The sequence below is a fragment of the Kitasatospora sp. NPDC048540 genome (genome assembly GCF_040651175.1).
Lineage (GTDB): Bacteria > Actinomycetota > Actinomycetes > Streptomycetales > Streptomycetaceae > Kitasatospora.
Genome location: NZ_JBEZIR010000044.1, coordinates 1 through 57,390 on the forward strand (window position 1 = coordinate 1; position 57,390 = coordinate 57,390).

Consider the following 57,390-nt stretch of genomic DNA (forward strand, 5'->3'; position numbering starts at 1 on the left):
GGGCCGGGCGCCGGGGCCGCGGGCGGCGCGGGAGGGCGGGCCCGCGGTCCGGGCCGGACTGTCGTACCCACCCGCTACGGTTGGCCGCATGGCTGCCCGCACCAAGACCACCGCCAAGCCCCGCCCGGCGTACCGCTGCACCGAGTGCGGCAACCAGCTCCCGAAATGGGTCGGCCGGTGCCCCGAGTGCAACGCCTGGGGCACCGTCGAGGAGTACGGCGCCGTCCCGATCCGGACCACCGCCGCCGGACCGGTCAGCTCCCCCGCCAAGCCGATCGGGCAGATCGACGGCCAGGTCGCCACCGCCAGGACCACCGGGGTGCCCGAGCTGGACCGGGTGCTCGGCGGCGGCATCGTCCCCGGCGCGGTGGTGCTGCTCGCGGGCGAGCCCGGTGTCGGCAAGTCGACACTCCTGCTGGACGTCGCCGCCAAGGCCGCCAGCGACCGGCACCGCACCCTGTACGTCACCGGCGAGGAGTCGGCCGGGCAGGTCCGGCTCCGGGCCGACCGGATCAACGCGCTCTCCGACCACCTCTACCTGGCCGCCGAGTCCGACCTGGGCGCGGTGCTCGGGCACATCGAAGCCGTCAACCCCGGGCTGCTGATCCTCGACTCGGTGCAGACCATCGCCTCCGCCGAACTCGACGGTGCCCCCGGCGGCCCGGCCCAGGTCCGCGAGGTGGCGGGCGCGCTGATCCGGGCGTCCAAGGAGCGCGGCATGGCGACGCTGCTGGTCGGCCACGTCACCAAGGACGGCCAGATCGCCGGCCCCCGCCTGCTGGAGCACCTGGTCGACGTGGTGCTCAGCTTCGAGGGCGACCGGCACGCCCGGCTGCGCATCATCCGCGGCGTCAAGAACCGCTACGGCGCCACCGACGAGGTCGGCTGCTTCGAGCTGCACGACGAGGGGATCGAGGGGCTGGCCGACCCGTCCGGCCTGTTCCTGACCAGGCGTGACAAGCCGGTGCCCGGCACCTGCCTGACCGTCACCCTGGAGGGCCGGCGCCCGCTGGTCGCCGAGGTGCAGGCCCTGATGGTGGACTCCCAGATCCCCTCGCCCAGGCGGACCACCTCCGGACTGGAGTCGCCCCGGATCGCGATGATCCTCGCCGTCGTCGAGCGGCACGGCGGCGTCAAGCTCGGCAAGCAGGACATCTACACGGCGACGGTCGGCGGGGTGAAGCTCAGCGAGCCCTCCGCCGACCTGGCCATCGCGCTCGCGGTCGCCAGCTCCTCGTCCGACACCCCGCTGCCGAGCAACCTGGTCGCGATCGGCGAGGTCGGCCTGGCCGGTGAGGTCCGCCGGGTCACCGGGGTGCAGCGGCGGCTGGCGGAGGCTCACCGGCTCGGCTTCACCCACGCGCTCGTCCCGCCGGACCCGGGCAAGGTGCCGCCGGGGATGACGGTGGTCGAGGTCGCGGACATCGGCGAGGCCCTGCGTGCCATCCCGGGCCGCCGCCGGGGACCGGCCAAGCCGCGTACCGAGGACGCCAAGGCGCCCGTCGGCGCGACGGCCACCGGGGCCGCGCGGACCGCCGCCGGAGGCTCCCGCACGGCTGCCGGGGCCGCCCGGACGGGCCGTCCGGCGGGGGCCGCGGCCGGGGTGGCGGCGGTCGTTCCGGCCTATCCGGAGGAGCTGATGGAGGGCTGGGAGCCGGTCGACTCCGACGAACTGCGCTGACTCATGCCCCGTTAATGCCGCACGCAGTTAGACTTTGCCCTGTCTAATTGGCAATAAGTGCAGTACTGCGCCTATTTCCGGAATCGACGAGCGGTGACGAGCGGTACGGCGGGCCCGAGAGCGCGCGGTACGGCGAGCCGTGCAGACAGACCAGCGAAGACCGAGCGAAGACCAAGCGACAGACCGTCGGGCGCCGTGCCACACGGTCCGGGGCGGCCGGAGGAGTCACGTGGCAGGCAGCGACCGGGCGGACAAGTCCTCCCGCGAGGAGACCCTGCTGCGGGCCTCCCTCAGCGCGATCGCGCCGGGCACGGCGCTGCGGGACGGCCTGGAGCGGGTCCTGCGCGCCAACACCGGCGGACTGGTGGTGCTCGGCTTCGACAAGAGCGTCGAAGCCCTGAGCACCGGCGGGTTCGTGCTCGACGTCGAGTTCACCGCCACCCGCCTGCGCGAGCTGTGCAAGCTCGACGGCGCGGTGATCCTCGACAAGGACAGCACCAAGATCGTCCGGGCCGGGGTCCACCTGATGCCGGACGCCAACATCCCCACCGACGAGACCGGCACCCGCCACCGCACCGCCGAACGCGTCAACCGCCAGACCGGCTACCCGGTGGTCGCCGTCTCGCACTCGATGCGGCTGATCGCGATGTACGTCAACGGCAGCCGCCGCGTGCTGGAGGACTCCACCACCGTCCTGTCCCGCGCCAACCAGGCGCTGGCCACGCTGGAGCGCTACAAGCTGCGCCTCGACGAGGTGGCCGGCACGCTCTCCGCGCTGGAGATCGAGGACCTGGTGACCGTGCGGGACGTCTCCGCGGTGGTCCAGCGACTGGAGATGGTCCGCCTGATCGCGGCCGAGATCGCCGGCTACGTGCTGGAGCTCGGCACCGACGGCCGCCTGCTCTCGCTCCAGCTGGACGAGCTGATCGCGGGCGTGGAGCCGGAGCGCGAACTGGTCGCCCGGGACTACTTCCCCGAGCGCGCCGCCAAGAAGGGCCGCACCGTCACCGAGGTGCTGGCCGACCTGGAGGCGCTCACCCACGCCGAGCTCCTCGACCTGCAGACCGTGGCCAAGGCGCTCGGGTACACCGGCACGCCGGAGTCGCTGGACTCGGCCGTCTCGCCGCGCGGGTACCGCCTGCTGGCCAAGGTGCCCCGGCTGCCCAACACGGTCATCGAGCGGCTGGTCGAGCACTTCGGCGGGCTGCAGAAGCTGCTCGCGGCCAGCATCGACGACCTGCAGACGGTGGAGGGTGTCGGCGAGACCCGGGCGCGCTCCGTACGCGAGGGGCTGTCCCGGCTCGCAGAATCGTCCATCCTCGAGCGCTACGTCTGATCCGGCGGGCCGGATGGTCGGAGCGCCGGACGGGCTGCGGGCCGGATGGGCTGCGGGCCGGATGGTCGGAGCGCTGCCGGGGCTGCGGGGCAGCCGGCCGGTGGGTTCGTGGGCCGGTGGCTGTGAGTGGGGGCGCGGGGGCGCTCAGGTGGTCCGGCTGGTCGGGGTGCTGCTCCCGAGCGGGCGGGCGGCGTAGAGCAGGGTGAACAGGGTGACGTCGACGGCGTCCTCGTCCGTGCAGTCACCCTCCTGCGCCAGTTCGTCCAGGATCCCGCCGAGCTGGTTGCGCAGTCGGACCAGCCGCTCGGGGCGGATCCGCATGCCGAAGTGGCTGAACTTCGAGTACCGGGGCGTCCCGTCCGGGGCGAAGATCGGCTCCAGTTCCTGGCTGAGGTACTTGTTCTGGAAGTCGGACCGGATCATGTCCATCGCGGCGAGGAGTGCGGCGAGCGCCTCCGGACGTTCCGAGCTGCCGGAGGCGAAGACCTCGGGTGACAGGCGGAGTGAGCGCTGGGCGGTCCGGTACCGGCTCTCGACGATGCCGGAGACGAGCCGGGTCTCGGCGACCATGATCAGGTCGGCCTGCTCCAGCTGCTTGATGTGCCGGTACAGCTTGGTCGGGGTGTCGCCTAGCTCCGTGGCGATCTCCTTGACGGAGAGCGCCCCGGGGTCGCGCTTGTAGAGGGCGTTCAGGATGGCCAACCGGACCGGGTCCGCCAGAGCCTTCAGGGTCTGGACGTCCTTGACCTCGCGCTCTTTCACCTGATCAGACACGTTGTCACCTTCCCAGAACGTCAACGCTTGCGCAATCATTCTCGCATCTGCAACCATTCACGCAAGCGTGAATGGTTGCAGATTGGTGAGCATCCACGCTTGCGTGAGCATCTACGTTTGGGTGAAAGGCGGGGGCCATGAAGTCGGATCAGGCGCACGGGGCAACGCCGACCGGGCCGAGGGGTGCGGGCGGGCCGCACATCGCTCCTCCGGTGCGGCCGGTTGAGCGGCCGGAGGGATCGCAACAGTCCCCACCGGGCCACTCCCGCCCCGCATCCGCATCATCCGCGTCCGCTGCAGGCCGCTCGGGGGCGCCCGCCGACCCCGCGCACGCCCCCGCCGACCAACCATCCGCCCCCACGACGTCCACCCTCACGACGTCCGCCGCAGCAACGCCGTCGTCGACATCGCCACCGCCCGCGACCGGGACGGAGACCGAGCCCGAGTCGGAGTCGGAGCCCAACCCCGAGCCGACGTCCGGCGCGCTCGTACCGCTGCGCCGCAACTGGCGCTTCCAGGTGCTCTGGGGTGGTGCGGCCTCCGCGATGCTCGGTACCTGCATCGCGGACACCGCGTACCCGCTCCTCCTGCTGGCGATGACCGGGTCCGCGTCGACGGCCGGGGCCTTCGGGGCCGTCCAGTTCACCGCCTCGCTGTTGCTCGGCATCCACGGCGGCGCGGTCGCCGACCGCTACGACCGCCGCCGGATCCTGCTGGTGGCCGACTCGGCGCGGCTGCTCGCGGCGCTGAGCATCCCGGTCGCGCTCCACCTGCATCACCTGACGGTGGTGCACACCCTGCTGGTCGGTGCGGTGCTGGGGGCCACCATGGCGTACTCCGGCCCGGTCCGGATGCTGGTGCTCAGGGCGGTGGTGCCGCCGGAGCAGTTGCGGCAGGCGCTCGCACAGGACGAGTTGAGGGTCGGTGGGGCGAGCCTGCTCGGGCCGCCGCTGGCCGGCTTCCTGCTCGGACTCGGCCGGTCGGTCCCGTTCCTCGGGACCGTGGTGGCCTCGCTGCTCGCGCTGACCGCGGCGTGGAGCGTCCGCTTCGACAGCCGCCCGAAGCCCGGCGCCGCCGGGACCGCCTGGTCCGGTGGGGCACTGGACGGCCTGCGTCACCTGCTCGCCGACCAGCAGCTGCGGATGACCCTGCTGGTGCCGTTCCTGCTCAACCTGGCCGGGTCCGCGATGGTGCTGCCGGTGATGGTGCTGCTGCGCGACGGGGGGACGTCGAGCAGCGGGATCGGGTTCGCGATCGCCGGTGAGGCGGTGGGCGGCCTGCTCGGTGCGCTGCTGGTGCGGCGGCTGCACTCGCTGATGGGGCCGGGACGGTTGCTGCTCTCGGTTGCCTGGGTGTCCGTGCCGCTGTTCCTCGTCCCTGCCGTGCTGGGCGGGCCGGTGGCGGTGTTCGGGACACTCGCCGTGATGATGCTCGGGGTGCCGTCGCTGCGGGTGATGGTCGACGTGTTGATCTTCCAGCAGGTCCCCGACGAACTGCGCGGCCGGGTGATCGCGGCCACCATGACCGCCTTCATGCTCGGCATCCCGGCCGGGACCCTCGGCGCCGGTGTGCTGCTCGACCACCTCGCGCCCGGCACCACGCTGTGCCTGTTCGCCGCTCTGCTGGCCGCGGCGCTGGTGGCACCCACCTGCAGCCGCGCCCTGCGCGGGGCGCGGTGGCCGGCCTGATGGGGAACCGGGCTGCCCGGCCCGGGAACGGGGCGCCAAGGCCTTGAGCCGGTGCCGCGTCAGAAAACCGTTGCTCTTCCATGACGTGACGCACCGTCCGGACCGGTTCTACGGCCGGATCGGCCGGATGTCTGTCAGGCCGTACCGGCGCCGGAATCCGCGCTCCGGGTCGGGGTGGCTGCGCTCCAACTGCCCAGTAGCCGAAGGGCGGTGTCGTCCGGGGTGCCGGCGTCGGCGGCGAGGACGACCAGGGCCTGGCCCTCGTCACCGGGCAGGGCAACGGTCTCGTAGTGCAGTTCGAACTCGCCGACCAGGCGGTGCCTGAAGCGCTTGGTGCCGTACGTCTTGTCCCGGACCTGGCGTTCGGCCCACAGTGCGGGGAACTCCTCGCATTCGGCCTCGAGTTCGGCGATCAGGGCGGCGAAGCGCGGGAGGTCCCCGAACCGGCCGGCCGAGAAGCGCAGGTAGCCGACGGTCTGCCGGGCCACCTGTTCCCACTCCGGGTACAGCTCGCGGGCCACCGGCTCGAGCAGGATGTGTCGGGCCAGGTTGAGTCGCCCACCGGGCAGGGCAGCCGGACGAGTTGGACCGGCCGGCTCGGCGGGCTCGGCCGGCTCGGCCGCGTTCAGGATGATCGCGATGGCGAGCCGGTTGGCGGCCAGTACCTCCATGTCCGGGCCCATCACGTACGCCGGGACGGCCCCCACCGCGTCGAGCAGCCTGAGCAGGCCGGGCCGGACCCGCGGTGCGACGCCGTACGGCCCGGTGCCCGGACGGGGTTGGCCGGCCGGGCGGGCCGGGGGCCGGGCGAGGTCGTGGAGGTGGGTCCGCTCGGTGCGGTCCAGCCGCAGGACCCGGGCCAGGGCGTCCAGTACGGCCTCGGACGGGTTGGCCGCCCGGCCCTGTTCCAGGCGCATGTAGTAGACGGCGCTGACCCCGGCGAGGGCGGCCACCTCTTCCCGGCGCAACCCCGGTACACGGCGCGGCCCGTACTCGGGCAGGCCGACGTCCTCCGGTGTCAGCCGGGCCCGCCGGGAGCGCAGGAACGGGCCGAGCTCGTGGGTGCTTTCCATGTCGGTCAAGTATGCGCAGGCCGGGCCTCGGATGGCAGGCCTCGGACTGTCCCTGCCAGTACCACCCACGCGCCCCGGGTGGGTGGTACTGGCAGGGGAATGGCCGGCCGTGGGGAGGAGGGCGAGGGTGGTTCCCGGTGCAGGGCCCGGCGTGGACCGTCGGCGTCGTTCGAGCGTTGCCGCAGTCGGCGGTCCGGCGGTCCGGCTCCCCGGCTCGCCGGCGGTTCGACGGTCGGCGGCCTTCACCGCCGTCCGGCCGCCCCTGGCCGGGGCGGGGTTCGAAGTGCTTTGAGGTTCAGGAGTGTTGGCGATGCGCGCAGTGGTGTTCTCCCGGTTCGGCGACGAGAGCGTGTTGGAGTCGGTCGAGTTGCCGGTGCCTCGTCCGGCGCCGGGTGAGGTGCTGGTGCAGGTCCGTGCCGCCGGGGTCAACCCGGTGGACTGGAAGGCCCGCGAGGGCTGGGTGGGCACCGGCCGACCGTTCCCGCTGGGCCTCGGCTGGGACGTGGCGGGCGTGGTGGTCGGCTCCGCGGCGCCGGAGGGCCCGGCGGTCGGCGACGAGGTGTACGGCATGCTGCCGCTCCCGTACGGCGCGGCCTACCAGGAGTTCACCACCGTCCCGGCGGCCGCGGTCGCCCCGAAGCCCGCGGCGCTGACCTTTGAGCAGGCGGCGGCCGTGCCGCTGGCCGCGCTGACCGCCTGGCAGGCGCTGGACGCGGCGGGGGTGAAGGGCGGTGAGCGGGTCCTGGTCCAGGGCGGTGCCGGCGGGGTCGGCCACTTCGCCGTTCAGCTGGCCAAGGCGCGCGGGGCCCGGGTGTTGGCCACGGCCTCCGGCCGCAACCTCGGATTCCTGCGCGATCTGGGCGTGGACGAGGCGATCGACCACACCCGCGGCGACCTCGCGACCGTCGACCCGGTCGACCTGGTGATCGACGCCGTGGGCGGGCGGGTCCAGCGGGAGTCCTGGGGGCTGTTGCGGGCCGGCGGCACGCTGATCACGCTGCCCGAGCCGCTCGACGAGGCCCACCGCAGGCCCGGCATCGACGCCCGCCGGGTGGTGGTGTCCCCGGACGGCGCGGCACTGTCCCGCATCGGCGAGCTGATCACGGCCGGGGTGGTCCGGGTGGAGGTCCAGCAGGTGCTGCCGCTCGACCGGGCGGCCGACGCGCACCGGATCAGTGCGGGCGGCCGGGTCCGCGGCAAGCTCGTCCTCACCATCTGAACGGCGGGGGCCCCGGGCGGCCGACGGCTGTCAGTGACCCCGCACCCTGCCCCGCCCCGGCCTGCCCGGCCCCGGCCTGCCCCGCCCAAGCCCCTAGGGCGGGCGCGGAACCGACCGTCAGGCGGCGTCCAGGCGGATCGAGGTGCGGGCCACCAAGGGGCCCCCGGCCGGGCCGGTCAGGTCGGCCTGGACCCGGTAGGTGTCCGGGGTGGCCGCGCCGCCGTCGGTGGAGGCGCACTGCGGCTTGCTGCGGCTGCGGTCCCAGCTGAAGGTCTCGGTCAGGCCGCTGCCCGAGGACACCTGCACCCAGGTGCTCTGACGGTCGGTCGGGCAGTCGCCGGACGACCAGAACCGCTCGCCGCTGCTGGCCGTGACGGTGATGGTCGAGGCGGCTCGGCCGAGGTCGACACGGCAGTTCGGGCCGGAGGTGTTGCGGACGGTCAGGGTGACCCGGGGCTTGTCCTTCGGCTGGTACGAGGGCTGCGCGCTGGCCAGTTCCAGGGTGATCTGCGATGCGGTGCAGACCGGCAGGGCGAGTACCTCGGCGGTGTTCACCTGCGGTCCGCCGGTGCCGCCGGCACTACCCGTACCGCCGCCGGTGCCGGCACCCGTGCCGCCCGTGCCACCTGCGCTGCCGCTCGAACCGGCTCCCGTACCCGTGCCAGTGGTGCCCGCACCGCTGGCGCCGCCCGTACCGGTGGAGTCCCCGCTGCCGGTGCCCCCGGTCAGGCTCACGTCGCCGCCGCTGCCGCCGGAGACGCTGCCGGAGCCCGTGCCACCGGCGCCGCCGGTCCCCGAACCGCCGCTGCCGCCGGGGCGGCCGGTGTTGGCGGAACCGGTCGGTGACGCACCGGGCGTGATCGACTGGGCGGGCGCCGGGTGTGCGTTGTGGGCGGGCTGCTTGCCGCCGTCCGAGCCTGACGTCAGCCAGAAGATCAGTGCGAGGACACCGATCAGTGCGGCGAAGACGACAAGTCGCCGCCGCCAGTAGATCGACGCCGGCAGCGGTCCCACGGGTTGACGCAGAGAGGGCACGGGCAAACTCTACGAGACTGTGTGCACCCGTTGACGCATCAACACTGCACCGGGGTCACTTCCTTCACATGATCCGCCATTTGCTCCGGTCGGGGGAACGGATCCGGCGGCAACGCCGGCTGCGCCCGGGCGGTACGAGGTCCTGCGCGAACTCCCGGGACGGCCCTGGTGTGCGGCGCGGACGAGCATCGGGCGGGCCGGGCCGCGAAGGTCCAGGGGAACCGGCGGGGCGGCCCGCAAGGGGCGGAACCCGCTGCCGAAAGGGGGCGGACGACGCCCGGGTGCTGGTCCTATAGTCGGCCTCATGGCCACGGACCCACGCCCCGCACTCGATCCGGCCCGCATGATCGCCGAAGCGCGCCGGGCGTTCTTCGTGATGTTCGCGTTCCTGGCTCTCATCTGGCTGCTCCAGCTGGCCAACTGGGCCGACGACAACCAGCTCGCACGCGACTACGCGATCGTCCCGCGCGAGACCGACCGGCTGCCCGACATCTTCACTGCGCAGTTCCTCCACCTCAACTGGCAGCACATCGAGGCCAACTCCGGCCCGCTCTTCGTCTTCGGCTTCCTCGCCGCGTACCGGGGAGTGAAGAAGTTCCTCGGCCTGACCGTGCTGATCGTGCTGACCGGCGGTGCGATGATCTGGTTCTTCGAGCGCGATCACGTCTACACCGTCGGCGCCAGCGGGCTGGTGTACGGCTACTTCGGATACGTCGTGCTGCGCGGGGTGTTCGACCGCAACCTGATCGACAGTCTGATCGGCCTCGTGATGGGCGCCTCCTTCGCGTACCTCCTCCTCAACGCGGTGCCCGGCACCCCCGGTGTCAGCTGGCTGGGACATCTCGGCGGCCTGCTCGGCGGGTTGGCCGGCGCGTGGATCTTCCGCGACCGTGAACGTGACCGCGGCCGCCGCGCGGCCGCGGCGCCACCGGCATCACAGGCAGCCCCGACGGCCACGGCCACGGCCACGGCCACCGCCACCGGTACGACGACGCCCGCCACCCGCGCCGACGCACCCGCCCAGGGCGCCCCCAGCCCCCGCGCCGCCCTGCTCAAGGAACTGGACGACCTCGGCCTCTGACCCCGGACGCGCTCGTGCGTCGGTGCCCCAGGCCCCCAGGCCCCCAGGCCCCCAGGCCCCCAGGCCCCCAGTGCCCGAGCGCCCGAGCGCCCGAGCGCCCGAGCGCGCACCGTCCGGTCCGGTGCCCCGCCCGGCCGTGGGAGGATCGAAGGGCCATGGTTGCCATCACTGCCGTCACCCCGGCCCCGCTGCTCCACACCACCGTCATCGACTGGTACGAGGCCAACGCCCGCGACCTGCCCTGGCGGACCCCGGACGCCTCACCGTGGGCCGTCATGGTCAGCGAGTTCATGCTCCAGCAGACTCCGGTCAAGCGGGTGCTCCCCGCCTACGCCGCCTGGATGGAACGCTGGCCCACCCCTGCCGACCTGGCCGCGGACGCACCCGGCGAGGCCGTCCGGATGTGGGGGCGCCTCGGCTACCCGCGCCGGGCGCTGCGCCTGCACGCCGCCGCGGTGGCGATCACCGAACAGCACGGCGGCCGGGTGCCGCAGGACCACTCCGCGCTGCTGGCCCTGCCCGGCGTCGGTGAGTACACGGCTGCCGCGGTGGCCTCCTTCGCCTTCCGGCAGCGGCACGCGGTGCTGGACACCAACGTCCGCCGGGTGTTCGCCCGTGCGGTCACCGGGGTCGAGTACCCGGCGCAGGCGACCACGGCGGCCGAACGCCGGACCGCCACCGAACTGCTGCCGCACACCGCCGAGACCGCCGCCACCTGGGCCGTCGCGGTGATGGAACTCGGCGCGCTGGTCTGCACCGCCCGCAGCCCGGAGTGCACCGAGTGCCCGTTGCTGAGGCAGTGCGCGTGGCAGCGGGCCGGCCGCCCGCCGTACGAGGGCCCGGCCCGGCGCGGGCAGACCTACGAGGGCACCGACCGGCAGGTGCGCGGCAAGCTGCTGGCCGTGCTCCGCGAGGCGCACGGCGAGGTGCCGCAGGCGCGGCTGGACGCGGTCTGGCCCGAACCGGTGCAGCGGGCCCGGGCCTTGGACGGGCTGGTCGCGGACGGGCTGGTGGAGCCGGTGGCCCCCGGCGTCTACCGGCTGCCGGTCTGACCCCTTCCGATTCCGGCCGGGCCCGACTCCCACCTGCCCGACCCCGGCCTCGGCCCCGGTCCCGGCCCCGCTCACCCGGTCACTTCCCATCACCCGCACGTCCCGCCCAACGCCCGAAGGGCCCGCCCGGAGATCCGGACGGGCCCTTCGCTTCGTCGTACTGCGGCACCCGGCGCGGTACTCAGGTGTCCGCGCGCCACGGTGCGCGGGGTACCGGCGCCAGCAGTCGTCAGACTGCCTCGAGCTGCGGCTCGGGCTTCTGCGCGGCGCCGCGCAGCGGGATCTCCCGCAGGAAGATCGCCGCGGCGACCGCGATCAGGCTGACCACGGCGCCCCAAAGGAACACGGTGTGCATGCCGTTGGAGACGGCGTGGTGCGCCAGGTCCTGGACGGCGGCGGTGGCCGTCTTCAGGCTGGTCGGGTCGAGCGCCTGCTGGCCGCTGTCCGCGGCGGCAGTGCCGCCACCCGCGCCCTGGCCACCCTGGCCGGACTGGGCGGCCTTGGCGGCCGCCTCGGTCAGGGTGTCCTTGACCCGGTTGTTGAACAGGGCGCCGAACAGGGCCACACCGAAGGAGCCGCCGATGGTGCGGAACAGGGTCGCGGAGGAGCTCGCGACGCCCATGTCCTTGAGCTCCACGCTGTTCTGGGCGACCAGCATGGTGATCTGCATCAGGAAGCCCATGCCGGCGCCGAGCACCACCATGTAGCAGGAGGAGGCGAACCGGCCGGTGTCGGTGCCGAGGGTGGAGAGCAGCAGCGAGCCACCCGCCATCACGGCCGTTCCGATGATCGGGTAGATCCGGTACTTGCCGGTCTTGGAGACGGCCTGGCCGACCACCAGCGAGACGGCGAGCATGCCGAACATCATCGGCATCAGCAGCAGGCCGGAGTTGGTCGCCGAGGCGCCCTGCACGATCTGCTGGTACAGCGGCAGGTAGGCGACCGCGCCGAACATCGCGAAGCCGACGATGAAGCCGATGATCGAGACCATCGTGAAGTTGCGGATCTTGAACAGGGCGAGCGGGATCACCGGCTCCTCGGCGCGCTGCTCGACGTAGCAGAAGCCGATCAGCGAGGCGGCGCCGAGCGCGGCGAGGCCCAGGATCTGCTTCGAGCCCCAGTCGTACTGCTGGCCGCCCCAGGTGGTGATCAGGACCATCGAGGTGATGCCCGCGGTGAGCAGCAGCGCACCGAGGTAGTCGATCTTCGCCTTGGAGCGCATCTTCGGCAGGTGCAGGGTGAGCACGATGAAAGCCAGCGCCACCGCGCCGAGCGGCAGGTTGACGTAGAACGTCCAGCGCCAGCTCAGGTGGTCGGTGAGGAATCCGCCGATCAGCGGGCCGCCGACGGTGGCGAGCGCCATGACGGCGGCGAACATGCCCTGGTACTTGCCGCGGTCACGCGGCGGGACCAGCGCACCCATGATCGACATCACGCCGACCATCAGACCGCCGGCGCCGAGGCCCTGGAGGGCGCGGAAGGCGATCAGCTGGGTCATCGAGTCGGACACGCCGCACAGCGCCGAGCCGACCAGGAAGATCACGATCGACGTGAGGAAGGTGCCCTTGCGGCCGTAGAGGTCGCCGAGCTTGCCCCAGATCGGGGTGGAGACGGCGGTCGCCAGGGTGTACGCGGTGACCACCCAGGCGAGGTGCTCCGAGCCGCCGAGCTCGCCGACGATGGTCGGCATCGCCGTACCGATGATCAGGTTGTCGAGCATCGCCAGCAGCATGGCGATCACCAGGCCGATCATCACCACGCGGATCTCGCGTGCCGACTTCGGCTCGGGCTCGGTCGCCCCCGCGGCCGGCGGTTGGTCCGCCGCGGCCTCGACCTGCTGTTGTGACATGGTGTGACTCCCGGAAACGTGGCTGGGCCGCGTCTCCCGCGGCTCACTTACTTGACGACCGGCTAGTGAATCGTCGGCTCGCACGGTAAGTTGTTCCCCAGCCGGGCGTCAAGCCAGTTTCGGCGCGGACCCCGTGGGCAGGGAGAATGCACCACGAGGCCGCCCGAACACCGGAGCGAGCCGCCCACCACCGCCGTCACGAGGCAGGCCGCCAGTCATGAGCACGACCCAGAGCCCCCGCAGCGACACCCGTGCGCGGATCCTCGACGTGGCGTTGGAGCTCTTCGCGGCACAGGGGTACGAGAAGACCTCGCTGCGGGAGATCGCGGACCGCCTCGGCGTCACCAAGGCTGCGCTGTACTACCACTTCAAGACCAAGGACGACATCGTCCGCGGCATCGTCCGGAGCATGGCGGCGCCGATCGACGAGGCCATCGCCTTCGGCGAGGGCAAGCCGTGGTCGCCGGAGCTGCGGGACGAGCTGGTGCGCCGGTTCGCCGCCGGGATGGTCGAGCGGGCGCCGCTGCTGCGGTTCTTCCACGAGAACCAGCCCGCCCTCCGGGAGTCGGAGGCCGGGCTGGAGTTCAAGGAGCGGATGGTCGCGATGATCCGGCTGGTGCACGGCCCGGACGCGACCTTCCACGACCGGCTGCGCGCCACCATGGCGCTGTTCTCGATCAACTCGACGCTGTTCCTGCTCAAGCAGGACGACGGCGAGCAGTGCGGTCCGGGCGGCTCGGGCCACCCCCGCGCCGGGACGCTGGAGGAGGCCATGGCGGCGGCCCTGGAGGTCGCCCTGGAGATCTCCGGTCGGATCGAGCCGGCCGGGCCGGCCCGGCCGGTCGAGCCGACTTCGGTTCAGGGCTGACCACTGACCGCCGGCCACTGACCGCCGCTCCCCGACCACCCCTGGCCCCCGCCCGCTACGGGCCTCAGGCCCCGACGGCACCGTGCGAGCGCAGGTACTGGACCGGGTCGATCACGGCGCCGTACTTGTTGGCGGTGCGGATCTCGAAGTGCAGGTGCGGGCCGGTCGAGTTGCCGGTGTTGCCGGACAGGCCGATCTGCTGGCCCGCGGACACCTTCTGGCCGGCGTGCACGCCGAGCTTGGACATGTGGGCGTACTGGGCGAACTTGCCGTCCGCCAGCTTCAGCACGATCTCGTTGCCGTACGCGCCGTCGAGCTTGGCCGAGACGACGGTGGCGTTGCCGACCGCCAGCAGCGGGGTGCCGACCTTGACGGCGTAGTCCTCGCCGGTGTGGTACCCGGCCGCGTAGGAGTGGTTGATCTTGCCGAACGGGTTGCTGTGCGCCCCGCTCGCCACCGGGACGGACCACTCGGGAGCCGGAGCCGGAGCCGGAGCCGGAGCCGGAGCCGGAGCGGGAGCCGGTGCCGGAGCGGGCGCCGGGGCCGGGGCAGGCGCCGGGGCGGCCTCCGGGGCGGGAGCTGCAGCCGGCGCCTCGGCAGCCGGTGCCTCGGCAGCGGGGGCGGCCGGGGCGGCCTCCGGAGCCGGGGTGGCGTCGAGGTTGCTCGCCACCGCCACGGCGGCCTGGGAGGAGGCCGACTTCGGCACCTTGTAGGCGGCCGGGGCGGAGATCTGCACGACCGCGGCCGGGTCGGCCGGTGCGGCGGCCGCGGTGAACGCGGAGCTGCCCGGGGTGGTCGGGTGCACGGTCATGGCGTGCGCGGAGCCCGCCGGGATCAGCATCGCGCTGACCGCCAGTACGGCGGCGCCGCCCCACGCCACGCTCGCGCGGCGGTCCTGCATCCGGTCGAGCACCGCGCCGCCGTTCAGCCCGTTCAGGCCCTTGAGGCCGTTGAGGCCCTTGATGCCGTTCAGGGACTGGATGGCGGGGATACCGCGCTGGGCCGCGGCGGACCCGACGGCGGTGAGCAGCTTGCGGCCGGTGCGGGGGAGAGAAAGCATCGGTGACGTACCTCGCGGTCGGGGGAGCAGCACGCGGCAGGGCCGGGTCGGCCCGGCGTACCGGTGGGGACCACTCAGGTGTAACCGTCACCCTGAGCAGCCCCAAACGGTGTGACGTACTACGGCCGCTAGTGAGCGGGGCCCTCCGCCGGCTCTCCGGCGGCCCTCCGGGCGGGCGACGATCTTCGGCGCGGCCGCTGCGCCCGGGGCCCGATCGTTCCCCGGCCGGTGCGGCGGGAAGCCGCGGTCACCGGCCGGTCGCACTCCGCACGGTCTACTATCCGCCCTCGTACCGAGGTGACAGGCTGTGACCAGTACCACCGGCGGGGCCCCGCCAAACCACCCCAAATTAGAGAATCTCAGCCGATCTCGCCCGCTCCCGGGCTGCTCACGGCCGATCTCGCCCGCTCCCGGCCGTTGCCGGCGAGGGAGGCTGCGTCACAGCGGCCCGGGCGGCGGCGGATCGGCGATGATCGGGGCATGAGCGCAGCTGCCCGCCCGCCCGGTGACGTTCCCCCGCCCACCGACCCCGCCCGCAGGTTCGCGGCCCTGCGCGGCTGCGACCGGATCCTGTCCGGGGCCCGGCCGCGGACCATCCGGGAGCGGCTGGCCGCACTGGCCGCGCTGTCCAAGGGCGGGGAGGGCGGGGAAGGCGCGGCGGGCGCGGCGGAGCTGTACGACCTGGACGAGGCCGTGGACTTCTACGGCAGCGGCATCGTGCGGGCCCTGGAGGGGCGGGTGGCGGGCCTGCTCGGACTGGCGGACGCGGTCTACTTCCCGACCGGCACGATGGCCCAGCAGGCGGCCCTGCAGTACTGGGCGGACGGCGAGGGCCGGACGGTCGCCATGCACCCGCTGGCCCACCCGGAGGTGCACGAGCAGCGCGCGTACTCGGTGCTGAGCGGGCTGCGGACGGTCTGGCCGACCCGGGCACCGCGGCTGCCCACCCCGGCGGAGCTGCGGGCGCTCGGCGAGCCCTTCACCACGTTGATGCTCGAACTGCCGCTGCGGGACGCCGGCTTCGTGCTGCCCACCTGGCCGGAGCTGACCGCGCTGGTCGAGGCGGCCCGGGAGCTGGGCGCGTACGTCCACCTGGACGGCGCCCGGCTCTGGGAGACGGGGCCGCACTTCGGCCGGACGCTGCCGGAGATCGCCGGGCTCGCCAACTCGGTCTACGTCTCCTGCTACAAGACGCTCGGAGCGACCAGCGGCGCGCTGGTGGCGGGCGACGAGGAGTTCGCGCGGGGCGTACGGGTCTGGCGGCACCGGTACGGGGGCCGGCTGTTCCAGCAGTGGCCGGCGGTGCTCACCGCGCTGTCCGGGCTGGACACCGAACTGCCACGGCTGGGCGCCTACGTGGCCAACGCCAAGGAGGTGGCCGCGGCGCTGGCGGCGACGCCCGGGGGCCGGGTCAACCCGGACCCGCCGCACACCCACCAGTTCCAGTTCTGGCTCCCGTACCCGGCGCACGCCCTGAACCGGGCCAACATCCGGCTCGCCGAGCTGCAGGGCGTCGGCCTGTTCGGCGGCTGGGACGAGCCGGGGGTGCTGCCGGGTTTCTCGATGACCGAGATCACGGCCTCCGAGGCCGCGCTGGACTGGACGCCCAGGGAGATCACCGAGGCGGTCGCCCTCTTCCTGGAGCTCGCCCAGGTGTAGGGCGCGTTGGCGAAGCCCCGCCGTTCCCCCGGAACGCGCCGCGGCCCCGGCGGGGGAACCCGCCGGGGCCGCAGCTGTTCACTGCATCAGCTGACCTGAGGTCACTTCACCGGGTGGACCCGGATGATGGTCTCCAGGTTGTTCCAGCTCTGCCACAGCACGTCGATGCGGGTGTGGGTGTCCGGAACCTGGACGCTGCTGAACGGCGTAGCAGGGTCGTAGTACTTGGTGGTGTGGTCGTTGAAGGAGCTGACGGCCTTCGACGACGGGATCTTCGTGAGCACGTCGGCCTTGTCGAGCTTCAGGCCGTCGGTGCGCTCGAAGCCGAAGGTGGAGTCGTAGCCCTGCAGGCGCGGACGCATGTAGGTGCCGTCGGCCCACTTCAGCGGGGCCGGGTGGGAGTCGATCGGGAGGATCAGACCCTGGCCCGGGTGGTTGGTGACGTTGTTGTCGGACTGCGACTCGTCCCACAGCCAGATCAGAACACCGTTCTGGTTGGCGTAGTGCTCGACCATGTTCGGCTTGGCGGCCGAACCGAAGACGTACGGGCCGGTCTTCAGCATGGTGTCGTACGAGACGTACTGACGGTTCTCCACCAGGTAGTGCTGGGCGTAGTCCTTGGAGAACTTGCCCGTGATGCGGGAGAAGCCGGCCGCGGTCCAGCCGTTGTCGCCGTTCTCGGCACCGTCGGTGAAGACGGCCGCGTTGTCGGCGGTGACCTTCACGTCGTCGATCGCGAGGCCCTTGAGGTGGACACCGCCGTCGGTGACGTTGTGGAAGCGGAACTGGATGCTCTTGCCCGCGTAGGCGTCGAGCGGGAAGACCAGGTCGCCCCAGGTGTTGTTGGTGGTGCCGTTGATCGCCGGGTGGTTCGCACCGTCGACCGGCAGCGCCGCGCCGTTGAAGGTACCGGCGACGGCGGTCCAGTTCTTGCCGCCGTCGGTGGAGACCTCGCCGTAGGCGTAGTCGTAGTCGGTCTCGAGCTCGTACCAGGCCTTGGCCGACAGGCTGGCCGAGGTCTTGCCGGTGAGGTCGATGGTGCGGGTCAGCGAGACGTTCAGGTCGTCCGCGCTACCGCTCCACCACTCGTTGCCGCCCGCGAAGGGGGTGTTGATCTCGGTGGTGACGGTCTTCTTCGGCAGGTCCATCACGATGGCCTGCGGCCGCTTCGTGTTGTACTCCACCGGGCCGAGCCAGTGCAGCGAGTCCTTGCCGGCCTGGGCCTTGTCGAACTTCAGCCAGCCGAGCTGCAGCTTGCTCCAGACGTCGAGGTCGGCGGGCTTGTCGCCGATCTCGTTCTTGCCGGTGCCGAGCCAGGAACCGGACGACATCAGCGACCAGAAGCCGACCGAGTTGTCGTTGCCGGAGCCGGAGGTGTCGTAGAGGTCCGGCAGACCGAGGTCGTGGCCGTACTCGTGCGCGAAGACACCGAGGCCGCCGTTCTCCGGCTGCATGGTGTAGTCGCCGACCCAGATGCCGGAGTTGCCGACCGGGGTGCCGCCGAGCTTGTTGGCGTCCGGACCGGCCTGGCCGGACAGCGCGCCGTAGACGTACGAGCGGTGGGCCCACAGGGCGTTGGTGCCCTGGACGCCGCCGCCGGCCGACTGGTCCTCACCGGCGTGCACGATCTGGAAGTGGTCGATGTAACCGTCGGGCTCGTTGAAGTTGCCGTCGTGGTCGTAGTCGTACCGGTCCCACTGGTCGTAGCCGGCGATCGTGGCCTTGATCTGCGCGTCCGTCTGGCCCTTGGCCTTCTGGTCGGCGACCCAGGCGTTGATGCCGTCGCGGATCAGGTCCTGCGCGTTGTTGCAGACGTGCTGGCCGCAGTAGTCCGAGCCGTAACGGGCCTCGTTCCACGGCACCTTGACCCAGTCGGTGACCTGGCCGTCGACCGAGTACCGGCCCGAGGACTGACGCTCGTAGAAGGTCTTCAGCGAGTCGCCGGTCTTCGAGAAGTACAGGTCCTGGTAGTGCTGCTGGTTGTAATCGGCCTGCCAGGCGGTCGAGTTGTTGGTCGCCCGGTCCGGCGCGGCGATCTGGTTGTGCGCCGGGCCGGGGGTGCCGCCGTACTTGACGGTGCCGTCGGGCAGCTTGGTGGTGTTGTCCACCTGGTCGCTGAAGTCGACGAGGATGGTGAAAATCTTGTCCGTGCGCTCGCGACCGAGCTCCACGTACTTGTCACGGCCCAGCTTGATGCTGGTGCCACCGCCGTGCGACTCGATGGTGGCGGTGCCGTTGACCAGCTGGTCGACGGCCGCCTTCTGCTCGGCCTCGACCTTCCCGGAGAGCGGGCCGGGAAGCGAGTCGTCGAGCTTGGTGCTCAGGGCTGCGTCGGCCGGGTCACGGGGGACAGCGTTCGGGGCGGCGACGGCCGTTCCCGGGAGCATCCCCGCACCGAGCGCGGCGACGGCCGCGACGGCAGCGGCGGCCGCGGCGGCCTTCCTGGATATCTTCAACGTGGTGACGTCCTCCCCTTACCGGCACAGCTCTTGGCCAGCCGGTGAACCAATGAAAGACAGGTGGACGACATTTGATCCAAGAGCTAGTAAAAAAGAAAGACCTTGACCATGGCATGGCCACGCCGCTATCCTCCAGGCCGCCCGGATCAGCTGATAGTCAGTCAAATCGGTTGCTAAGCACCGCCGTCAGGGCCCCGTTCGTATCCGTAGGACCGCCGGGATCGTGCTCCAAGGGTGAAAAGTCTGGATTTTCACAGCAATTGGATCCGTAAACAGTTTTGCAACTGAAAACGCCGCGGCCCCGACACTCGGTCGGGGCCGCGGCGCTATTCGGCTGCGGTTACTACTTGGTGAGATCCGGACCCGCGGTGCTCACCGCGGCCGGGGTGTCGGCCACCGCCGACTTCTCCTCGCCGCGGAAGGTGAACTTGGCCTCCTTGCCCTCACCCTCCGTACCGACCACCACGATCTGACCGGCCCGCAGCTCACCGAAGAGGATCTTCTCGGAGAGGTGGTCCTCGATCTCGCGCTGGATGGTCCGGCGCAGCGGACGGGCACCGAGCAGCGGGTCGTAGCCGCGCTTGGCGAGCAGCTTCTTGGCCTCGACGCTGAGCTCCAGGCCCATGTCGCGGTCCTTCAGCCGGCCGTCCACCTTGTCGATCATCAGGTCGACGATCTGGATGATGTCTTCCTCGGACAGCTGGTGGAAGACCACGATGTCGTCGACACGGTTCAGGAACTCGGGCCGGAAGTGCTGCTTGAGCTCCTCGCTGACCTTGGCCTTCATCCGCTCGTACCCGGTCTGGGCGTCACCCGTGGCCGCGAAGCCGAGGTTGAAGCCCTTGGAGATGTCCCGGGTGCCGAGGTTGGTGGTCATGATGATGACCGTGTTCTTGAAGTCGACCACCCGGCCCTGGGAGTCGGTCAGGCGACCGTCCTCCAGGATCTGCAGCAGCGAGTTGAAGATGTCCGGGTGGGCCTTCTCGACCTCGTCGAACAGCACCACCGAGAACGGCTTGCGGCGGACCTTCTCGGTCAGCTGGCCGCCCTCCTCGTAGCCCACGTAACCGGGCGGGGAGCCGAACAGCCGGGAGACCGTGTGCTTCTCGGAGAACTCGGACATGTCGAGCGCGATCAGCGCGTCCTCGTCGCCGAACAGGAACTCCGCCAGCGTCTTGGACAGCTCGGTCTTACCGACACCGGACGGGCCGGCGAAGATGAACGAGCCACCGGGGCGCTTCGGGTCCTTGAGGCCCGCACGGGTGCGCCGGATGGCCTGCGAGAGCGCCTTGATGGCGTCCTTCTGGCCGATGACGCGCTTGTGCAGCTCGTCCTCCATGCGCAGCAGCCGGGAGGACTCCTCCTCGGTGAGCTTGAAGACCGGGATGCCGGTGGCCGTCGCCAGCACCTCGGCGATCAGCTCCTCGTCCACCTCGGCGACGACGTCCATGTCGCCGGCCTTCCACTCCTTCTCCCGCTTGGCCTTGGCCTGCAGGAGCTGCTTCTCGTTGTCGCGCAGGGACGCGGCCTTCTCGAAGTCCTGCGCGTCGATCGCGCTCTCCTTCTCGCGGCGCACGTCGGCGATCTTCTCGTCGAACTCGCGGAGGTCCGGCGGCGCGGTCATCCGGCGGATGCGCATCCGGGAGCCGGCCTCGTCGATCAGGTCGATCGCCTTGTCCGGCAGGAAGCGGTCCGAGATGTACCGGTCGGCCAGGGTCGCGGCGGCGACCAGCGCGGCGTCCGTGATGGACACCCGGTGGTGCGCCTCGTAGCGGTCCCGCAGGCCCTTGAGGATCTCGATGGTGTGCGGCAGCGACGGCTCCGCGACCTGGATCGGCTGGAAGCGGCGCTCCAGCGCGGCGTCCTTCTCCAGGTGCTTGCGGTACTCGTCGAGCGTGGTGGCGCCGATGGTCTGGAGCTCACCGCGGGCCAGCATCGGCTTGAGGATCGACGCGGCGTCGATCGCGCCCTCGGCGGCGCCCGCGCCGACCAGGGTGTGCAGCTCGTCGATGAACAGGATGATGTCGCCGCGGGTGCGGATCTCCTTGAGCACCTTCTTCAGGCGCTCCTCGAAGTCACCGCGGTACCGCGAACCGGCCACCAGGGCGCCCAGGTCCAGCGTGTACAGCTGCTTGTCCTTGAGCGTCTCCGGGACCTCGCCCTTGACGATCGCCTGGGCCAGGCCCTCGACCACGGCGGTCTTGCCGACGCCGGGCTCACCGATCAGCACGGGGTTGTTCTTGGTGCGGCGGGACAGCACCTGCATGACCCGCTCGATCTCCTTCTCGCGCCCGATCACCGGGTCGAGCTTGGCCTCGCGGGCGGCCTGGGTGAGGTTGCGCCCGAACTGGTCCAGGACCAGCGAGGTGGAGGGGGTGCCCTCGGCGGGGCCGCCGGCCGGGGCCGACTCCTTGCTGCCCTGGTAGCCCGAGAGCAGCTGGATGACCTGCTGGCGCACCCGGTTGAGGTCGGCGCCCAGCTTCACCAGGACCTGGGCGGCGACGCCCTCGCCCTCGCGGATCAGGCCGAGCAGGATGTGCTCGGTGCCGATGTAGTTGTGGCCGAGCTGGAGGGCCTCGCGGAGCGACAGCTCCAGGACCTTCTTCGCCCGGGGGGTGAAGGGAATGTGACCGGACGGTGCCTGCTGGCCCTGCCCGATGATCTCCTCGACCTGCTGGCGGACCGCCTCGAGCGAGATCCCGAGGCTCTCCAGCGCCTTGGCGGCGACACCCTCGCCCTCGTGGATCAGGCCCAGGAGAATGTGCTCGGTGCCGATGTAGTTGTGGTTGAGCATCCGGGCTTCTTCCTGAGCCAGGACGACAACCCGCCGCGCGCGGTCGGTGAACCTCTCGAACATCGTTAATCGCTCCTCAGAGCGGTCGGTCAGTTCGGGGTCCGTCCCCGCCCTGTCCTTCCGCATGCTAGTCCCGCTCAGCGGCGCGGCCATGGGCCTCTCCCGCCCGTCGCCGGACGAGAAGAGTCAACCCCACTCGCGTGGGGAATCATGCAGCGCGACCAGCCGACACCAGTCCCAACCTGATGCTGGGAGACGGTGTTCCCACAGGTGGGCCCGATGCACCCGATACCGCTACGCCATCGGCGAACAAGCGCTGCCGAGGGCGGGGCGGCCGGTCTCGCATCCTGCCAGCGGTCGGGGCCGTTCGACCCCTCCCGCCTGCATTCATACCCGGTATTCCGGCGAGTTTCGCGCAGTTTCCCGGGTGGCGGTGTTCGCCTGGCGAGAAGTCCGGCGGCCGATCCGTCCGGCCCGCCGCCGAGCTGACGGCGGCTCGGCCGCCCCGCGAGCCGCGCTCGACCCGGGTGGGGTCCGTCGCGGCGGCCGGACGACCGGCGCCGACTGGGCCGGCCACCCGATCAGGTGCCGTCCGCGTGACCGCTTCGCCCTTACAGCGTTGCACAGCCCGGGACCGTCCCGCCGCTCGTGGCCCGTCCCGGTCCGGACGGCGGACGCTGGGGCCTGCGCCCCGGCGGTCCGTGGCCGGGCGGAACTCCGGCCGCCGCCGTGCGGGCGCCCGGCGGCGCCGGGCCGCGCTGCGGCCCGGCCGCGGCCGGGAACGGGCGGCCCGGCCCTGAACCTGGGCCCACCCGGTCTGCGGCGGCTGTGCGACTGCCCGGCGGCCGCCCGCGGCCGTGACCTGCCGGTCCCGGCGCCGACGCCCCGGAGGACCCCGGTGGGGTCAGGAGGCGTGCGCCTTCTCGTAGTCCTCGCGCACGTTGCTGGGCACCCGGCCGCGGTCGTTGACCTGGTAGCCGTTCTCCTTCGCCCAGTTCCGGATCTTCGCGGTGTCCGGCTGTCCCGCGGAGGACCGGCCGGCCGCCCGGCCGCTGCTGCGACGGGGGGCGCTGAGCCGCCCGCTCTGCTTGCGGCCCTTCTCGACGTACGGGGCCAGCAGGCCGCGCAGCTTCTCCGCGTTGTCGCTCTTCAGGTCGATCTCGTAGGCAACGCCGTCCAGCGCGAACGTGACCGTCTCGTCCGCCGAGCCGCCGTCGAGATCGTCTTCCAGAATGACTTGAACCCTCTGTGCCACGGGCTTCCCTTTCCGTGTCAACAACTCATTGCCTGGAGAAAGGAAACCGCCTTTTCCCGGAAAACACAAACCCCCGGGCGTCCCCGGGGGTGTGCGACATGCGCGACAAGGCACTCGGCGCGCGCCCGGACTCAGTAGAGTCGCAGCAGCATGCGGGAGTTGCCCAGGGTGTTCGGCTTCACCCGCTCCAGGTCCAGGAACTCCGCGACACCTTCATCGTACGAGCGCAGGAGTTCTTCATAGACTTCCGTGGCGACGGCGGCCGGGTCTGACGTACGATCGTCGGTTTCACCGATCTCGACGAAACCGTGTTTCGCGAAGAAGTCGACCTCGAACGTCAAGCAGAAAATCCGACGGACTCCCAGCCAGCGCGCGGTCTGCAGCAGCTTGTCGAGCACCAGGTGGCCGAGGCCGTGGCCCTTGCAGGCCGGGTCGACCGCCAGGGTGCGCACCTCGGCCAGGTCCTCCCACATCACGTGCAGGGCGCCGCAGGCGACCACCGTGCCGGTGTCGTCGCGTTCGGCGACCCAGAACTCCTGCACCGATTCGAACAATGTGACTGTGGGCTTGTCCAGCAGAATCCCGTCCCGCGAGTAGGCGTCGATGAGCCCTCGCACGGCCCGCACATCGGTGGTCCGCGCCCGGCGGATGGTGACCTCCATGGCGGGACGTTATCGTGCGGGCGGCCAAGGGGTCTCCCCGGTATCGCCCGGCGGCGTATCGGGGCGCCCGGTATCGGCCACCGGCGTATCGGCCACCGGCGTATCGGCCACCGGCGTATCGGCCGCCGGGGTATCGGTCGAGGGCGTATCGACCGGCGCGGTATCCGGGAACGGCCCCGCCACCCGCAGCGCGTCCCGAAGGGCGTCGCGCTGCTCGGGCGACATCAGGCCGAAGAAGTGCACCAGTGCCGCGGCCGGATTGTCACTGGTCGCCCACGCGTCGTTCATCAGCGCGGCGGTGTATGCCTCGCGGGACGAGACCGGCTCATATCGATACGCCCGGCCCGCCTGCTCCCGCCGCAGCCAGCCCTTTCGGTACAGCTTGTCGAGCACGGTCATCACCGTCGTGTACGCGATTTCGCGTTCCGACTGCAGATCCAGCAGAACCTCGCGAACCGTGACCGGGCGGTTCCACTGCCACACCCTGGTCATGATGTCGTTCTCGAGTTCTCCGAGTTGCCGCACCATAGTCCGGCCAGGATAGGGGTGTTTCGGACAGAATCGGGCCCGGCGGAAACGACACCGGCGCGCCGCCACCCGCTGGGGTGACGGCGCGCCGGTCGCGGCTGCTATTCGCCCGTGGTGGAACGGGCCGCGAGGGCGTCGGCGGCGGCGTCCTCCTTGGCCCGCTGGGCCCCGCCCTGGCTGCGGATGATCGCCCGCACCAGGAAGCCGAAGCCGATCGCCATGACGAGCGGCGGCACGATCGCGCTGACGTAGTCCATCAGGTCACTCCTCCTCGGCGGCCGCGGCCGCCTGCTTGGCCTCCGGCTTCACCAGCGGGAAGAGCACCGTCTCGCGGATGTTCTTGCCGGTGAGCAGCATGATCAGGCGGTCCACACCGAGGCCCAGGCCGCCGGTGGGGGGCATCGCGTACTCCAGGGCGCGCAGGAAGTCCTCGTCCACCTGCATCGCCTCGACGTCGCCGCCGGCCGCCAGCAGGGACTGGGCGGTCAGCCGGGCCCGCTGCTCGACGGGGTCGATCAGCTCGGAGTAGGCGGTGCCGATCTCGGTACCGAAGATCACCAGGTCCCACTTCTCGGCCACGCCCGGGATCGAGCGGTGCTGGCGGGTCAGCGGCGAGACCTCGGTGGGGTAGTCCCGGATGAAGGTCGGCTTGATCGCGTTGTGCTCCAGCAGCCGCTCGATCATCTCCAGCACGATCTGGCCGTGGCCCCACTCCTTCTCGTAGGGCACGCCGGCCTCGTCGGCGAGCTTGCGCAGCTCCTCGACGGAGGTGTCGGGGGTGATCTCGGTGCCCAGGTGGGCCGAGATGCCGGGGTAGACGCTGACCTCGGTCCACGGCTCGGCCAGGTCGATCTCGTGCTCGGTGCCGTCGGGGCCGATGCCCCGGACCACGGTGGTGCCGAGCGCGTCGCGGGCGGCGTTCACGATGGTCGCCCGGATCAGCTCGGCCTGGGTGTCGTAGTCGCCGTAGGCCTCGTACGACTCCAGCGAGGTGAACTCCGGGTTGTGGGTGGAGTCCGCGCCCTCGTTGCGGAAGTTGCGGTTGATCTCGAAGACCTTCTCGGCGCCGCCGACCACCAGCCGCTTGAGGTACAGCTCCGGGGCGATCCGCAGGAAGAGGTCGATGTCGTACGCGTTGATGTGGGTGGTGAACGGGCGGGCGTTGGCGCCGCCGTGCACCGGCTGCAGCATCGGGGTCTCGACCTCGATGTAGCCGCGCTCCTCGTAGGTGCGGCGGATCGAGCGGACCACCTTGCTGCGCAGGTGGAGGATCTCGCGCGCCTCGGGGTTGACGATCAGGTCCACGTACCGCTGGCGGACCCGGGCCTCCGGGTCGGTCAGGCCCTTGTGCTTGTCCGGCAGCGGCCGCAGGCACTTGGCGGTGAGCTCCCAGCGGTCGACCATCACGGACAGCTCGCCGCGCTTGGAGGTGATCACCTCGCCCTCGACGCCCACCTGGTCGCCCAGGTCGATGTCGGACTTCCAGGCCGCCAGCCGCTCCGGTCCCAGCTTGTCCAGGGAGAACATCACCTGGAGGTCGCCGGAGCCGTCCCGCAGGGTGGCGAAGCAGAGCTTGCCGCCGGTGCGGGCCAGGACCACCCGGCCGGTCACGCCGGCCCGCTCGCCGGTCGCGGTGTCCGGCTCCAGGTCGGGGTGCTTGGCGCGGAGGTCCGCGATGCTGGTGGTGCGGGGGAAGCCGACCGGGTACGGGTCGACGCCGGCCGCCCGGAGCCGCTCCAGCTTTTCGCGCCGGACGCGCATCTGCTCGGGAAGGTCGTCGGTCGCGGGGACAGTGCTCTGATCGGTCACCCCACAAGGGTAGCCAGCCGAACGGCCGCTCCCGTCAGCGGATGGGGCGCCGCCCCGGCCGCGTCGCACGGACCCGGCCGGGGCGGGCCGGTCACTCCTGGCGGGCGGCCGTGGCTTCCGCCGGGGCGGTGGCGGCGGGCGGCACCGAGCCGTGCGGCCGGGCGTCCAGCCGCAGGGTCACGCTGTCGTTGCCGGGGTTGTGGTCCCACGGCATCGAGGTGGCCGGGTGGCCGTCCTGCTCCCCGAACTCGTTGTGCAGGCGGACCACGGCCGCCAGCCCGGCGGCCGGGTCGGCGGCGAGGGTGAAGGCGAAGGCGGACCGGTGGCCGGTGGGGATCCAGCTGTCGACCTCGCAGCTGTACAGGGCGGTGCCGGGGTCGGTCTCAAGCCAGGGTGTCCGGTGGCACCGCGGGTCCGCCGCGACCACGGTGATCCGCCGGTCCAGGGCGACCTGGACGTCGACCGGGGAGCTCCCGGAGTTGCCGCCGCCGCCGATCGAGGCCGGCCCGCGGTTGTGCAGGCCCACCGTCAGGGTGCCCCGGCCGGGGGCGGCGGTGTCCGGCGCCCAGGCGCCGAGCGCGCGGAAGTCCGCGCTGTGCTCGACCGGGGCGTACAGGCCGGTCCAGGACTGGCCGCCGTCGGCGAGGTCCGCCACCGGGGTGGTGCCCGGTGCGGGGACCGGCGGCTTCCCGGTGGTCAGCCGGGGGCCGTTGGCCGGGCCGGCGGTGAAGCGGTAGTGGGTGCGCAGCCAGGAGCCCGTCTCGAAGGCGGCCGGGCGGAGCAGGAGCTGCGCGCTCGCACCCGCGGAGTCCCGGGTGATCCGGAGCCCGAGCGGGTCCAGCCGGACGGTCTCGCCCGGGGCCACCGGGGAGTCGACGGTGCACAGCACGGCCCGGTCCGCCGGGCCGGGGTAGGGGTCGGGCTCGGCACGCTCGCCGTACTCACAGTTGCGGTACTTCTGCCTGAACGCGACGCCGACCGGCTGGACGAACGCGACCACCAGCCGGGGGGCGGTCAGCTGCCCGTGGTTGGTGATCTCCAGGACGGGTGACCAGGGGTCGCCCGGCTTCAGCCCGGCCGGCGCGGTCACCTCCGCCGCGGTCAGCCGGGTGCCGCCGACCACCACGCCGGTGGTGAGGGCGGCCGAGCCGCCGTCGGAGACCGCGGTGGTGCGGACGGTGCCGGTGGTGCCGGGTGCGGCGGACGGCTCGGGGACCAGGTCCAGGTACACGGAGCGGGTGAGGGAGCCGTCGATCCGCACGTCGCAGTCGACCACGGCGGCGGTGGTGGTGCAGGTGGCGTAGCTGCTGCTGGTGCTGACCGCGGCCAGGCGGGCCGCGCCGCCGAGGGCGGCGGTGTCGATGGTGACCTTCGCCTGCGCGGTGGTGCCGCCGGGGAGGCCGAGGTCGAGTTGCAGCCGGGCCGGTCCCTGGTCGGCCGGGCGGTCCGGGTCCAGGGCGAGCACGGCCGGGCCGTGCAGGGCGGGCGCGGGTCCGGCCGCGTGGGCGGGTGCCGCGGTGGCCGCCGCGGCGGCGGTCAGCAGCAGTGCGGTGAGCGGGGCGAGAGCTGGTCGATGGCGTCGGATGTGCACGGATTCCCCCGTCCGTCCGGTGGTCGCACCCCGGATGGGGCGCACGCCGACGGTAGGGCTGCGCGGTGTGTCCGGTGGGGGAAATCAATGGGCGGATATTCCGGCAAAGGGGCCCGAAGGCGGGCGGCGACGGCCCGGGCCGTGACCTGACCGATGCTCAACCCGGGCCGTGGATACGACGTCTGGCGTACCGGGGGGCGGGATCCGCCCGGGACGTGCGCGGGGGAGGCCCGGTGTGCGGACCTCCCCCTTGCGCCGGGTGCGGGCGGCTCAGCCGGTGCCGGTGGCCAGCTCGGCCTCCTCCTGCGGCGCGGTCCGGTCCGCGGGGCGCGGGCGGCGGCCGAACAGTTCGGCGGGGGTGGGCATCCGGCGCGGCTGGTGGGTCTGCTTGTCGTGCGGACCCGGCTTGCCCTGGGTGGCCGGCCGGCCCGGCTGGGGGCGGCCGGCGGTGGTGATCTGGGCGGACTGGGCGGAGTTGCTCATCGGGATCCGTCCTCCAACTGGGTGGTCCGCGGTGTCGGGGGCCGCGGCGAAGGTGGGTGCGGCGGCCTGGTCGGGCACCGCCGTCAGGTGGCGCGCACCGGTGCCGAGCGAGAGCCGCTCGCGGACCTCGGCCTCGGCGAGCGCGTGGCAGCGCCCGGCCAGCCGGGACCGGCGGGAGCGCTCGGCCGGACCGCAGGGCCTGCGGGTGAGGGACCGCAGCGCCGCGAGGTCGTCGGGGGACGGCAGGTAGCCGTCCGCGACGGCCTCCTCCAGCCGTTCCAGGTAGCCGGCCGCGCTGCCGGGCAGGGCGGCCCGGTAGCGGGCGAGGTCGGCGAGCAGGAACGCCCGCAGCCGGCCGCCCTCCGCGACGGCCTCGTCGATCGCCTCGGTGAGGTACAGGGCCTCCTGGACGTCCTCGGCCCAGAGTTCGGGCACCGGCGCGGGCGGCCGGAGGCGGTCGGGCATGGCCGGGTGGAGGGCTTGGGCGAGGGCGCGGCGCAGCACGCGGACTTCGTCGGCGCTGAACGCCATGCCGCCGCGCGATCCGTGAGGCGTAGGCATGCGCTGACCCTACGTGACGAATATCCGATTTGTCGGGAGCGTCGGATCAAGAACCCACGTTTGGCCCGACGGCCGCCCGGGTGCCCGTCCCGGGGCCCGGCGGCCCGCCGGACGGCCGCTCCCGTCCGGACCGGCAGTCTCCGAACCACCGGCCGGGCGGCCCCGGCGGCCCGGCGCAGGACCGGGCGCCGGAGCGCCGTCAGGCCGCGGTGGCCGGGCGGTTGCGCTCGAAGATCAGCCGCAGGCCGATCAGGGTGAGCCAGGGCTCGTGCACGTCGATGGTCTCGGCCTCGCCGAGCACCAGCGGGGCCAGCCCGCCGGTGGCGATCACCTGGACGTCGTCCGGGTCCTTGGACAGCTCCCTGGCCATCCGGTTGACCAGGCCGTCGACCTGGCCGGCGAAGCCGTACAGGATGCCCGACTGCATCCCCTCGACGGTGTTCTTGCCGATCACGTTGCGCGGCCGGGCCAGCTCGATCTTGCGGAGCTGGGCACCGCGCATGCCGAGCGCCTCGACCGAGATCTCGATCCCGGGCGCGATCGCCCCGCCGACGTAGTCGCCGCGCTCGTTCACGGCGTCGAAGGTGGTCGCGGTGCCGAAGTCGACCACGATGCACGGGCCGCCGTAGAGGTGGTTGGCCGCCAGCGCGTTGACGATCCGGTCCGCGCCGACCTCCTTGGGGTTGTCCATCAGCACGTGCACCCCGGTCTTCACCCCCGGCTCCACGATCACCGCGGGGACGTCGCCGTAGTACCGGCGGGTCACCTCGCGGAGCTCGTGGAGCACGGCGGGCACCGAGGAGCAGATCGCCAGCCCCTCCACCCGGTCCGAGGCGGAGACGATGGGGTGCGCACCCATCAGTCCCTGCATCAGCACCGCGAGTTCGTCCGCCGTGCGGCGCGGGTCGGTCGAGATCCGCCAGTGCTCGACGATCTCCTCACCGTCGAACAGGCCGAGCGTGGTCTGGGTGTTTCCGACGTCGATCGTGAGGAGCATGGGGTGCTTTCTGGCTCGGGCGAGAGGTCAGGCGCGGAGGTCCAGGCCGATGTCCAGGATCGGCGAGGAGTGGGTCAGGGCGCCGACGGCGAGGTAGTCGACACCAGTGTCGGCGACCTCGCGCGCGGTGGCCAGGGTCAGACCGCCGGAGGCTTCCAGCTTCGCCTTGCCGGCCACCAGCGCGACGGCCTGCTTCAGCTGCGCCACGGTGAAGTTGTCCAGCAGGATCAGGTCCGCCCCGGCGTCCAGCACCGGCTGGATCTGCTCGACGGTGTCGACCTCCACCTCGACCGGCAGCTCCGGGTAGAGCGCCTTGACGGCCTTGAACGCCTCGGCCACCCCGCCGGCCGCCACCACGTGGTTGTCCTTGACCAGCGCCGCGTCCGACAGCGCCATCCGGTGGTTGGCCCCGCCGCCGCAGCGGACCGCGTACTTCTCCAGCGAGCGCAGGCCCGGGGTGGTCTTGCGGGTGTCGCGGACCACCGCCGAGGTGCCCTCCAGGGCGTCGGCCCAGGCCCGGGTGGCGGTGGCGATGCCGGACAGGTGGCAGAGCAGGTTGAGCGCCGAGCGCTCGGCGGTGAGCAGGTCGCGGGTACGGCTGCGGACCGAGAGCAGCACCTGGCCGGCCTCCACGGCGGCGCCGTCCTCGACGTGCCGCTCGACCTCGAACTCCTCCTCGCAGACCAGCGAGACCACGGCCTCGGCGACCCGCAGGCCCGCCACCACACCGGCCTGACGGGCCGTGAAGTCGGCGGTGGCGACCGCGTCGGCCGGCACGGTGGCGACCGAGGTGACGTCCTCGCCGCCGGCCAGGTCCTCGGCCAGCGCCAGCGAGGCGATGTCCTCCACCTCGACCGGGTCCAGGCCGGCCTCCTCCAGCAGCTCGGCCAGCGCCGGGTCCAGCCCGGTCTCGTACGCCTCGCCGTCGCCGCAGGCGCAGCCGTCGCCGCAGCCGCCCTGGTCGGCCAGCGGGAGGTCGGCGTGCTCGTGGTCGTGGTCGTGGGTCATCGGGTGCTCCTTGCGGGGGTTCCCCGGCGGCGGCCGGGCGGAGGACGAGGGGGTTACTGGGGCTCGACGGTGCTGACGGGGGTGCCGTCGGCGGCGAGGACGGTCACCAGGTGGCGCTGCCAGTGCGGGTCGTCGCGCTCCGGGAAGTCCTCCCGCCAGTGGCAGCCGCGGGTCTCCGCGCGCTGCGCGGCGGCGGCCACCAGGGCGGTCGCGACCAGGTGCAGGTTGGTGGCCTCCCAGGTCTCCACCCGCGGGTCGGCGGGCTTCTCCTCGGCGGCGTGCGCCAGGGCGGCCCCGGCCAGGGCGGCCAGCCCGGCGGCGGTGGCGGCCATCGAGGCGGCCGAGCGCAGCACGCCGGCGCCCCGGGACATCAGCCGCTGGACGTCGGCCCGCGCCTCGGGCGCGAGCAGCGGTACCGGGTGCGCGGCGCGGGCGCCCGCCACGTCGACCGCCCGCTCGGGCAGCTCGCCGGCGTGGTGCCGGGCGGCCAGGTCGGCGGCGATCCGCTCGGCGAAGACCAGCCCCTCCAGCAGCGAGTTGGAGGCCAGCCGGTTGGCGCCGTGCACGCCGGTGCAGGCCACCTCGCCGCAGGCGTACAGGCCCGGGACGGTGGTGCGGCCGTGCAGGTCGGTGCGGATGCCGCCGGAGGCGTAGTGCGCGGCGGGAGCGACCGGGATCAGGTCGGTGACCGGGTCGATGCCGTGCGAGCGGCAGGACGCCAGGATGGTCGGGAAGCGCTCGGCCCACATCGCGGCGCCGAAGTGGCGCCCGTCCAGGTACATGTGCTCGGCGCCGGTGAGCTCCATCCGCCGGGTGATCGCCTTGGCGACGATGTCCCGCGGCGCCAGCTCGTTCAGCTCGTGCTGCCCGACCATGAAGCGCACGCCGTCGGCGTCCACCAGGTACGCGCCCTCGCCGCGGACCGCCTCGGAGACCAGCGGCTGCTGGCCCTCGGCGTCCGGGCCGAGCCACAGCACGGTCGGGTGGAACTGGACGAACTCCAGGTCGGTCACCTCGGCCCCGGCGCGCAGCGCCAGCGCCACGCCGTCACCGGTGGAGACGGCCGGGTTGGTGGTGGCGGAGAACACCTGGCCCATGCCGCCGGTGGCCAGCACCACCGCCCGGGCGCGGATCGCGCCGACGCCGTCGCGCTGGCCCTCGCCCATCACGTGCAGGGTCAGGCCGGCCGCGTGGCCCGCCGCGTCGGTCAGCAGGTCGAGCACCAGCGCGTGCTCGATCAGCTCGACGCCCGGGTCGGAGCGCACCGCCTCGACCAGCGCCCGCGATATCTCCGCACCGGTGGCGTCGCCGCCGGCGTGCGCGATCCGGCGGCGGTGGTGACCGCCCTCGCGGGTCAGCAGGATCTCGCCCTCGTCGTCCTTGTCGAAGGCCGCGCCGGTGGCGATCAGGTTCCGGACCGCGTCCGGGCCCTCGGTGACCAGGGTGCGCACGGCCTCCTCGTCGCAGAGCCCGGCACCGGCCACCAGGGTGTCGGCGAGGTGCTGCTCGGGGGTGTCGCCGGGCCCCAGGGCGGCGGCGATGCCGCCCTGGGCCCAGCGGGTGGAGCCGTCGTCGAGCATCGCCTTGGTGACCACCATGGCCCGCAGGCCGGCCTTGCGGGCGTTGAGCGCGACGGTGAGGCCGGCCACCCCGGAGCCGACCACGACGACGTCGGTGGTCGTGGTCCAGCCGGGGGCGGGAGCGGTCAGGCGGTACGACGACATGGCTTCACTTGCTCCTTCAGTGCGCGGCGGTCGGGGCCGCGCCGTCGGCATCACGGTACGCGCCCCGGCCCGGCGACGCGGGGGCCCCCAGGTCCCCGCGCAGCAGGCCGCTGCCCTCGGGGGCGTCGGCGGCGTCCGGCCCGACCGAGGTGACCCGGTTGGCGGCGTCCACGAACACCACCTTCGGCAGGTACGCCTTGGCCTCGGCGGTGTCCATCTGCCCGTAGGCGATCAGGATCACCAGGTCGCCGGGGTGCACCAGGTGGGCGGCGGCGCCGTTGATGCCTATGACGCCGGAGCCGCGCGGGCCGGCGATGGTGTACGTCTCCAGCCGGGCGCCGTTGGTCACGTCGACGATGTGGACCAGCTCGCCGGGCAGCAGGTCGGCCGCGTCGAGCAGGTCCTCGTCCACCGTGACCGAGCCGACGTAGTGCAGGTCGGCCTGGGTCACGGTGGCCCGGTGGATCTTGGACTTGAGCATGGTGCGGAGCATCTGGTCACGCCTCCTGTGAGTGCATGCCTACTTCGGCTACGGGGGTGGGTACTGCGGGGTGCGGGGACTGCGGGTGGGGCCTGGGCCGTGTCTAGCGGACGATGATGCGGACGTTGTCGATCAGGCGGGTGGAACCCACCTTCGCGGCCACGGCCAGCACCGCCTCGCCCTGGAAGTCGTCCGGCGCCTCGGTGAAGGTGTCCGGGTCGATCAGGGCGAGGTAGTCGAGGGCGACACCGTCGGCGGCGTCGAGGGCGGCCGCCGCGGCCTCGCGGACGGCCTTCGGGCCCTGCGCACCGGCGTCCCGCCCGGCGAACAGCGCCCGGGACAGCGCCAGCGCCTGCCCGCGCTCGGCCTCGGACAGGAACCGGTTGCGCGAGGACAGCGCCAGGCCGTCCTCCTCCCGGACGGTCGGCACGCCGACGATCTCCACGTCGAAGTCCAGGTCGGCCACCATCCGCTGGACGATCGCCAGCTGCTGCGCGTCCTTCTCGCCGAAGAACGCGAAGTCCGGGTCGGTGATGTGCAGCAGCTTGGCGACCACGGTCAGCATGCCGTCGAAGTGGCCGGGGCGGGACGCGCCCTCGAACCGCTCGCCCATCGGGCCCGCGGCCAGGCGCACCAGCGGCTCGCCGTTCGGGTACATCTCCTCGGTGGTCGGCGCGAACACCACGTCCGCCCCCGCCTGCTCGGCCAGCCGCAGGTCGGCGGCCAGGTTGCGCGGGTAGCGGTCCAGGTCCTCGCCGGCGCCGAACTGGAGCGGGTTGACGAACACCGTCACCGCGACCCGGCCGTCCCGGCCGACCTGCTTGCGGGCGGCCCGGATCAGCGCGGCGTGGCCCTCGTGCAGCGCGCCCATGGTCATCACCACCGCGTTGTCCACCGGCTGCTCGTCCGGCCAGAAGGCCGCCTCGAAGTCCGCCACGGTGTGCGTGAGCTCGGCCTTGTGGTCCTTGGGCGCCGGCTTGCCGCCGCGCTGGTTCTTGCCCGCCATCAGTGCTTCTCCTCGTTCAGTACGTCCAGCAGGGCCGCCGCCGGCTCTGCTGCCAGAGACCCGCCGCGGACCGCCCGCTGTGCGGTGGCCCGGGCCATCGCGCGGTACGCCTGCCCGATGTCCGGGGCCACCGTAGCGAGCTGGTCCAGGTGCCGGCGCACGGTGCCGACGTCACCGCGGGCGACCGGGCCGGTCAGGGCCGCGTCGCCGGCCCGCAGGGTGTTGTCCAGGGCCGCGCCGAGCAGCGGGCCCAGCAGCTGCCCGGGCTCGGCCACCCCGGCCGAGCGCAGCAGCTCCATCGCCTGCGCGACCAGGGTGACCAGGTGGTTCGCCCCGTGCGCGAGCGCCGTGTGGTAGAGCGCCCGGACCTGCTCCGGCACCCACTCCGGCTCGCCGCCCATCTCCACCACCAGGGCCTCGGCCACCGGCCGCAGTTCCTCGGGCGCGGTCACCCCGAAAGGGCAGCCGGCCAGCCGGGCCACGTCCACCGAGGTGCCGGTGAAGGTCATCGCCGGGTGCAGCGCCAGCGGCAGCGCGCCGGCCCGGGTGGCCGGCTCCAGTACCGCGGCCCCGTGCGCGCCGGAGGTGTGCACCACGATCTGCCCGGGCCGCACCGCGCCGGTGGCGGCCAGCCCGGCCACCAGGTCCGCCAGCGCGTCGTCCGGCACCGTCAGCAGGACCAGGTCGGCGGCGGCCAGCACCTGCGGCGGGGAGACCAGCCGGACCCCCGGCAGCAGCGCCTCGGCCCGGCGCCGCGAGGCCGCGGACACCCCGGACGCGGCCACCACCCGGTGGCCCGCCAGCTGCAGTGCCGCGCCCAGCGCGGGACCGACCCGGCCCGTCCCGACCACACCCACGGCGAGGCGGGCGGGGCGGTTCCCCGGGTCGAGCGGGTCGCCGAAGGGGTCGGCCGCGGCGGGAAAACCTGCGTGGTCGGAGGTGCTCACGGCTCGGCCCTCGTCCTTAACTTCCGTTCCAGTCCTCTGCGGGTACCAGACGTACCGCGTCATTCTACGGCCGCCCCCGCGACCGCCCGGGCACCGCCCGGTCACCCGAAGCGGTGGCTCGCAACGGCAGCTGTTCCCCGCCGGGGCGGCCGCTGCCACGATGGGTCCATGGCAGCAGGGACCACGGGAGTACCCGGTGTCCGGGCCGGCCCCCGGACCGTCCGCGGGCGCCGCGCGACCCCGGCGCGGCGCGGACGACGAGCAGCTGGGGGCGGTCGCGCCGGGCGGGTGACGGCTCAGTCGGTGGCGCCCGCGCGGATCAGGCCGGCCTCGTAGGCGAGGACGACGGCCTGGACGCGGTCGCGCAGCCCGAGCTTGGCGAGGATCCGGCCGACGTGGGTCTTCACGGTGGCCTCCGACAGCACCAGCCGGGCGGCGATCTCGCCGTTGGACAGGCCCTGGGCGACCAGCAGGAAGACCTCGCGCTCGCGCTCGGTGAGCGGGCCGAGGGTGGTGGGGCCGGGCGCGGAGGCCGGGGTGGGGAGCACCTCGGCGAAGCGGTCGATCATGCGCCGGGTGGTGGTCGGCGCGACCACCGCGTCACCGGCGTGCACCGACCGGATCGCGGCGACCAGCTCGGTCGGCGGGACGTCCTTCAGCAGGAAGCCGCTGGCCCCGGCCTTGAGCGCGGCGAAGGCGTACTCGTCCAGGTCGAAGGTGGTCAGGATGAGCACGTGCGGGGCGCCCTCGACGGGCGTGCCGTCCTCGCCCAGGCAGATCCGGCGGGTCGCCTGGACGCCGTCCAGCCGGGGCATCCGGACGTCCATCAGGATCACGTCCACCTGGGTGGTCCGCAGCCGCTCCAGGGCCTGGGCGCCGTCGCCGGCCTCGGCCGCGATCTCGATGTCGCCCTGCGACTGGAGGACCATCCGGAAGCCCGTGCGGAGCAGTTCCTGATCGTCCACCAGCATCACCCGGATGGTCACGTGAGACTCCTTGTCGCTCGGTCGCCGTCGCTGCTGCGCCGGCCTGACGCTACTTGGCCGGCTTGAGGGGGAGGACCGCCCGGATCCGGAAGCCGCCGCCGGGCCGGGGGCCGATGTCGAGGCTGCCGCTGACCATGCCGACCCGTTCGCGCATGCCGATCAGACCATGGCCGTGGCCGTCGGCACCACCGTCGACCAGTTGCTCGGCGGTCGACCCCCGGCCGTCGTCCTCGATCAGGACCTCCAGGTCCCGCTCGCGGAAGTCGACCGCCACCCGGGCCCTGGCCCCGGGGCCGCCGTGCTTGCGGACGTTGGTCAGCGCCTCCTGCACGATGCGGTACACCGTCAGCTCCAGACCGCGCGGCAGCCCCCGCTGGTCGCCGGTGGCGGTGAACTCCACCGGCAGGCCGGCGGTCCTGACCTGCTCCAGCAGGTCCGGCAGTTCCTCGACGCCGGGCTGCGGCACGTACTCCTCGGTGGTGTCGGCGGTGCGCAGCACCCCCAGCAGGCGGCGCATCTCCACCAGTGCCTGCCGGCCGGTGGCGGCGATCGTGCCGAGCGCCTCCTTGGCCTGCTGCGGGGAGTTGTCCAGCACGTACGCGGCGCCGTCGGCCTGGACGATCATCACCGAGACGTTGTGCGCGACCACGTCGTGCAGTTCGCGGGCGATCCGGGCGCGCTCCGCCGCGACCGCCACCTTGGACTGGGCGTCGCGCTCGCGCTCCAGCCGCGAGGCCCGGTCCTCCAGCTCGATCAGGTACGCCCGCCGTACCCGGGTGAGCCGGCCCCAGGCCCAGCACAGGATGAACGGGGTGGTCATCAGCGCGGCCAGGAACAGTGCCCGCGGGAAGTCCTGCGGCGAGTCGCTGTGGTCGGCCCCGGTGGCGAACCGCCACACCGTCAGCGGCCCGGCCGCGACCCCGGCCGCGAGCATCAGCCGGGACGTCCACGGGGTGCCGAAGGCGGCGCCGGTGTACGCGAAGATCAGGTAGCCGATGCTGGAGAAGCTCGGACTGACGTTGAACGCGATCTGTGACAGACCCAGCAGGACGGCCAGCGCCGAGGTGGCGTCCGGGTTGCGCCGCCGGAACACCATCAGCAGCGGAATCGCGAGCGCGACCAGGACGCCCGGGAGCTCCTGACCGTCCTGTTCGACCGCCGCCAGCACGCCGAAGAAGAGGACCGGCAGCGCCCAGGCGGAGTCCACCACCATGGGGTGTCGGCGGAGCCAGGCGTTGAGTCGATGCACGATTCCAGCCTAGGGAGTCGCCCGGCCGCTCCAGGTCCGCCGGGAGGGCGATCCGCTCTACTCCGCAGGGTGGAGACGCCCCCGACTTCGGTAACGTCCCCGGACATGGACTGGATGCGCTGGCGGCCCGCCATGGAACGGGCCCTGTACGGGATGGACGGCGGCTTCTACCGCAGGCCGGAGGGCCCGGCGGGCCACTTCCGGACGTCCGTGCACGCATCACCCCGGTACGCCGCGGCGGTGGCCCGTCTGCTGGCGGGGGTGGACGAGGCGCTCGGCCACCCCCCGGAGCTCGCCTTCGTCGACGTCGGCGCCGGGCGGGGCGAGCTGACCGCCGGCGTGCTGGCGGCCGCCGGGCCGGACCTGGCCTCCCGGCTGCGCCCGTACGCGGTGGAGCTGGCCGCTCGCCCTGCCGGGCTGAGCGAGGCGGTGGTGTGGACGGACCGGGTGCCGCAGGGGGTGCAGGGCCTGCTGTTCGCCAACGAGTGGCTGGACAACGTGCCGCTGGACATCGCCGAGCGCGGCGAGGACGGCGTGCTCCGCTACGTCGAGGTCTCCGCCACGGGCGAGGAGCGGCCGGGCCCGCCGGTGGCGCCGCAGGACGCCGACTGGGCCGCGCGCTGGTGGCCCGATGGGGACCGGGTGGAGCTGGGCGGGCCCAGGGACCGGTCCTGGGCGGCGGCCGTCGGCGCGCTGGAGCGCGGGCTGGCGGTGGCCGTCGACTACGCGCACACCAGGGCCGCGCGGCCGCCGTTCGGCACGCTGACCGGGTTCCGCGGCGGGCGGGAGGTGCGGCCGGTGCCGGACGGCGGCTGCGACCTGACCGCGCACGTCGCGCTGGACTCGGCGGCCGTGCCGGCTGTCCACAGCCTGTGGACGACCCAACGGGAAGCGCTCCGCGCGCTCGGCGTGCACGGCGCGCGCCCCCCGCTCGCGCTGGCCTCCAGCGATCCGGCCGGCTACCTGCGCGCCCTGTCCGGTGCGGGCGAGGCCGCCGAGCTCACCGACCCCGCCGGTCTGGGCGGCTTCGGCTGGCTGGCGCAGGCCGTCCGGATGCCGGTACCGCAGAGCCTGGCCGGGCTGCCGGGATGGCAGACTCTCACCCCATGAGGGAGACCACGGTCGGCATCGGCGCAGGCGCGCAAGAGCTCACCAGCGAGCTGGGCACCAGCGACATGGTGCTCAACATCGGACCGCAGCACCCGTCCACGCACGGCGTGCTGCGGCTGAAGCTGGTGCTGGACGGCGAGCGGATCGTCGCCGCCGAACCGGTGATCGGCTACATGCACCGCGGCGCCGAGAAGCTCTTCGAGGCCCGGGACTACCGGCAGATCATCATGCTGGCCAACCGGCACGACTGGCTGTCCGCCTTCGCCAACGAACTCGGCGTGGTGCTCGCCGTCGAGCGGATGCTCGGCATGGAGGTGCCCGAGCGCGCGGTCTGGATCCGGACCATGCTCGCCGAGCTCAACCGGGTCCTCAACCACCTGATGTTCCTCGGCTCGTACCCGCTGGAGCTGGGCGGGATCACCCCGGTCTTCCACGCCTTCCACGGCCGCGAGGAGCTCCAGCACGTGCTGGAGGAGGCCTCCGGTGGCCGGATGCACTACATGTTCAACCGGGTCGGCGGCCTCAAGGAGGACCTCCCGGCCGGCTGGCTCGGCCGGGTCCGGGCCGCCGTCGCCACCGTCCGCTCGCAGCTGCCGGTCTTCGAGGACCTGGTGCTCGGCAACGAGATCTTCCGCGGCCGTACGGCCGGGGTCGGCGTGCTGTCCGCCGAGCACGTGCACGCGTACGGCGTCAGCGGGCCGATCGCCCGGGCCAGCGGTGTCGACTTCGACCTGCGGCGCGACGAGCCGTACCTGGCGTACGGGGAGCTCGCCGACGTCCTCACCGTGGTCACCCGCGAGGAGGGCGACTGCCTGGCCCGGTTCGAGTGCCTGCTGGAGCAGACCGCCAACTCCCTCGACCTCGCCGACGCCTGCCTCGACCGGCTCGCCCAGCTGCCCCCCGGGCCGGTCAACCTGCGGCTGCCCAAGGTCCTCAAGGCCCCCGAGGGCGAGACCTACGCCTGGACCGAGAACCCGCTCGGCATCAACGGCTACTACCTGGTCTCCCGCGGCGACAAGACCCCCTGGCGCCTCAAGCTCCGCTCCGCCTCCTACAACAACATCCAGGCCCTCACCGAACTCCTCCCGGGCACCCTGGTCGCCGACATGGTCGCCATCCTCGGCTCGATGTTCTTCGTCGTCGGCGACATCGACAAGTAACCCCGGCACCCCTCCAGGGGCGCGAGGAACCGCGCGAGCTCGGAAGGCCGAGTGCCGCCACCTACCCCCTGGCGGTAGCCCCCAGGGGCGCGAGGAACTGCGCGAAGTCGGAAGTCCGGCCGCCGCACCTACCCACCGCCGGCGCGGGGCACCTCCTCGGTGCCCCAAGAGCCGCTGGCACCACCCTGCCGGGGGCACCCCTCCAGGGGCGCGAGGAACTGCGCGAAGTCGGAAGTCCGGCCGCCGCACCTACCCACTGCCGGTAGCCCCCCACCGCCGGTGGCTCCCCCCACCGCCGGCAAGCCCCCTACGCCAGGTCGGCCGGGTGCGGCGCCAGGTTGCGGTCGGCGCCGGCCGCGATCCGCTGTTCGCAGAGCCGGACCAGTTCCCGGTAGCCGGCCGGCCCCATCAGCTCGGTGAGCTCGGGCCGGTAGCTGACGTACACCGGGTCCGGGGCGTTGTGCGCCTCCGGGCTGCCGGTGCACCACCAGTGCAGGTCGTGGCCGCCCGGCCCCCAGCCGCGGCGGTCGTACTCACTGATGGTGACCTGGAGGTACCGGGTGTCGTCCGGGCGGTCGATCCAGTCGTACGTGCGGCGCACCGGCAGCTGCCAGCAGACGTCGGGCTTGGTCTCCAGCGGCTCCTTGCCCTCCTTGAGCGCGAGGGTGTGCAGCGCGCAGCCGGCCCCGCCGGCGAAGCCGGGGCTGTTGAGGAACAGGCAGGCGCCGTTGACCCGGCGGGTCTGCCGGTCGCCGTCCTCGTCGAGCATGGTGATGCCGCCGTCGACCTTGAGCCGGCCCTTGGCGTCGGTGCCGTGCTCGAAGTTCTCCCAGGTCTCGGGGGTCAGCCGGGCCGCGTGGCCGATGACCCGCTGCTCGTCGTCCTCGTCCGAGTAGTGCGCGCCGAGCGTGCAGCAGCCGTCGGAGGCGCCGCGGCCCGGCCGGATGCCGTGGCAGCCCTTGCCGAAGATGCAGCCCCAGCGGCTGGTCAGCCAGGTGAGGTCGCAGCGGAAGACCTGCTCCTCGTCGGCCGGGTCGGCGAACTCGACCCAGGCGCGGGCGAAGTCGAGCGGTACCTCGGGCCGGACCGTCGGCGGGGCGAGGTCGACCAGGACCGGGCCGGTCTGGCCCTTGACGGCCTTCGGCCTGTCCCGGTCCTTGTCCTTCTTGGACTTCTTGTCGGACTTCGCGCTCTTCACCGTCTCTGCTGCCACCTTGCAAGGGTAGGCCCTCGAACAGCGGAGACCGGCCGGTCCGCGGGTGCTTTCGGCCTGGTGCGCCGGACTCCCCGCCGTGGCCGCATGCGCCTGCCGCACCGCCGTTCGCCGCCCCCGGCTCGTGAAACGGCTGTGAAAACGGCGCCCCGTACCTGCGGTGCCCCCGGGCCCGGGGCCTAGGATGGCGGCCGCCGGGGGAACGGCGACGACGCGCCAGCGGGGACGGGGGAGACGGTCGGATGGCGGACAGGGTAGTGATCAAGCCGTGGGAAGTCCACGGCGAGGGGCGGGAGTTCGAGTCGATCTCGGCCGAGTTCGGGCGGGCCGCGGCCGAGCTGGAGGACGGGCTGGCCGGACTCGGCACCCCGTGGGGCCAGGACGGGCCGGGCAGCGGGTTCGGCACGGCGTACGGCGAGGCGCGCGAGGGCGTGCTGGCCGGGCTGCAGGGGCTCGCCGAGCGGCTCGGCGCGGTCGGCGGCGGGCTGCACGCGATGGCCGACAACGCGGACCGCAACGAGGCCGGCGTCCGGGCGGACTTCAGCCGGCCGGGAACCACGGCCGGGCCGCACCCGGTCTGAGCCTGAACAGCCGGGCCACCGACGACCCGTAGAGACACGACCGCAGAGGGGGACGCACGCGTGTCCAGGAAGCTTCCGGAGGAACTCGCCCCGGCGCTGGCGAGGACCGGCCACCAGTGGCCCGAGGCCGACGAGGACGGGCTGCGCCGGGCGGCGGGCCTGTGGCGGGAGTTCGGCGTGGAGTCCGAGCGGCTCGGCCGCCGCGGCGCCGACTCCGCGCACCGGGTCACCGGGGAGAACGAGGGCGCCGCGGTGGACGCGTTCGCCGAGCACTGGCGTGGTTTCAGCGGCGGAGGCCGCGGCCACCTGGACGACGCGCACACCGCCGCCGAGGCGATGGCCGGGGCGCTCGACAAGGCGGCCGGCGCGGCCGAGCACTGCAAGGCCGAGCTGATCACGGTGCTGACCGAGCTGGCCGAGCAGATCCAGCGGGCCGACGCCGCCGAGGCGAAGGCCGCCGCCACCGTCGAGCAGGCCGGTCCCGGACTCGAAGGCATGGTCGGCAAGTTGGTCGGCGCGGTCAAGGGCGCGCTCGCCGAGGCGGGCGAGGACGCGGCGGTGGAGTCGGCGACCCGGCGGGTCGCCGGACTGCTGGAGGAGCTCGGCCGCCAACTGCGCGACGCCGTCCGGGCCGCGGTCGAGGAACCGGCCGTCACCGCGCTGGAGCGGATCGCCCAGGCCGACGGCCGCGGTCTGCACGGTGAGGCCAGGGAGCACAGCGCGGCCCGCGAGTCGGGCCAGTTCACCGGGCCGCTCGGCAAGGCCGCCGGGGGTGCGGTCGGCGGCGCCGCCGCGGTCGCGGGGGTGCGCGGACTGTCCGCGGCGGTCGACGCCGACGGCCGGGTGCTCACCGACCGGGCCGGCAACCCGGTGCTGCTCGACTCCGAGGGCAAGCGGGTCACCGGCGTCGAGGGCGTCTCGGTGGCGACGGACGAGCAGGGCCGCCCGGTCCTCGGCGAGGACGGCCGGCCGGTGCTGCTGGGCGCCGACGGGCAGCCCGTCACCGGCCTGGCCACCGGTGCGGACGGCCGCCCGCTGACCGACTCCGAGGGACGTCCGCTGACCGTGGCCGCCGACGGTCACCTGGGTGCCAGCGGGCTGACCCTGGCCGTCGACCGGGACGGGAACCCGCTGCTGGACGCCGCCGGCAAGCCCGTGGTGACCGGCCCCGACGGCCACCCGGTCGGCGACCTGGCCACCGACCGGCACGGCCACCTGCTGACCGGGCCCGACGGCAAGCCGGTCGAGCTGGGACCGGACGGCAGGCCCGTCGACGTCGGACCGGACGGCGAACTCCCCGGCGGGCCGGGCGCCGACCAGGACCCGCGGCTCGGGAAGGACGGCCGCCCGCTGCCGGGCGCCGACGGCCGCGCCGTCCCGCTCGGCCGGGACGGCCGGCCGCTGCTGACCGCCGACACCGGCCCGCTCGGCGGCCCGCTGTCCGGTACCGGCCCGCTGACGGTCACCGCCGCGGCCGCCGGGGGGCTGACGGTCACCGCGGCCGCGGGCGACGGGTCGGCCGTCCCGGACGACGGCCTCGACGGCTACCGGGACGAGCCGCTCGCCCCGCGTACCTCCGCCGGATCGCACCACCAGAGCTACCAGCAGACGTACGCGGCCGCGGCCGCCGAGCCGGACGGCTACGACCTGCGGCCGTCCGCCGCGCCGGTGCACCACGCGGTGCCGTCGGTGCGCACCGACTCGGTCCTGGTCGACCCGCCGGTGGTCCCGCTGAGCGCTCCGGACTCCTCCGGGGGCTACGCGGGCGGCTACGGCGGGGGCGGCCACCGCGGCGCGGAGCCGCCGCTGTCCGCGGGCGGCTCGCTGTCCGGAGGCGGTGGCGGATTCCAGCTCGGCCCGGTCGGCGGCACGTCGGCCGCCCCGGCGCCGCTCCCGTCCGCACCGCCCACCCCCTCCGTCTCCGCCGCGGGCCCGCTCTCCGGCACGCCGTCGGGCGGCATCGCCGGCACCGGCGGCGGTGCGGTCGGCGGCGGTGCGGTCAGCGGCGGTGCGGCGGGCGCGCCGGTGGGCGGCGCCCTGACCACCCAGCCGGTGGCCGGCCAGCCCGGAACGGGCCAGCCGGGTGCCGCTCAGCCGGGTGCCGCCGGTCAGTCCGGAGCCGCCGGTCAGCCGGGGGCCGCGGCCGCCGTGGTCGGCGGCCAGGTACCGGGCGGCGGCGCGACCGGGGCGCGTGCCTCGGCCGGTGCGCCGCTCCCGGGTGCCGCCGTCGGCAGCGGTACCGCGCAGGGCGGGCCGGCCGGCCAGCCGGGTACCGCGGCGCCGATCCGGATCGGACCGGAGGGCGGGTACGAGCTGCGCCGGCGTACCGAGGGCCAGGAGGCCGGGACGTCCGGCGCCTCCCCGCTCGGGGCCGTGGTCCCCGGGCAGGTCGGCGCGGTGTTCCTGCTGGCCCGCTACGGACGCCCGGCGCCCGAGCACGCGGTGGCCGCCCCCGCACCGGAGCGGACCGTCGCCGACAGCCGCCCATACGGCCTGCCGGGCGGGCTCGGTGCGGTCGACCCGGCGCACCAGGCCGAGGTGGTCCGCCGCACCACCGTGCCCGAGGACGGCTCGCTCGACCTGCGCGACGACTGGACCGAGTCGCTGAACGGGGGCGGGCCGCGCGAGGCGGGCCGCGCCAACAACTGCGTCGACGTGGCGCTCTCGGCGGTCGACACCTACCTCGGCCACCCCACCTGCTCGGCGCCCCGGCTGCCGGACGGCCCGGCCGGGGAGCGCGGCGGCCGCGACCGCGCGGAGCACCAGCTCGGCACCCGCTTCCACGACCTCGGCGCCGGACCGGACGGGGCGGCCCGCCTCGCACAGGTCCTGCTCGCCTCGGGGGCGGGCGCGCAGGCGGTGCTGCTGACGCTGGACGAGTTCGGCCGCTCGCACACCTGGAACGCGGTCAACCACGGCGGCGCGGTGCACTACCTGGACCACCAGGAGGCCCGCCGGTCCGCCGAGCCGCTGCACCGCGTCGACCAGGGCCTGTGGGCCATCGCGCTGGACGTGGACGGCCGCCCGCTGGACCTCGCCGAGGTCCGGCCGGCCGCCACCGTGGCGGTTCCCGCCGCCACCCCGGCGCCCGCCGCCACCCCGGCGCCCGCCGCACCCGCGCCGGTGGCCGCCCCGGCACCCGCGCCCGCCCCCGCCCCGCCGCGTTCGCGGCTCACCGCCCACCACAGCCCCGCCGCAGGCCCGAGGAGCACCCGCCGATGATCACCCGTGAGCAGGCCGTCCGGACGGCCCACCGCTGGATCAACGGCGAACTCCCGGACGAGGCGGCCCGGGCGGTGCGCTCGCACGAGTTCGAGCAGGGCTGGGTGGTCTGGCCGGAGCCGTCCCCGGTCCAGGTGGACCCGCTGACCGGCGCCCGCCGGGCCCCCGAGGAGATCGGCGCCGCCTGCGGGGTGGTCGACCGGGTGACCGGTGAGCTGACCGTCTGGCCGTCGGTCCCGGTGGCCACGGTGGTCCGGCGCTACCGGGACCGGCTCGGCGCGGGCGGCTTCGACCCGGTGCTGCCGCCGGTGACCGGCCCGGGCGTGCGGGCCACCCTGGTCCACCGGGACGCCGAGGGCGCGGAGCACACCCTGGTGGTGGACTCCGCCCACGGTCTCGCGCACCCGCTGCTGCGCGGCTGGCAGCAGCTGCGCCGGCAGGGCGTGCAGCCGGCCGACCTGGTCTCGCTCCACTGCGACCTGCGGCCCGGCATGCTGCCCGGCGGCTACTGGGCGTACGTGCTGGGCGTCCAGCTGCCGGACACCCCGATCGGCTACGACCACGCCAACGGGCCCTGGTTCGACCACCGGGCCGAGGGCGCCCGGGCGGCGGCCGCCGGACCGGCCCGGGCGGGCGCGCCCCGGCCGAACCGGGTGCCCTTCCCGGTCGCCGTGCCACCGGCCGTGCCCGAGCCGGCGGCCGACCTGGCGGCCCGGCTGGCGTCGGTGTTCGGCGCGGAGGGCGTACGGCGGTTCGAGCCGGCCGCCGTCCTCGCCGCCGACCTGCCGGAGTCGGTGGCCCGGCTGCTCACCGAGGTCGGCCTGCCCAGGGTGGTGGAGGGGTTCTTCGCCCTGCACCACCCCGAGCCGGACGGGATCGCGGACGGCGGGCGGACCGCGCCGGTGCTGCCCGAGCTGACCGGCTGGCTGGCCGGGCTCGGCCGCGGCGCGCGGGCCACCGCGGCCGCCCGGCAGGGGCTGCTGGGCCAGGTGCTGATCGGCACCGACGGCTGGGCGCTGATCACGGTCGACACCGCCCAGGGCCGGGTCAGGGCGGTCGACCCCGACCTGGCCACCGCCAGGTACTGCAACGCCGACCTGACCGCCTTCACCCGCTGCCTCGCCCTGCTCGCCGACCGGCTGCCGCGGCTGCGCGGCCTCGACGCGCAGAGCGCGGGACCGGCCGTCGCCGAGTTCCAGTGGGCGCTGGCCACCCTCGACCGGACCGTCTTCGACGACCCCGAGAACTGGTGGTCGGTGATCGTCGAGCAGCTCTGGCACGGCCAGCTCTGACGGCCCGGCCGGGCGCGGACCTCACGGCCGCAGGAAGCCCTCCAGCGCGCTGGCGAAGGCGACCGGGATCTCGTGCATCGGGTAGTGCCCGGTGCCGGCCAGCACCTCCAGGGACGCCTGCGGGTAGTGGGAGAGCCAGGTGGCCTGCATGACCGGTTCGGTCAGGGCGAGGTCGTGCTCGCCGATGAAGACCTTCACCGGCAGCCTGCTCCCGGCGACCTCGGCGGCGAAGTCCTGGGTGGTCCAGTCGGTCAGGTAGGCCGCGAAGGCCTCCGGCCGGGAGTCGGTCAGCGACCGCGCGGTCATCCGGTCCAGCCAGACGGAGTTGGCCCGCTGCCCGGTGACCAGGTCGAGGATGGCCCGGCGGTTGGCCGGGCGCCGGGCCGCGCCGTGGAACAGCGCGTGCGCGTCGGCGTCCAGCGGGTAGGCGGAGGCCGGCACCGGGGTGATCCCGGCCAGCCGGTCGACCCGGTGCGGGGCCTCGGCCAGCACCCGCTGGGCCGCCTTCCCGCCCATCGAGTGGCCGACCAGCGAGAACCGCTCCCAGCCGAGTTGGTCGGCCAGCGCCAGCACGTCCCCGGCGATCTCGGCCAGGGTGTGGTCGCCGGGCACGTCGATGCGGTCGCCGTAGCCGCGGTAGTCGAGCAGCGCGTAGCTGAAGGTGTCGCCGTCCAGGTGGTCGAGGAACGGGCCCCAGCCGCGGGTGGTGCCGAACCAGTCGTGCAGCACCACCACCCGGTGCCCGCCGGTGCCGACCATGCGATGACTGATCGTCATATCAACGTCCCCTGAGCAGAGATGGGTCCCCGTCCGATCGTTATTCATCCCCGGGCGGGCGGCCGCCAACCGTCACCGGCACCGCCCGCGGGCCGGGCACCCGCGGGCCGTCCGAACGGAGGACCCGCACAATCGGGCAGGTGAGCGGGCCGGATCGCGTAGCGTGGTCGGTTATGCGACTCGGTGTGCTCGACGTAGGTTCCAACACCGTCCACTTCCTCGTGGTGGACGCCCACCCCGGTGCTGCCCCGCTGCCCGCTTACTCGCACAAGGCCGAGCTGCGGCTGGCCGAGCTGCTGGACGCGGACGGGGCGATCGGCGCGGAGGGCGTCGAGCGCCTGACCGCCATGGTGGCGTCCTCGCTCGCGGTGGCCGAGGACAAGGGAGTGGTGGACCTGCTGCCGTTCGCCACCTCCGCCGTCCGGGAGGCCGCCAACGGCGAGGAGGTGCTGGCCGGGATCGCCGCCGAGACCGGCGTCGAACTGCAGGTGCTCTCCGGCCAGGACGAGGCCCGGCTCACCTTCCTCGCGGTCCGCCGCTGGTTCGGCTGGTCCTCCGGCCGGCTGCTCAACCTGGACATCGGCGGCGGTTCGCTGGAGATCGCCTGCGGCATCGACGAGCAGCCCGACGTCGCCTGCTCGCTGCCGCTCGGCGCGGGCCGGCTGACCGCCCGGCTGCCCGGCGACGTCGCCGACCCGGACGACCTGCGGGACCTGCGCCGCCACATCCGCACCGAGATCGCCCGGGTGGTCGGCGAGTTCGCCCGGATCGGCGCGCCCGACCACGCGGTGGCCACCTCCAAGACCTTCAAGCAGCTCGCCCGGATGACCGGCGCCGCCCCCACCGACGCGGGCGTCCGGGTGCCGCGCCGGCTCACCCGGGCCGGCCTGGCCGCCTGGCTCCCGCGGCTCGGCGCGATGACGGTGGCCCAGCGGGCGCAGATCCCCGGCGTGTCCGAGGGCCGGGCGAGACAGCTGCTGGCCGGCGCCCTGGTCGCGGACGCCGCGATGGACCTGTTCGGCCTCGACGAGCTGGACATCTGCCCCTGGGCGCTGCGCGAGGGGATCATCCTGCGCCGCCTGGACGCGATGGACGGCGCCCCCTTCCACTCCACCGCCCTGACCGGCTGACCCCCGGGCCGGGCACCGCCCGGCCGCGCCCGCGGGCCGACGGCGTGACGCCCGGCACGTCCCATTTGGTCCGCCCGCCGCTTACGCTGTTGCCCGTGGCGGAACCAGCGGACCAGGACGGGGCCCGGCCGGACCGCGCTGCCGGGAAGCGGCAGCCGGGGGCGGGCCGACCGCGGCGCGCGAAGGCCACCGCCGAGCCGGCACCCGAACGGCGCCCGCGCCGCCGCCCGGCCGCGGACCCCGCGCCGCCCGCCGACCCCGGTACCGCCGACGGGCCCGGCAGCGCCGCACCCGGCCCCCGCGGGGCCCGTGCCGCCCGCGCCGCGAAGGCCGTCAAGGCGGTGAAGACCGCCAAGGCCGCGCAGGTCGCCAAGGCGGCCAAGGCCGTCAAGAGCGCCCGGGCCGCCAAGGCCGCCGCCCGCCGGGCCCCGCTGCTGCGCACCACCGACCGCCTGGTGCTGCCGCCCCACCCCGGCCTGCACATCCCGGACACCAAGGTCGCCCTGTCCACCGCCTCGGTGTACCCCGCCAACACCGCCACCGCCTTCGAGCTGGCCGCCCGGCTCGGCTACGACGGCGTCGAGGTGATGGTCTGGAACGACCCGATCAGCCAGGACGTCGAGGCGCTGCGCCGGCTCTCCGACGCCCACCGGATCCCGATCCTGGCGGTGCACGCGCCCTGCCTGCTGATCACCCAGCGGGTCTGGACCTCCGACCCGTGGACCAAGCTGGTCCGGGCCCGGGCGGCCGCCGAGAAGCTCGGCGCGGACGCCGTGGTGGTGCACCCGCCGTTCCGCTGGCAGCGGCAGTACGCCCGGGAGTTCGTCGAGGGGATCCACCGGATGGCGGGCGAGACCGAGGTCAGGTTCGCGGTGGAGAACATGTACCCGTGGCGCTACCGGGACCGCGAGATGCTCGCCTACTCGCCCGGGTGGGACGTCACCGAGGAGGAGTACCGGCACTTCACCATCGACCTCTCGCACGCCGCCACCTCCCGGATCGACGCCCTGGAGATGGCGGGCCGGATGGGCGACCGGCTGGCCCACGTCCACCTCGCCGACGGGGCCGGCTCCGGCAAGGACGAGCACCTCATCCCCGGGCGCGGCAAGCAGCCCTGCGCGGCCCTGCTGGAGCAGCTCGCCCGCACCGGCTTCGACGGCCACGTGGTGCTGGAGGTCAACACCCGCCGCTCCGCCTCGCCCGCCGAGCGCGAGGCCGACCTCGCCGAGGCGCTCGCCTTCACCCGCCTGCACCTGGCCACCCCGGCCCGCCGCCCCTGATCCACCGGCGCGGTCCCCGTCCCCGTCCCCGATCCACGGGCCGGGCTGCGGACCCGGCCCGCCGCACCGGCCCGCCACGTAGGCTGTCCGGATACGGAGGGGGAGTTCCATGACCGGTCTTCAGCACCGCGACTACGCCATGTCCTTCGGCCCGGTGGCCGCCCAGTACCAGGCCCACCGGCCCTCGTACCCGCCGGAGCTGTTCGACGAGCTGGAACGCCTGACCGGCCGCCCGCTGCGCGGCGCGGACGTGCTGGACGTCGGCGCCGGGACGGGCATCGCCACCCGGCTGCTGCAGGCCCGCGGCGCCCGGGTGACGGCCGTCGAACCGAGCGCCGGGATGGCCGCCCAACTGCTCGCGGCGGCGCCCGGTACCCCGCTGGTGCGGGCCGGCGGCGAGGAACTGCCGTTCCACGACTCGACCGCCGACCTGATCACCTACGCCCAGGCCTTCCACTGGACCGACCCGGCCCGCGCCGTCCCGGAGGCGGTCCGGGTGCTGCGCCCCGGCGGCGCGCTGGCCGTGTGGTGGAACCACCCCGACAGCAGCGTCCCGTGGCTGGCCGCCTCGCGCGACCGGCTGGTGGCCGCGCTCACCCCGTACCACCCCCACGTCCGGCCGGACAGCACCGCCGAGCCGCTGGCCGAGCACGGCCTGCGGCTGGCCGAGGCCGAGCTGGCCTGGGAGCGCCGCACCACCGTGGACGGCCTGGTCGCCGAGTTCGGCTCCCGCTCGCACTTCGCGGTGCTGCCGGCCGAGGTCAGGGACCGGATCCTGGCCGCCGAGCGGGCCGCCCTGCTGGCCAAGTTCCCGGACGGTTGGGTGCTCCAGCCTTGGCGGCTCACCCTCTCGGTCGGCGTCACCGCCGGCTGACCGGATCGCGGACGCTCCGTCCGCCGGCTGGACCGGGAGCGTACGCTCGGTAGCTACAGCGCGCCGCACCCTCCCACCAGCGCAGCGGCCGCCAGCAGCCTCCGAAGGAGTGGAGCACAGTGCCCGAGCTGAAGTCCCGTACGGTCACCCACGGTCGCAACATGGCAGGCGCCCGCGCGCTCCTCAGGGCGGCCGGCGTAGCCCGGGAGGACTTCGGGAAGCCGATCATCGCGGTGGCCAACTCGTTCACCGAGTTCGTGCCCGGCCACACCCACCTCCAGCCGGTCGGCCGGATCGTCTCCGAGGCGATCAAGGAGGCCGGCGGCATCCCGCGCGAGTTCAACACCATCGCGGTCGACGACGGCATCGCCATGGGCCACCACGGCATGCTCTACTCGCTGCCCTCGCGCGACCTGATCGCCGACTCGGTCGAGTACATGGTCTCCGCGCACTGCGCGGACGCGCTGATCTGCATCTCCAACTGCGACAAGATCACCCCCGGCATGCTGATGGCCGCGCTGCGCCTCAACATCCCGACCGTGTTCGTCTCCGGCGGTCCGATGGAGGCCGGCCAGGCCGTCCTGGTCGACGGCACCGTGCGCAAGCTGGACCTGGTCAACGCGATCTCCGACGCCGTCAACGAGAACGTCTCGGACGAGGACATCGCGATCATCGAGGAGAACGCCTGTCCGACCTGCGGGTCCTGCTCGGGCATGTTCACCGCCAACTCGATGAACTGCCTCACCGAGGCGATCGGCCTGTCGCTGCCCGGCAACGGCTCCACGCTGGCCACCCACACCGCCCGCCGGGCGCTGTACGAGGACGCCGGCCGCACCATCGTCGACATCACGAAGCGCCACTACCACCAGGACGACTACACCGTCCTGCCGCGCTCGATCGCCACCCGCGCCGCGTTCGAGAACGCCATGGCGCTGGACATCGCGATGGGCGGCTCGACCAACACCATCCTGCACCTGCTCGCCGCCGCCCAGGAGGCCGAGCTGGACTTCGACATGCGCGACATCGACGCCATCTCGCGCAGGGTGCCGTGCCTGTCCAAGGTGGCGCCCAACGGCAGCTACTACATGGAGGACGTGCACCGGGCCGGCGGCATCCCCGCCATCCTCGGCGAGCTGTACCGCGGCGGGCTGCTCAACGAAGGCGTGCACACCGTGCACTCCGACTCGCTCGCCGAGTGGCTGAAGACCTGGGACATCCGCGGCGGCTCGCCGTCGCCGACCGCCGTCGAGCTGTTCCACGCCGCCCCCGGCTGCGTCCGCTCGGCCACCGCCTTCTCGCAGTCCGAGCGTTGGGACAGCCTGGACACCGACGCCGCCGGCGGCTGCATCCGCAGCGTCGAGCACGCCTACTCGGTCGAGGGCGGCCTGGCCGTGCTGTACGGCAACCTGGCCGAGGACGGCTGCATCGTGAAGACCGCCGGTGTCGACGAGTCGATCTGGACCTTCAGCGGCCCGGCGGTGGTGCTGGAGTCACAGGAGGACGCCGTCGACGCGATCCTCACCAAGCGGGTCAAGGAGGGCGACGTGGTGGTCATCCGTTACGAGGGCCCCAAGGGCGGCCCCGGCATGCAGGAGATGCTCTACCCGACCTCCTTCCTCAAGGGCCGCGGTCTCGGCAAGGCCTGCGCGCTGATCACCGACGGCCGGTTCTCCGGCGGCACCTCCGGCCTGTCGATCGGCCACGCCTCGCCCGAGGCGGCCTCCGGCGGCACCATCGCGCTGGTCGAGGACGGCGACCTCATCGCCATCGACATCCCCGGCCGCTCGGTCGAGCTGAAGGTCTCCTTCGAGGAGCTGCACGAGCGACGGCTCAAGCTGGAGGCCGAGGGCGGCTACCGCCCGAAGAACCGGGTCCGCCCGGTCAGCGCGGCCCTCAAGGCGTACGCCGCGATGGCCACCTCGGCGGACAAGGGCGCCGTCCGCGACGTCAGCAAGCTCGGCTGACCCCCGTACCCGCGCGGTGTGACGGAGCCGTCCCCGGCCGGGGACGGCTCCGTTCGTGGTCCGGCCGCGTCGTCGGGCCATAATCGGAGCCGTGGACGACACACGGAGCACCCCAGGCACCGACGGCCCCCGGCCCGAACCGATCCGCTGGTACGGCACCAGCTGGGTCGAGCGAGGCACCGGCTACCGGGTACGCCGGGTGCTGGTCCCGCTCGGCGCGCTGCTGTGCGTGGCGGCCGGTGCCCTGGTGCTGCGCCTGGCCGTGTCCGGGGTCGCGATGTCCGACGCCGGCGGCTTCGTGAACCTGCTGCTGACCGGCGCCATCGCGATCTGCTCCGCCCTGGCCGCGGTCCGCACCTGGAAGGTGCTCACCGAGGGCCGCGCCGCCCTGACCGGCTGGATGACCGAGGACCGGTCGCTCGGCGCGGTCTGGATGATCGGCGGCGTCGGCGCGCTGGCCGCGTACTTCGTCCGCAGCCTGGTCGAGGCCCCGGGCGAGAGCCTGCGGCGGGCCGAGCACGAACGCGCCCTCGCCCAGCACGCGCGGCGCCGGGACGCCGCCTCCGCCGGGCGTCCCGGCCGCAAGCGGCGCGGCTGACGCCCGGCAGCCGGCGTCAGGTGCGGGAGGAGTTCCGGCACTGCCCGTCGCCGCCGTCCAGCTGCCGGCTGCGGTCGTACGGGTCGACCGTCGGCGCACCCGCCGACGGGGACGCCCCGGCGTCGTTGCGCAGCACGGGGAACATCGGGTGGAAGAAGCCGTCCGACTGGTCGCAGCCGCTGTTCCCGCCCTCACCCTTGTAGCCGTTCAGATAGAGCTTCCCGGCCTCGACCCGGAACCGCCGGGGGTCGGGGAACCGGAAGTCCATCGCGGAGCGGATGATCGTCCGGGCCACCGGACCGGAAGCGCCCGGGGTGTCGGCCGGTGCGGCCTGCCAGGAGACCGGGTTGGCGCCGCCGCCCTGCGCGCCGACGCCCTTGTCCGGGTGGGGGCCGGGGCGGAGCGCGTACACGAAGGTGAAGTCGGTGTGGACCAGGACACCGTTCTCGCCGTCACCCTCGAAGGTCATCCGTCCCTGGACCCGGACCTCCTCGGTGGCCAGCACCGCGCTCTGCGGGTCGAAGCGGGGGAAGTCCCAGGCCGGGCTCTCGTCCTGGGTCGGGTGCGCCAGCCGCTCCTCCGCCCGGCTCCGGTCCTCCTTGCTCAGCATGGCCAGTGCGGCGTCCGGCCGGGCGCCGGAGATCACCTTCGGGTCCAGGGCGCTGTACGTCAGGTAGGTGCGGACCTGCTCCAGCTGGGTGCCGACCTGCTTCGCGCCGAAGGCGCCCACGGCGCTCGGCTCCGGCAGGGCGAACGCCGCGGCCCCGACCGGCCACTGCCCGGCCGGAGAGCCGGCCCACGGGTTCTCGACGGTCGGGGTGTCGGGGTCGACGGCGGGCGGTGCGGCCGTGGGGGAGGCGGTCTCCGGCGGCAGCGTCGGCAGCGGGGTCGCCACCGCGGGACCGTCGGCCGTCGAACCGTCCTGCCCGTGGTGGTACCAGTCGCGCAGCCGGCCGGTGTTGAGCGCCGCCAGGGTCAGCGCGACCGCCAGTGCGACGAACAGCGGCGCCTGCCAGTTGCCGGTGCGCCGCCGGCGGCCCCACGGGTCCACCCGGGTGGCCCGGCGGCCGAACCGGCGCCGGCGGATCTGCGGCACCCGCTGGGCCTCGTGCCGGAAAGGTACGGCCTCCGGCGGCTGCTGCTTCCACTTCGCGCCGAGCATCCGGGCCCGGCCCGAAGCCTCCTTCACGGTCGCGCCCTTGACGAAGTCCTCGTCGAGCACGAGACCGTCGAACGGGTCGTCAGGGGAGTCGCCGGCGGGGCGCTGGGAGGGGTCTTCGGCTATCGGCACGCGGTCAGTATGCCGACGCCCTCGGACACCCTTGCGAGAGGGTGGGGGCGGTGTGCGGCGAGGGTGAGCGTTCGGTGCCGGTTTCCGCCGTTTCGCCGGGCCGCCCGGCGCCCCGGGCGGGCCCGTACGGGCGGGGTGGCGGGCCGTCAGCCCTTGGCGCGGGCCTGCTTCACCGAGCCGACCACCCCGGCCACCAGCAGCAGCAGTCCGGCCGGCAGCAGCGAGCTGAACACCGCCCCGATCAGACCCCAGCTGCCCAGCAGGGTCAGCGCCAGCGTGTTCAGCACCAGCAGCGCGCCCGCCGCCGGCAGCGCCGACCTCCACGGGTGCTCGTCCGCCCAGCGGCGCAGCCGGCGGTCCCCGGTGTCCCGCCGCAGCTTCCCGCCGACCGTTCCGACCAGGAAGAAGAAGAACAGGCCCAGCCCCACCGGCCCGGCCAGGATGTCCGACGACCAGCTCCCGGTGATCAGATCCACCGTGAGCGCGGCCCCGGCGACCACGACCCCGACCGCCGAGGCGGTCCGCCACGGGCCCAGCGTCGCCGAGGCGACTGCGATCTGGCGGCTCTCGCGCCGCGACAACTCCTCGTGTCCCATACCCCCACGGTGCGCCTGCCGGCCCCCGGACGCCAGAGCCGCGGCCCCTGAGATTCCCCCTACGGGACACCGCCCGCCGGGCCGTCCCCCGGACCCTCGGCGGGGCCGCCCGGGAACCCGCGGACGTAGCGCCGCTGCCACGGCGTCTCGACCGCCCGGGGGTCGAAGTGCTCCCGGACGAAGGCGACCGCCCGGTCCGCCGGCACTCCGTCGAGGACGGCCAGGCAAGCCAGTGCCGTACCGGTCCGGCCGTGGCCGCCGGCGCAGGCCAGCTCCACCCGTTCGTCCCGGGCCCGCTCCCACGCCTCGCGCAGCACGGCGCGGGCCGCCGCCCGGTCGGCGGGGACCCAGAAGTCCGGCCAGCGCAGCCACCGGGCCTCCCAGGCGACCTCCGGCGGCGGCTTCCCGAGCAGGTACACGGCGAACTCGGGCACCGGGCCGCCCGGCAGCGGCCGGCTCAGCGCCCGCCCCCGCACCAGCCGCCCGGAGGGCAGCTCCAGCACTCCGGGGGCATCGGGGTCCCAGGTCCGGTCCATCCTCCCCACGGTAGTCCCGCGGGCCGCGCCCGGACGGTGACCTCGGCCGGTCCCGCGCAGTTGAGCAGGGCGAACCGCGCCGAGACGGAGGAAACGTGGCCCGCAACCGGGGACTGAACGCGTTGGAGGTGTCCGCCGCGATCAGGGAGGCCCGCGCGGTCCGCACCGGGGTGCCGGCCACCCGCAGGCCCGGCGAGGGCGGCCTGCTGCCCGCCTTCATCGCCACCCTGCGGGTCCCGGGCAGCCTGCCGCAGGTGGTCCGCTGGGTGTCCGCCGCCGGCCACCCGCCGCCGCACCCGCTGCTGGTCGAGCTGCTCGGCCCCGCCGCCGGCTCCTGCCCCGAACTGACCGTCCTGACCGGCTGGCTGGACCTGGCCGACCGCCGGGCCGAACGGCTCCCGCAGGAGCTCGCCGGCGCCACCCTCGCCCTGCTGCACGTCACCGGAGCGCCGCCGCGGACCACCGCCCACCTGCCCTGCCGCCCGTGCCGTCCGCTGCTGGCCTGGCTGGGCGTCACCGTCGACACCACCGTGCCCCCGGACGCCTGAGCCCCGGACGCCCGAGCCCCCGGACGCCCGAGCGCGTTCGCACCGACCGCATCCGCACCGTGGACGGCTGCCCCGCCGGCGCCCGCCCCGGTGCGAGGATGGCGGCAGCACCGTACGAAGGAGCGGCCATGAGCAGCAGCGCACCCGGACAGAAGATCGCCTTCCTGGGCACCGGCAAGATCGGCGAGGCCCTGCTCTCCGGTCTGCTGCGGGCCGGCAAGGACCCGGGCGACGTCCTGGTGACCGCCCGCCGCCCCGAGCGCGCCGAGGAGCTGACCGCCCGTTACGGCATCACCGCCGTCTCCAACGCGGATGCCGCCAAGCTGGCCGACACCCTGATCCTGGCGGTCAAGCCGCAGGACATGGGGGTGCTGCTGCACGAGCTGGCGCCGCACGTGGCCACCGACCGGCTGGTGGTGTCGGCCGCCGCGGGCATCCCGACCACCTGGTTCGAGGACCGCCTCGCGGCCGGGACGCCGGTGGTGCGGGTGATGCCCAACACGCCCGTCCTGGTGGACGAGGGGATGAGCGTGATCTCCGGCGGCTCGCACGCCACCGAGGCGCACCTGGCCCGTACCGAGGAGATCTTCCGCTCGGTCGGCAAGGCGCTGCGGGTGCCGGAGTCCCAGCAGGACGCGGCCACCGCACTGTCCGGCTCCGGACCGGCGTACTTCTACTTCCTGGTCGAAGCCATGATCGACGCCGGCATCCTGCTCGGCCTGCCCCGCACGGTGGCGCACGACCTGATCGTGCAGTCCGCGATCGGCGCCTCGATCATGCTGCGCGACTCCGGCGAGCACCCGGTGAAGCTGCGCGAGGCGGTCACCTCCCCGGCCGGCACCACCATCGCCGCCATCCGCGAGCTGGAGAACCACGGCGTGCGGGCCGCCATGCTCGGCGCCCTGGAGGCCGCCCGTGACCGCTCCCGCGAGCTGGCCTCCGGCGGCAAGTAGGCTCGGGCGGGTGAGCTACGACCTGGTGATCTTCGACAACGACGGCGTCCTGGTGGACAGCGAGCCGATCTCCAACCGGGTGCTCGCCGAGTACTTGACCGGACTCGGCTTCCCCACCACCGTCGAGGACTCCTACCAGGACTACATGGGCTGCGCCGCGCACAAGATCCACGACGTGATCCGCGAACGGCACGGCGCCACCCTCCCGGACGGCTTCGACGAGCTGTTCCACGCCCGGGTCTTCGACGCCTTCACCGCCGAACTGACCGCGGTGCGCGGCGCCGAACAGCTGCTGAAGACCCTCCAGCAGCACGAGGTCCCGTACTGCCTGGCCTCCTCCGCCCACCACATCTGGATCCGGACCGCGCTCGACCTCACCGGCCTGCGCCCGCTGCTGGCCGAGGAGCAGATCTTCAGCGCCCAGGACGTCGGCGTCGGCAAGCCCGCCCCCGACCTCTTCCTGCACGCCGCCCGGACACTCGGGGTGGCGCCCGCCCGCTGCCTGGTGATCGAGGACAGCCCCAACGGGGTGCTCGCCGCCCGCGCCGCCGGCATGGACGTGTACGGCTACGCGGCGCTCACCGACCCCGACCGGCTCACCGCCGCCGGGGCGACCGGTCTGCTGACCGACCTCGGCCTGGTGCCCGGCCTGGTGCTCGGCCGGCCGGCCTGACCCGTTGCGGCGGATCGGGACCCGTTCGCGTCGCACCCCTCCCGGAAAGCCCCCGCAGCACCTACGCTCTCGCCAACATCGTCGTACCGGCCGGTAGCGCCGGAGGCTGAGCGAGGTCGGCAGATGCAGGACACAGTCGTCACCGAACGGCTCCGGCAGGCCCGGGCGGCGCTCGCCGCCGCCTTCCTGCTGCAGGGCGTCACCTTCGCCCTGCTGGTCACCTGCATCCCCGAGATCCAGGACCGCTACGGGCTCAGCGACAGCCTGCTGCCGGTCTTCCTGGCGGCCGTCCCGATCCTCGCCGGGGTCGGCTCGATCACCTCCGAGCACCTGGTCAAGCGCACCAGCGCCCGGGCCGTGCTGCGGGTCGTCCAGCCCGCCGTCTGCCTGACCCTCGGGCTGACCGGCTTCGGCGACCGGCTGTGGGAACTGGGCCTCGCGCTCGGCGCGTTCGGCCTGCTGGTCGGCGCGCTCGACGCCTCGATGAACATGCTCGGCGTCGGCCTCCAGCACCGCTACGGCCGCAGCATCATGATCGGGTTCCACGCCGCGTTCAGCCTCGGCGGCATCATCGGCGCCGCCGTCGCCGGCCTCGGCGCGCACTACCACCTCGGCCTGCCCGCGCTGTTCGGCGGCGCCGCCGCGGTGCTGATCCCGCTCGCCCTGCTGGCCGGCAC

Annotated in this window: 48 protein-coding genes and 1 pseudogene (1 of these 49 only partly in view); 22 read left to right on the plus strand and 27 right to left on the minus strand. The window is 73.8% G+C overall.

Going from position 1 to position 57,390, the window contains the following annotated elements:
- Positions 1-88 precede the first annotated feature (88 nt).
- On the plus strand, positions 89-1,681 hold the full coding sequence (gene radA, locus AB0D08_RS18915) for a DNA repair protein RadA (protein WP_033819985.1): 1,593 nt from the start codon (positions 89-91) through the stop codon (positions 1,679-1,681).
- Between the two features lie 277 nt (positions 1,682-1,958).
- Positions 1,959-3,017, plus strand: coding sequence for a DNA integrity scanning diadenylate cyclase DisA (disA, locus tag AB0D08_RS18920; RefSeq protein WP_033819993.1), 1,059 nt, complete (start codon positions 1,959-1,961; stop codon positions 3,015-3,017).
- A 144-nt stretch (positions 3,018-3,161) separates the two neighbouring features.
- Here the strand turns inward: disA and AB0D08_RS18925 are convergent, their stop codons facing one another.
- Positions 3,162-3,791 carry a helix-turn-helix domain-containing protein gene (locus AB0D08_RS18925; protein ID WP_158515487.1) on the minus strand — a complete coding sequence of 210 codons (630 nt, stop codon included), beginning with the start codon at positions 3,789-3,791 and terminating at the stop codon, positions 3,162-3,164.
- Positions 3,792-3,928: 137 nt separating this feature from the next.
- Between AB0D08_RS18925 and AB0D08_RS18930 the strand changes: the two genes are divergently transcribed.
- Positions 3,929-5,479 carry an MFS transporter gene (locus AB0D08_RS18930; RefSeq protein WP_359890044.1) on the plus strand — a complete coding sequence of 517 codons (1,551 nt, stop codon included), beginning with the start codon at positions 3,929-3,931 and terminating at the stop codon, positions 5,477-5,479.
- A gap of 134 nt (positions 5,480-5,613) precedes the next feature.
- Here AB0D08_RS18930 and AB0D08_RS18935 read toward each other — a convergent pair whose 3' ends face one another.
- A complete protein-coding gene (locus tag AB0D08_RS18935; protein WP_033819986.1) occupies positions 5,614-6,552 on the minus strand; it encodes a helix-turn-helix transcriptional regulator in 939 nt (312 codons plus the stop codon).
- A 310-nt stretch (positions 6,553-6,862) separates the two neighbouring features.
- Between AB0D08_RS18935 and AB0D08_RS18940 the strand changes: the two genes are divergently transcribed.
- Complete coding sequence (locus AB0D08_RS18940; protein ID WP_033819987.1) at positions 6,863-7,771, plus strand: NADP-dependent oxidoreductase; 909 nt, start codon at positions 6,863-6,865, stop codon at positions 7,769-7,771.
- Between the two features lie 117 nt (positions 7,772-7,888).
- Here the strand turns inward: AB0D08_RS18940 and AB0D08_RS18945 are convergent, their stop codons facing one another.
- Positions 7,889-8,806 carry a hypothetical protein gene (locus AB0D08_RS18945; protein WP_033819988.1) on the minus strand — a complete coding sequence of 306 codons (918 nt, stop codon included), beginning with the start codon at positions 8,804-8,806 and terminating at the stop codon, positions 7,889-7,891.
- Between the two features lie 304 nt (positions 8,807-9,110).
- Between AB0D08_RS18945 and AB0D08_RS18950 the strand changes: the two genes are divergently transcribed.
- Positions 9,111-9,887, plus strand: a complete 777-nt coding sequence (locus tag AB0D08_RS18950; RefSeq protein ID WP_359890048.1) for a rhomboid family intramembrane serine protease — start codon at positions 9,111-9,113, stop codon at positions 9,885-9,887.
- Positions 9,888-10,042: 155 nt separating this feature from the next.
- On the plus strand, positions 10,043-10,939 hold the full coding sequence (locus AB0D08_RS18955; RefSeq protein ID WP_033819990.1) for an A/G-specific adenine glycosylase: 897 nt from the start codon (positions 10,043-10,045) through the stop codon (positions 10,937-10,939).
- Between the two features lie 229 nt (positions 10,940-11,168).
- On the opposite strand, the gene AB0D08_RS18960 is transcribed toward AB0D08_RS18955, so the two are convergent.
- The gene (locus AB0D08_RS18960) at positions 11,169-12,788 is read right to left on the minus strand and encodes an MDR family MFS transporter (protein ID WP_033819991.1); all 1,620 of its coding nucleotides are present in this window, start codon (positions 12,786-12,788) and stop codon (positions 11,169-11,171) included.
- 217 nt (positions 12,789-13,005) lie between these two features.
- Between AB0D08_RS18960 and AB0D08_RS18965 the strand changes: the two genes are divergently transcribed.
- Positions 13,006-13,656, plus strand: coding sequence for a helix-turn-helix domain-containing protein (locus tag AB0D08_RS18965; protein ID WP_359890052.1), 651 nt, complete (start codon positions 13,006-13,008; stop codon positions 13,654-13,656).
- Positions 13,657-13,720: 64 nt separating this feature from the next.
- Here the strand turns inward: AB0D08_RS18965 and AB0D08_RS18970 are convergent, their stop codons facing one another.
- A complete protein-coding gene (locus AB0D08_RS18970; RefSeq protein ID WP_359890055.1) occupies positions 13,721-14,716 on the minus strand; it encodes a M23 family metallopeptidase in 996 nt (331 codons plus the stop codon).
- 480 nt (positions 14,717-15,196) lie between these two features.
- Between AB0D08_RS18970 and AB0D08_RS18975 the strand changes: the two genes are divergently transcribed.
- Positions 15,197-16,375, plus strand: coding sequence for a beta-eliminating lyase-related protein (locus AB0D08_RS18975; protein ID WP_359890058.1), 1,179 nt, complete (start codon positions 15,197-15,199; stop codon positions 16,373-16,375).
- 101 nt (positions 16,376-16,476) lie between these two features.
- Here the strand turns inward: AB0D08_RS18975 and AB0D08_RS18980 are convergent, their stop codons facing one another.
- From AB0D08_RS18980 to AB0D08_RS19060, 17 genes and pseudogenes are all read right to left on the minus strand, one after another.
- A complete protein-coding gene (locus AB0D08_RS18980) occupies positions 16,477-18,831 on the minus strand; it encodes an immune inhibitor A domain-containing protein (RefSeq protein ID WP_033819983.1) in 2,355 nt (784 codons plus the stop codon).
- A 346-nt stretch (positions 18,832-19,177) separates the two neighbouring features.
- Positions 19,178-21,691, minus strand: coding sequence for an ATP-dependent Clp protease ATP-binding subunit (locus AB0D08_RS18985; RefSeq protein WP_033819982.1), 2,514 nt, complete (start codon positions 21,689-21,691; stop codon positions 19,178-19,180).
- An 841-nt stretch (positions 21,692-22,532) separates the two neighbouring features.
- Positions 22,533-22,883, minus strand: coding sequence for an Lsr2 family protein (locus AB0D08_RS18990; RefSeq protein ID WP_033821627.1), 351 nt, complete (start codon positions 22,881-22,883; stop codon positions 22,533-22,535).
- 131 nt (positions 22,884-23,014) lie between these two features.
- Positions 23,015-23,545 (minus strand): amino-acid N-acetyltransferase, encoded by a 531-nt coding sequence (locus AB0D08_RS18995; RefSeq protein ID WP_033821628.1) that lies wholly within the window; start codon positions 23,543-23,545, stop codon positions 23,015-23,017.
- A 9-nt stretch (positions 23,546-23,554) separates the two neighbouring features.
- On the minus strand, positions 23,555-24,073 hold the full coding sequence (locus tag AB0D08_RS19000; protein WP_359890062.1) for a BlaI/MecI/CopY family transcriptional regulator: 519 nt from the start codon (positions 24,071-24,073) through the stop codon (positions 23,555-23,557).
- Between the two features lie 101 nt (positions 24,074-24,174).
- Complete coding sequence (locus AB0D08_RS19005; RefSeq protein ID WP_033821630.1) at positions 24,175-24,330, minus strand: hypothetical protein; 156 nt, start codon at positions 24,328-24,330, stop codon at positions 24,175-24,177.
- A gap of 4 nt (positions 24,331-24,334) precedes the next feature.
- Positions 24,335-25,861, minus strand: a pseudogene (gene lysX, locus AB0D08_RS19010) (bifunctional lysylphosphatidylglycerol synthetase/lysine--tRNA ligase LysX); the annotation flags it as partial.
- Positions 25,862-25,973: 112 nt separating this feature from the next.
- On the minus strand, positions 25,974-27,473 hold the full coding sequence (locus tag AB0D08_RS19015) for a hypothetical protein (RefSeq protein WP_359890065.1): 1,500 nt from the start codon (positions 27,471-27,473) through the stop codon (positions 25,974-25,976).
- Between the two features lie 270 nt (positions 27,474-27,743).
- A complete protein-coding gene (locus tag AB0D08_RS19020) occupies positions 27,744-28,517 on the minus strand; it encodes a hypothetical protein (RefSeq protein ID WP_233289116.1) in 774 nt (257 codons plus the stop codon).
- 199 nt (positions 28,518-28,716) lie between these two features.
- Positions 28,717-29,514, minus strand: a complete 798-nt coding sequence (locus tag AB0D08_RS19025) for a type III pantothenate kinase (RefSeq protein ID WP_033821633.1) — start codon at positions 29,512-29,514, stop codon at positions 28,717-28,719.
- A gap of 27 nt (positions 29,515-29,541) precedes the next feature.
- Positions 29,542-30,522, minus strand: a complete 981-nt coding sequence (gene nadC / locus AB0D08_RS19030; protein WP_359890068.1) for a carboxylating nicotinate-nucleotide diphosphorylase — start codon at positions 30,520-30,522, stop codon at positions 29,542-29,544.
- Positions 30,523-30,575: 53 nt separating this feature from the next.
- Positions 30,576-32,246, minus strand: a complete 1,671-nt coding sequence (locus AB0D08_RS19035; protein WP_359890071.1) for an L-aspartate oxidase — start codon at positions 32,244-32,246, stop codon at positions 30,576-30,578.
- A 16-nt stretch (positions 32,247-32,262) separates the two neighbouring features.
- On the minus strand, positions 32,263-32,739 hold the full coding sequence (panD, locus tag AB0D08_RS19040; protein WP_033821637.1) for an aspartate 1-decarboxylase: 477 nt from the start codon (positions 32,737-32,739) through the stop codon (positions 32,263-32,265).
- Positions 32,740-32,830: 91 nt separating this feature from the next.
- Positions 32,831-33,733 carry a pantoate--beta-alanine ligase gene (panC, locus tag AB0D08_RS19045; protein WP_033821638.1) on the minus strand — a complete coding sequence of 301 codons (903 nt, stop codon included), beginning with the start codon at positions 33,731-33,733 and terminating at the stop codon, positions 32,831-32,833.
- Positions 33,733-34,680, minus strand: a complete 948-nt coding sequence (locus tag AB0D08_RS19050) for a DUF2520 domain-containing protein (RefSeq protein ID WP_051812906.1) — start codon at positions 34,678-34,680, stop codon at positions 33,733-33,735. Before AB0D08_RS19050 ends, panC begins: the two co-directional genes overlap by 1 nt.
- A gap of 296 nt (positions 34,681-34,976) precedes the next feature.
- Positions 34,977-35,666, minus strand: a complete 690-nt coding sequence (locus AB0D08_RS19055; protein WP_033821639.1) for a response regulator transcription factor — start codon at positions 35,664-35,666, stop codon at positions 34,977-34,979.
- A 49-nt stretch (positions 35,667-35,715) separates the two neighbouring features.
- Positions 35,716-36,915: a sensor histidine kinase gene (locus tag AB0D08_RS19060; RefSeq protein ID WP_033821640.1), complete on the minus strand. Its 1,200-nt coding sequence runs from the start codon at positions 36,913-36,915 to the stop codon at positions 35,716-35,718.
- Positions 36,916-37,020: 105 nt separating this feature from the next.
- Between AB0D08_RS19060 and AB0D08_RS19065 the strand changes: the two genes are divergently transcribed.
- On the plus strand, positions 37,021-38,025 hold the full coding sequence (locus tag AB0D08_RS19065) for an SAM-dependent methyltransferase (RefSeq protein WP_359890075.1): 1,005 nt from the start codon (positions 37,021-37,023) through the stop codon (positions 38,023-38,025).
- Complete coding sequence (locus AB0D08_RS19070) at positions 38,022-39,185, plus strand: NADH-quinone oxidoreductase subunit D (protein ID WP_033821642.1); 1,164 nt, start codon at positions 38,022-38,024, stop codon at positions 39,183-39,185. The genes AB0D08_RS19065 and AB0D08_RS19070 overlap by 4 nt, the downstream gene beginning before the upstream one ends.
- Before the next feature lie 307 nt (positions 39,186-39,492).
- On the opposite strand, the gene AB0D08_RS19075 is transcribed toward AB0D08_RS19070, so the two are convergent.
- Positions 39,493-40,398, minus strand: a complete 906-nt coding sequence (locus tag AB0D08_RS19075; RefSeq protein WP_359890078.1) for a hypothetical protein — start codon at positions 40,396-40,398, stop codon at positions 39,493-39,495.
- 242 nt (positions 40,399-40,640) lie between these two features.
- On the opposite strand from AB0D08_RS19075, the gene AB0D08_RS19080 reads away from it, so the two are divergent.
- Genes AB0D08_RS19080 through AB0D08_RS19090 form a run of 3 tightly spaced genes read left to right on the plus strand, consistent with a single transcriptional unit; the run spans position 40,641 to position 45,493 of the window.
- Entirely contained in the window at positions 40,641-40,979 is a 339-nt protein-coding gene (locus tag AB0D08_RS19080; RefSeq protein ID WP_149038313.1) for a hypothetical protein, read from the plus strand.
- 60 nt (positions 40,980-41,039) lie between these two features.
- On the plus strand, positions 41,040-44,201 hold the full coding sequence (locus AB0D08_RS19085; RefSeq protein ID WP_359890081.1) for a toxin glutamine deamidase domain-containing protein: 3,162 nt from the start codon (positions 41,040-41,042) through the stop codon (positions 44,199-44,201).
- Positions 44,198-45,493, plus strand: coding sequence for an SUKH-4 family immunity protein (locus AB0D08_RS19090; protein WP_359890084.1), 1,296 nt, complete (start codon positions 44,198-44,200; stop codon positions 45,491-45,493). The genes AB0D08_RS19085 and AB0D08_RS19090 overlap by 4 nt, the downstream gene beginning before the upstream one ends.
- A 21-nt stretch (positions 45,494-45,514) precedes the next feature.
- Here the strand turns inward: AB0D08_RS19090 and AB0D08_RS19095 are convergent, their stop codons facing one another.
- Positions 45,515-46,270, minus strand: a complete 756-nt coding sequence (locus AB0D08_RS19095; protein WP_033820086.1) for an alpha/beta hydrolase — start codon at positions 46,268-46,270, stop codon at positions 45,515-45,517.
- 173 nt (positions 46,271-46,443) lie between these two features.
- On the opposite strand from AB0D08_RS19095, the gene AB0D08_RS19100 reads away from it, so the two are divergent.
- From AB0D08_RS19100 to AB0D08_RS19120, 5 genes are all read left to right on the plus strand, one after another.
- The gene (locus AB0D08_RS19100) at positions 46,444-47,400 is read left to right on the plus strand and encodes a Ppx/GppA phosphatase family protein (RefSeq protein ID WP_033820087.1); all 957 of its coding nucleotides are present in this window, start codon (positions 46,444-46,446) and stop codon (positions 47,398-47,400) included.
- Between the two features lie 476 nt (positions 47,401-47,876).
- Positions 47,877-48,680 carry a sugar phosphate isomerase/epimerase gene (locus AB0D08_RS19105; RefSeq protein WP_082527181.1) on the plus strand — a complete coding sequence of 268 codons (804 nt, stop codon included), beginning with the start codon at positions 47,877-47,879 and terminating at the stop codon, positions 48,678-48,680.
- A gap of 109 nt (positions 48,681-48,789) precedes the next feature.
- Complete coding sequence (locus AB0D08_RS19110; RefSeq protein ID WP_359890088.1) at positions 48,790-49,554, plus strand: class I SAM-dependent methyltransferase; 765 nt, start codon at positions 48,790-48,792, stop codon at positions 49,552-49,554.
- A 119-nt stretch (positions 49,555-49,673) separates the two neighbouring features.
- Complete coding sequence (gene ilvD / locus AB0D08_RS19115) at positions 49,674-51,518, plus strand: dihydroxy-acid dehydratase (protein WP_033825310.1); 1,845 nt, start codon at positions 49,674-49,676, stop codon at positions 51,516-51,518.
- 91 nt (positions 51,519-51,609) lie between these two features.
- Positions 51,610-52,116, plus strand: a complete 507-nt coding sequence (locus AB0D08_RS19120) for a hypothetical protein (protein WP_033825309.1) — start codon at positions 51,610-51,612, stop codon at positions 52,114-52,116.
- Between the two features lie 16 nt (positions 52,117-52,132).
- Here the strand turns inward: AB0D08_RS19120 and AB0D08_RS19125 are convergent, their stop codons facing one another.
- The 3 genes from AB0D08_RS19125 to AB0D08_RS19135 form a co-directional block, all read right to left on the minus strand.
- Positions 52,133-53,407, minus strand: coding sequence for a hypothetical protein (locus AB0D08_RS19125; protein ID WP_051814197.1), 1,275 nt, complete (start codon positions 53,405-53,407; stop codon positions 52,133-52,135).
- 146 nt (positions 53,408-53,553) lie between these two features.
- A complete protein-coding gene (locus AB0D08_RS19130; RefSeq protein WP_063794530.1) occupies positions 53,554-54,003 on the minus strand; it encodes a hypothetical protein in 450 nt (149 codons plus the stop codon).
- 59 nt (positions 54,004-54,062) lie between these two features.
- Positions 54,063-54,539: a protein-tyrosine phosphatase family protein gene (locus AB0D08_RS19135; protein WP_051814196.1), complete on the minus strand. Its 477-nt coding sequence runs from the start codon at positions 54,537-54,539 to the stop codon at positions 54,063-54,065.
- A gap of 95 nt (positions 54,540-54,634) precedes the next feature.
- Between AB0D08_RS19135 and AB0D08_RS19140 the strand changes: the two genes are divergently transcribed.
- The 4 genes from AB0D08_RS19140 to AB0D08_RS19155 form a co-directional block, all read left to right on the plus strand.
- On the plus strand, positions 54,635-55,087 hold the full coding sequence (locus AB0D08_RS19140) for a hypothetical protein (RefSeq protein ID WP_033825307.1): 453 nt from the start codon (positions 54,635-54,637) through the stop codon (positions 55,085-55,087).
- A gap of 128 nt (positions 55,088-55,215) precedes the next feature.
- Positions 55,216-56,040, plus strand: coding sequence for a pyrroline-5-carboxylate reductase (gene proC, locus AB0D08_RS19145; RefSeq protein ID WP_033825306.1), 825 nt, complete (start codon positions 55,216-55,218; stop codon positions 56,038-56,040).
- A gap of 10 nt (positions 56,041-56,050) precedes the next feature.
- Positions 56,051-56,713 carry an HAD family hydrolase gene (locus AB0D08_RS19150; protein ID WP_033825305.1) on the plus strand — a complete coding sequence of 221 codons (663 nt, stop codon included), beginning with the start codon at positions 56,051-56,053 and terminating at the stop codon, positions 56,711-56,713.
- 123 nt (positions 56,714-56,836) lie between these two features.
- Positions 56,837-57,390: the beginning of an MFS transporter gene (locus AB0D08_RS19155; RefSeq protein WP_033825304.1), read on the plus strand. Its footprint extends 643 nt past the window's final position; 554 of the gene's 1,197 nt are visible here — the first part of the coding sequence; its start codon is at positions 56,837-56,839; the stop codon falls past the right edge of the window.

Bases quoted from the DNA above. Each gene is read 5' to 3' on its own strand.
- AB0D08_RS18935 (WP_033819986.1), bottom strand. From the start codon at position 6,552: ATGGAAAGCACCCACGAGCTCGGCCCGTTCCTGCGCTCCCGGCGGGCC.
- AB0D08_RS19035 (WP_359890071.1), bottom strand. From the start codon at position 32,246: ATGTCGTCGTACCGCCTGACCGCTCCCGCCCCCGGCTGGACCACGACC.
- AB0D08_RS18930 (WP_359890044.1), top strand. From the start codon at position 3,929: ATGAAGTCGGATCAGGCGCACGGGGCAACGCCGACCGGGCCGAGGGGT.
- AB0D08_RS19080 (WP_149038313.1), top strand. From the start codon at position 40,641: ATGGCGGACAGGGTAGTGATCAAGCCGTGGGAAGTCCACGGCGAGGGG.
- AB0D08_RS19130 (WP_063794530.1), bottom strand. From the start codon at position 54,003: ATGGGACACGAGGAGTTGTCGCGGCGCGAGAGCCGCCAGATCGCAGTC.
- AB0D08_RS18975 (WP_359890058.1), top strand. From the start codon at position 15,197: ATGAGCGCAGCTGCCCGCCCGCCCGGTGACGTTCCCCCGCCCACCGAC.
- AB0D08_RS18940 (WP_033819987.1), top strand. From the start codon at position 6,863: ATGCGCGCAGTGGTGTTCTCCCGGTTCGGCGACGAGAGCGTGTTGGAG.
- AB0D08_RS19065 (WP_359890075.1), top strand. From the start codon at position 37,021: ATGGACTGGATGCGCTGGCGGCCCGCCATGGAACGGGCCCTGTACGGG.
- AB0D08_RS18960 (WP_033819991.1), bottom strand. From the start codon at position 12,788: ATGTCACAACAGCAGGTCGAGGCCGCGGCGGACCAACCGCCGGCCGCG.
- AB0D08_RS19020 (WP_233289116.1), bottom strand. From the start codon at position 28,517: ATGCCTACGCCTCACGGATCGCGCGGCGGCATGGCGTTCAGCGCCGAC.
- AB0D08_RS18955 (WP_033819990.1), top strand. From the start codon at position 10,043: ATGGTTGCCATCACTGCCGTCACCCCGGCCCCGCTGCTCCACACCACC.
- nadC (WP_359890068.1), bottom strand. From the start codon at position 30,522: ATGACCCACGACCACGACCACGAGCACGCCGACCTCCCGCTGGCCGAC.
- AB0D08_RS19005 (WP_033821630.1), bottom strand. From the start codon at position 24,330: ATGGACTACGTCAGCGCGATCGTGCCGCCGCTCGTCATGGCGATCGGC.
- AB0D08_RS19135 (WP_051814196.1), bottom strand. From the start codon at position 54,539: ATGGACCGGACCTGGGACCCCGATGCCCCCGGAGTGCTGGAGCTGCCC.
- AB0D08_RS19025 (WP_033821633.1), bottom strand. From the start codon at position 29,514: ATGCTCCTCACGATCGACGTCGGAAACACCCAGACCACGCTCGGCCTG.
- AB0D08_RS19095 (WP_033820086.1), bottom strand. From the start codon at position 46,270: ATGACGATCAGTCATCGCATGGTCGGCACCGGCGGGCACCGGGTGGTG.
- AB0D08_RS18985 (WP_033819982.1), bottom strand. From the start codon at position 21,691: ATGTTCGAGAGGTTCACCGACCGCGCGCGGCGGGTTGTCGTCCTGGCT.
- AB0D08_RS19000 (WP_359890062.1), bottom strand. From the start codon at position 24,073: ATGGTGCGGCAACTCGGAGAACTCGAGAACGACATCATGACCAGGGTG.
- panC (WP_033821638.1), bottom strand. From the start codon at position 33,733: ATGGCGGGCAAGAACCAGCGCGGCGGCAAGCCGGCGCCCAAGGACCAC.
- AB0D08_RS18965 (WP_359890052.1), top strand. From the start codon at position 13,006: ATGAGCACGACCCAGAGCCCCCGCAGCGACACCCGTGCGCGGATCCTC.
- AB0D08_RS19070 (WP_033821642.1), top strand. From the start codon at position 38,022: ATGAGGGAGACCACGGTCGGCATCGGCGCAGGCGCGCAAGAGCTCACC.
- AB0D08_RS18950 (WP_359890048.1), top strand. From the start codon at position 9,111: ATGGCCACGGACCCACGCCCCGCACTCGATCCGGCCCGCATGATCGCC.
- AB0D08_RS18970 (WP_359890055.1), bottom strand. From the start codon at position 14,716: ATGCTTTCTCTCCCCCGCACCGGCCGCAAGCTGCTCACCGCCGTCGGG.
- AB0D08_RS19100 (WP_033820087.1), top strand. From the start codon at position 46,444: ATGCGACTCGGTGTGCTCGACGTAGGTTCCAACACCGTCCACTTCCTC.
- panD (WP_033821637.1), bottom strand. From the start codon at position 32,739: ATGCTCCGCACCATGCTCAAGTCCAAGATCCACCGGGCCACCGTGACC.
- AB0D08_RS19090 (WP_359890084.1), top strand. From the start codon at position 44,198: ATGATCACCCGTGAGCAGGCCGTCCGGACGGCCCACCGCTGGATCAAC.
- AB0D08_RS18995 (WP_033821628.1), bottom strand. From the start codon at position 23,545: ATGGAGGTCACCATCCGCCGGGCGCGGACCACCGATGTGCGGGCCGTG.
- radA (WP_033819985.1), top strand. From the start codon at position 89: ATGGCTGCCCGCACCAAGACCACCGCCAAGCCCCGCCCGGCGTACCGC.
- AB0D08_RS19110 (WP_359890088.1), top strand. From the start codon at position 48,790: ATGACCGGTCTTCAGCACCGCGACTACGCCATGTCCTTCGGCCCGGTG.
- proC (WP_033825306.1), top strand. From the start codon at position 55,216: ATGAGCAGCAGCGCACCCGGACAGAAGATCGCCTTCCTGGGCACCGGC.